Genomic DNA, 57,671 nt, shown 5'->3' on the forward strand with positions numbered 1-57,671 from the left:
TGGAAAAGTTTTATCGTCATATGCGCAAAGAGCACGGTATCCTCATTACGCCACGAGGTGAACCGGAGGGCGGCAAATGGAATTACGACCAGAGTAACCGCAACAAGTGGAAGGGCGATTTGGCAGTGCCCAGACAATGCCGGTTTCGCAAGGATGTGAGTAACACCCTGGCCCGTATCCAGCAAGCGGGTGTAAAAACCATAGGGGAAATAACACCAGAAGGGTTTTCATGGCCGGGAGATCGCAAAGACAGTTTGAAAATGCTGCAACACTTTTGTAACCACCTGTTGCCACACTTTGGTGACTATCAGGATGCCATGGATCCAGAGGAAACCTATCTTTTCCACAGCCGACTCAGCTTTTCTCTCAATTGCAAGCTGTTGAGTCCACAAGAGGTGATAGACGCCGCAATTCATCGGTGGCGAAAAAGCCGGCGGACTGTTCATATCAACCAGGTTGAGGGGTTTGTCCGGCAGATATTGGGATGGCGGGAATATATGCGCGGTATTTATTGGCGAGAGATGCCCGGATACATGCACTGCAATGCCTTGCAGAACAGAAATCGACTGCCGAAATGGTATTGGACGGCGGATACTGACATGAACTGCCTGTACCACACAATCAAAAACAGTCTGGATCACAGCTATGCGCACCATATACAGCGCCTGATGGTTACAGGAAACTTTGCGCTTCTCACGCAGACACATCCTGATCAGATCGATGCCTGGTATCTGGGAATCTATATAGATGCCGTGCAGTGGGTGGAGATGCCCAATACACGAGGTATGAGTCAATTTGCCGATGGCGGATTGATCGCCACCAAACCTTACATTAGTAGCGGCGCTTACATTAACAAAATGAGTAACTACTGCCGGGATTGCAAGTATAACGTCAATAAAAAGACGGGCGAGGGGGCCTGTCCATTCAATTATCTTTACTGGAATTTCTTGATGGAAAAGTATGCCTATTTCAAAGGCAATCCCAGAATGGCCATGGTACTCAGCCTGTTAGATAAAAAATCAAAAAAAGAGCGACAGAGTATACGCCACCAGGCCAATAGCTTTATTCGGTCAATGAGTAAGTGATTTTTGGTATTTTTATTACTGATATCTCCAATTTCCCAAAAGCTGAAACGGGTAAATAAAAGTTGCCTGTGCATCCTCCTGCGACCGGCATTGGGTTGCTGAGAATCCCGTGCTGTGGTAATCCCCTGCTGTGTGCTAGCCAGAAAACGCCTGTATAGCGAATAACAAAAGGAGTACGCTACCGGTCACGGCTTAGGGCAACTGTGCGGCGCTATCAGGTTTTCGGGCGATAGCCGAATCAGTCATAGGCCCTCAGGGTGATTGTAGAGTGAATACTCAATCTCCTGAAGATACTGACGCAGCCTTTTCATGTTTGCGCAGGCGAAATGCCAGCCAGATCATGGGCAGACCGAAAATGATCGCATAGGCTCCGATCACCCATACCAATGCAAGGGCCCCGGCACCGGGGCTGACCAGTATGGCAATACCGAAAATGACCGAGAGTATGCCGATTGCAATCAGCAGCCACTCGTTGTCAATTTCCTTGCGCAGGCGAACCGCCCCGACAATTTCAAAAATACCCCGTACCAGTGCCCAGGCACCAATAAAAATCACCAGCACTAAGGCGGTAATCTGTGGATAAAGGAAAGTCACGATACCGGCAGCCAGGCTGATTAACCCGGATACAATCAGCCACCATAAGGGCGAGGATTTGTGTCGCCCAAGAACAGCCGCAACCAGGGAAAAAATACCATCCAGCAAGGCGTAAATACCGAATAGCAAAACCAGGGTAAGCAGAGTAAGGCCCGGCCAGATAAATGTGAGTACACCAAAAATAACCGCGATGATTCCCCGAAGCAGCAGCAGCCACCAGTTGGCCGACAGTGCCGGTAAAATTCGACTCGCAGGAAAAGAAGAGGGATCAGTGGACATACAGTAATACCCAAATGACATCTTTTCTTCAGTTTAAGTCTTGCTGGGCATAAATACCCAGTTTTTGGGGGATTTTCCCAGCTAATGAAGGAAAAACGGGGGAATTGATGGAGGCGGCCCACGAGCGCGACCCGACAGTCGACTCTGCAAAGACCGGGATCGCGCCGCGGGCCGCTATTTCCAGTGTAGCTGCAACTGGCGAATTGGGTTTGTGGAGTACAAGTCAGGGCCGTTGCCGCGTTGCGAAGGCTGTTCTATGGTGGACAATTTCTGAATGCTCGTTAGTGTTTCAAAGGCGCTGCGGACAGGTTTTCCACAACCCACTTGATTACTCGGTGAATAGGAGTGAAGGCTCCCCAGCAGGGATGCCGAGGAAAACCTTAGACTTTGTCTATCAGGAAAGCGTACTGAGCACGCTGCGCAGTTTGTCAACAATTGCGTCGATCTCATGCTTTTCAATAACCAGCGGTGGCGACATGCACAGGGCGTCGCCGATACCACGAGTCATCACACCCGCCTCCCAGGCCATGCCGGAAACCTTGGCACCGAATTTACCACTGAGCTTTTCCGGTGCGCGCAGCTCAATTGCACCCACCAGGCCGTAATTGCGCACATCAATCACATTGTGCCCGTCTTCCAGACTGTGCAGGGCATCTTCCCAGTATTTGGCAATGTCGCCGGAGGCACGGGTGAGCAGACCCTCGCGCTCGTAGATATCCAAAGTCGCCATCCCTGCGGCACAGGCCACCGGATGTGCAGAGTAGGTGTAGCCGTGGAAGAATTCGACCATACCTTCCGCAGCGGCATCCATGATGGTGTTGTGTATCTCCTCCTGTACGAATACCGCACTAAGGGGCACTGTTGCATTGGTAATACCCTTGGCCGAGGTGATCATATCCGGCGTGACACCAAACTCGATGGCGCCGAACGCGGAACCGGTGCGGCCCCAGCCCGAAATTACCTCGTCGAAAATCAGCAGCAGGTCGTGCTTGTCGCAGATGGCGCGCAGGCGCTGCAGGTAGCCTTTTGGTGGCAACACCACACCGCCGGCACCGGCAAAAGGCTCTACGATGACCGCGGCAATCTGGTCTGCACCGTGGAAATTCACCAGGCGCTCCAGGTCTTCCGCCAGTTCCACACCGTGCTGCGGCAGGCCCCGGCTAAAGGCATTGCGCTTGATATCCAGTGTGTGGCGCAGATGGTTGGCTTTTACCGGCTGGCCAAAACTCTGGTAATTGGGGGCAATACCGCCCACGGAAATACCACCGAAGTTCACCCCGTGGTAGCCTTTTTCACGGCCGATAAACATGGTGCGGGTGCCCTTGCCGCGCGCGCGCTGGTACTGCAGGGCAATTTTCAGTGCGGTTTCCACCGCCTCCGAGCCGGAGTTGCCGAAAAACACATGGTTCAGGCCATCGGGTGTATGTTGTATCAGGCGCTCGGCGTATTCGAAACCCAATTCGTGGCCGAAGTTAAAGATGGAGCTGTAGTCGAGGGTTTTCGCCTGTTTGTAGATCGCATCGGCGATCTCCGTGCGGCCGTGGCCGGCGTTGCTGCACCAGAGACCTGCAGTGGCGTCGATAATCTGGCGTCCGCCCTTTTCAGTGAGGTAAATGCCCTCTGCACGCTCCACAATCCGCGGCGCGGACTTAAAAGCGCGATTGGGTGTAAAGGGCATCCAGAACGCGTTGGTTTGCAATTCAGACATAGACAGTATCTCCGCAGGTTCCCTGAAATTTCAATGTGTATCGGTGCGGGAGCTACGGGCTCCCGGCGCTTGTTTCAGGTGCTTTCCACCGGTATGGACAAGCACGAGTCGTTGTCGTTCAAAGCCGGCATCAGGTGCCGAAGCAGCAGTATTTGGTCTCATAAAATTCGGCCATGCCCTCGACACCGCCCTCGCGGCCAAGGCCGGATTCCTTATTGCCGCCGAACGGTGCCACGGTGGTGGAGAAAACGCCGGTATTACAGGCCACCATGCCGTATTCCAGTGCTTCTACCACACGATTTGCGCGTCGGATATTCTCACTCATCACATAGGCGGCGAGGCCATAGGGTGTAGCGTTTGCGCGGCGGATTACATCGGTTTCGTCGGTAAATTGTTGCACCGCAGCAATGGGGCCAAAATTCTCCTCTGTAGCGATACGCATATCGTCGGACACACCGGTAAGCAACGTGGGTGCAAAATAATTCTCGCCATTGGGCAGTGGCTCGCCACCGATTTCCAGGTTTGCACCGGATGCCACTGCATCCTGCACCAGCTCCCAAACCCGCTCCACCGCGCGGCGGAAGATCATCGGACCCATATTGATCCCGGCCTCGGTGCCGTGGCCGATCTTCAGTGCGGCCATCTCGGTGCGCAGCTTCTCAACAAACTCATCATGTACGGCTTGATGCACATAGATGCGGTTGGTGGCCACACACACCTGGCCCGCGTTGCGAAACTTGGTGGCCATACAGGCTTTCACCGCCGTGTCCATATCCGCGTCATCAAAAACGATAAACGGCGCATTGCCGCCGAGTTCCATGGACATTTTTTTGACGGTGCTGGCACACTGGGCCATCAGTAGTTTGCCCACAGCGGTGGAACCGGTAAATGTGAATTTGGCCACACGCGGATCCTGGGTCAGCACCCTGCCGATACCCGCTGCATCGCTACCAGTCACCACATTGATGGTTCCCTTTGGCAGGCCAGCCTCATGCGCCAGCTGACCCAGTGCCAGCGCAGACAGCGGGGTCTCCTGGGCGGGCTTGATCACCACGGTACAGCCGGCGGCCAGCGCCGGTGCCGCCTTGCGGGTGATCATGGCATTGGGGAAATTCCACGGGGTGATGCAGGAAACCACCCCCACTGGCTGGCGGATAGTGCTCAAACGCATGGCCGGGTTGTGGGTGGGAATGGTCTGTCCATAGACCCGGCGGCACTCCTCGGCAAACCACTCGATAAACGAGGCGCCATAGAGAATCTCGCCCTGGGCTTCCGCCAGGGGCTTGCCTTGCTCCAGGGTAAGAATGCGTGCCAGATCCCCGCTGTTTTCCACAATCAACTGGTACCATCGCTTGAGGGTGGCGGCGCGCTCAGCCGCAGTGCGGCGGCGCCATTCCGGCAAGGCAGCAGTGGCAGCGGTCACGGCGGTCTCTGCATCCGCCGCCGAACCATCGGCCACATTGCCCAGCAGCTCGCCATTGGCAGGATCGCACACCGCCATGGTGCGTGCAGCAGCCCGCCAGGTGCCATCAATATAATTCTGAAATTTCAACAGGTCTGGATTTGCCAGTTTCACGAGAAAACTCCCGATAAACAGTGTTTGGTTATGGTATTACGCCGATTCTGGCGGCTGTGAAGCGCAGAAAATAGTACTATTTTTGCAACTATAATTTATATTTATCAAACTTTAACCGATCTTGTACAACAGCTGTTTTCTGCGCTGTCTGCAAAGTGTGCACACTCTACGCCAGAGAACCCACAAGCACAGGGGAAAAGCTGCCAAATGCGCAAGACCAAAAAAGCCCTGAGCGGACGACTCAGTGACATGGACCTGCGCCTGTTGCGGGTTTTTCGCGAGGTGGTGCGTGCCGGTGGCCTGGCCCCGGCAGAAGTGGCCCTGAATATCGGCCGCTCCACCATCAGTGTGCATCTCTCCGATCTCGAGGCGCGCCTGGGTATGCAGCTGTGCCTGCGCTCCCGCGGGCGGGCCGATTTCAAGCTGACACCGGAGGGTGAAGACCTCTACCGCGCCATCCTGGAGCTGGACGGTCACCTGGCGGCGTTCAAAAGCCAGGTAAACGCCATTCAGTCCCAGCTGACCGGCACCCTGCGCCTGGTGATGCCGGATGATCTACTGGAAATCCCGCGGCTGGACCTGCCCGCTACGATCAACCGCCTGCGAAACCGGGCTCCCCAGTTACAACTGGAGCTGCAGCTGGCCGCCCCCCAGGAGCTGGAATTGGAGATTCTTGCCAATCGCGCCGATGTGGGCATCAATCCCCTGCACTCTCGTCGCCCCGGCCTAAAATACCAGCCCCTGTTTCACCACCAATCCATTCTCTATTGCGGTGCCAATCATCCCTGTGCCAGTGCCGACCGGGTAAGTGAAGAGTTGCTGACTCAGCAGGCACTGGCCGCCCCCAGCCACGCCGTATTTTCCGGTGCCGCTCACTTATACCGCCTTTTCCCCAATCGCTCCACCGCCAATCATATGGCCGCACGGCTGGCCATGATCCTCTCCGGCTGTTTTATCGGGTTTCTGCCCGAGTATTTGGCACGGCGCTATGTAGAGGCTGGCAAACTGGTATCTCTCTTGCCGGAGCACTTTCACTACCGCATCCTCAATGCGGTCACTTACAAAAAAAATGCTGCGGAGCACCCGGCGGTGCGGTTGTTCCTGGAGGCTTTGGTGGTTCGCGAATCACCCTGCCATCGGGGCGGCCCTCCATAATCCATTGGATTGGCGTCTTTGCATGACCGATTCGGCAACGGAGCGCTGCCTGTATTTCCAAAGTGCACACCTGCCGGCAAGTGGCAGGGGCTGCACCCGAGCCGGCTGGTTGCCGGATACGGTTGTGCCATATTCTGGCAGGCGGTCACCCCGCCCACCGGAGTCTCCACCGTGATGGGACAGTGTTAACCGCGACTCTGTCTGTAAAGATAGCGCTTTACCGGCGCCGGCCTATTTGCCCTGCCTGCGTGGCGAAGATCCGGATCATACGCTTTTATTAATGCCATGGAATACAAGGACTACTACAGGATACTCGGTCTTGAGCGAGGTGCGGATCAGGCCGAGATCAAGCGTGCCTACCGCAAACTGGCGCGTAAATATCATCCTGATGTCAGCAGTGAAAAGAACAGCGAAGAACATTTTAAAGAGGTGAACGAAGCTTACGAAGTGCTCAAGGACCCGGAGAAGCGCGCCGCTTACGACCGGCTTGGCGCCGGCTACCAGCCCGGCCAGGATTTCCACCCGCCGCCGGGCTGGGATGAAGGGTTCGAATTCCATGGCGGTGGTTACACCAATGCGGACCCGGAAGCGTTCAGCGACTTTTTCGAAAGTCTCTTCGGCCGGGGCGGGTTCAGCCAGACCTATGGCGGTCGGCAGCGGCGCCAGTACAACGCCCAGGGGGAGAACACCTATGCCCGTATTGCGATTGATCTGGAGGACAGTTACCGCGGGGGTACCCGCCAGATCACCCTGAAGCACCCAACGCTTGGTGCAGACGGGCGCCCGCAGCTGCGTGAACGCACGCTCAACGTCAAGATTCCCAAGGGCATTACCGGGGGGCAGCAGATACGCCTGGCGGGACAGGGCGAGCCGGGTATGGGGACAGGCGCACCCGGAGACCTGTATTTGGAAATCAGTTTCAATCCCCATGCGCTTTACCATACCGAGGGCAAGACCGTATTTCTGGATTTACCCCTCACGCCCTGGGAAATCGCACTTGGGGCCAAAGTACAGGTGCCCACCCCGGATGGGCCGGTAAAGATGACCATTCCCGCCAACAGCGCCAACGGTAAAAAGCTGCGTCTCAAGGGCCGGGGAATCCCGGCCAGACAGCCGGGAGACATGGTTATCGTACTGCAGACGGTGACACCCCCGGCCAATACCGATGCCCAGCGCGAGGCCTACCGGCAGTTTGGCGAGGCGTTCGAGTTCAACCCGCGCAAGACCATGGGGGGCTGAAGGTGAGAGACGAAGAGTTCGAGCAGGTGGCGGGGGTGTTGTTGGACGAAGAGAGCGAGCTGAGCCTGGGCGAGCTTTGTCGTGCCTGCGGTATGTCGGCAGAGCGCATTATGGCCCTGGTGGAAGAGGGGGTTATCGAGCCCAGCCGCGCCGGTGCCTCCTGGCGCTTCAGTGGTGTTTGTGTGCGCCGGGTGCGCCGTGTTTATACCCTGGAGCAGGATCTTGGCGTCAATCTTGCCGGTGCGGCCCTGGCTATTGAGTTACTTGAAGAAATAGAGCGGCTGCAGGCACATCTGTCCCGGCTGGAGGAACGGCACAAGGGATAGTGGCCTTGGGCCTGAGTCAGGCAACCCTGGGCCCCGGGCGCGAGGGGGAAAGCCCGCCCCGCAGTGTAATCACAGTGCGGCCCTGGTAATCGTCGTAATCAGATAGCCGGTATACCCGAGATAGGCCAGCAGCAGCGCAGCACCTTCCCAGCGGTTGATGCGACCCTGGCCGCGGAAACCGTAAGCGAATACAAAAAGGGCAATGGTCAGGCCGATGACCATCGGCCAATCCCTTGTGAGCACTTCCGGCGGCACGTTTGGCATAGGCGTGATAGTACCGGCGATGCCCACCACAGCCAGCAGGTTGAACATGTTTGAGCCGACCACATTGCCAATGGCGATATCATGCTCCCCCTTGCGCGCAGCCACGATTGTTGCGGCGAGTTCCGGCAGTGAGGTGCCCAGAGCGACAATGGTGAGGCCGATAACCAGGTCGCTGACCCCCAGGGATTCGGCAACCGTCACCGCTCCCCACACCAGCATACGGGAACTGGCAATCAACAGCAGCAGCCCGGTCACTACCCAAAAGAGGGCCCGGCCCAGGGGCATGGCGTGCGCCTCCAACTCGCCTGCCAGGTCTTCCTCCATTCGATCCCCCTTGCCCTGCAGTGCAGAAAAGACACTCCAGCCGATCAAGGCAAAGAAACCCGTTAACAGGATAATGGCCTCCCACCGTTCCAGCTTGTCGTTCCACAAAAAGGCGCCACTCAGCAGGGTGATGGCCAGCAGAAGTGGCAGCTCCTTGCGCACGATCTTTGAGTGTACCGTCAGGGGAATAATGAGTGCGCTGAGGCCGAGAATCAGGCCTGTATTGGCAATATTGGAGCCATAGGCGTTGCCCAGCGCCAGGCCGGGGCTGCCATTTATGGCCGCGATGGCGGAGACCACCATTTCCGGGGCGGAGGTGCCAAAGCCGACGACCACCATACCGATCAGCAGTGTGGGCATACCGGCGTGCCTGGCGGTAGCTGCGGCACCTTCCACAAACTGATCGGCGCTCCAGACCAGCACAACAAATCCGGCGATGATAGCGACAGCGGCGAGCACCATAGGCAATCCTTAATCGAACAGAGGGAGCACTGCCCCGCAAACGGGGGCCGATTGTACCGGCTCTGGCGGATACAAACAGGGGGGGCTGCTCTTTGTGTGGCGCAGGTGGTGGAAATCAATAAAATGTCCGGTCAGTCAGACAGTTTTTTGCCCCTGTGAGCTACAGTCTTTGCATGACCCGGTAAATCCGTGGGATGGCGTGTGAATGCCATCCCCAGGTGTGGGGTTGGGGTGGCTGGTGAGTATTGTCTGCACAGGTCAGTCAGGCCATGTCTGGCAGGTGCTGCAATATCTCCATACCAGCTGCTGTGCGGGATTAACGATAGGAGGCCGATATGCGACTCAAAACTTCGATTGGAGTACTGGCTGCGGTGATGGTGCTGACCCTGTCTGCCTGCGGGCAGAAGAAGGCGGGGATGGGCGAAGGTATGGGAATGGATAAATCAGAAATGGGTTGTTGCCAGCACGGAGAGAATGCCTGTGCCAGCGATGTCACCAAATCCCAGTGTGATCAAATGGCGGGCAAATTTCATAAGGATCACATGTGCAGCACGGATGCTGGCAAGTGTACCCGCAAGGAGCGCTGATGGTTTCGGGCGTGTTACAGATTGGTAACACGCCTGTGTGCATCCTATCCTGCCCAAACTGCCGTTCTTTCTGAGTGTGACACCGCTACGCCTGTTGCTGGTTTTTGTGGCGATGGCAGCGCTGTGGATACGGTCTTCATGACCCCCTGAGCCAGGCCGGCACCCCCCGGCCAACCTCTTTGTGGCCCCTTGACATTAGTTACATGTGCAACTAAGTTCTTGCGCTTTAAATCAACCACTCGCAGCCTCGACTTCAGGCGCCGCGATGATAAGAGACGGAGGACTGCATGGCCGACTTGTTTGAAAATCCGATGGGTCTCGATGGCTTTGAGTATGTGGAGTTTACCGCACCGGAAAAAGGCATTCTCGAGACCGTTTTTGCGGCTATGGGCTTTGAGAAAGTTGCGCGCCACCGCTCCAAAGAGGTGGAGTTGTGGCGCCAGGGCGATATCAACTTTATCACCAACTACGAGCCCAATAGCCACGCCTATTATTACGCCCAGGAGCATGGTCCCTCCGCCTGTGGCCTGGCTTTCCGTGTGAAAGACGCCAAGTTCGCCTATGAAGAGGCCCTGCGTAAAGGCGCGCAGCCAGTACAGGTGCATACCGGCCCAATGGAGCTGCACCTGCCTGCCATTAAGGGTATTGGCGGCGCCACCCTGTATCTCATTGACCGCTACAAAGATGGCGAGTCCATCTACGATATCGACTTTATCTGGGAGGAAGGCGTAGAGCGCCGTCCCGAAGGCTGTGGCTTCCACACGTTGGATCATCTGACCCACAATGTGTACCGCGGCCGTATGGACTACTGGGCCAAGTACTACGAAGACCTGTTCAATTTCCGCGAGATCCGCTACTTCGATATCAAGGGCGAGTACACCGGTCTGTTGTCCAAGGCCATGACCGCGCCGGATGGCAAAATTCGCATCCCGCTGAATGAAGAGGCGGCCGGTGGCGGTGGCCAGATCGAAGAGTTCCTGATGAAATACAACGGTGAGGGCATCCAGCATATTGCCTTTGCCTGTGACGACCTGGTGGCCTGCTGGGATCGCCTGAAAGAGCGCGGCATGGAGTTTATGACCCCGCCACCGGACACCTACTATGAAATGCTGGAAGAGCGCCTGCCGGGCCACGGTGAGCCCACCGAAGAATTCCAGAGACGCGGTATCCTGCTTGATGGCACCACCGAAGGCGGCCAACCGCGCCTGCTGTTGCAGATTTTCTCTGCGAATATGCTCGGTCCGGTATTTTTCGAGTTTATCCAGCGCAAGGAAGATGAAGGCTTCGGCGAGGGCAACTTCAAGGCCTTGTTCGAATCCATTGAGCGCGACCAGCTCAAGCGTGGCGTAATCAAAGAAAAGGAATAAAAACCGGAGGCTTCAATGGGCATCAAGCGCATTCACCATGTGGCCTATCGCTGCAGGGACGCCAAGGAGACCGTGGCATTCTACCGCGATCTTCTCGGCATGGACTTCCAGCTGGCCATTGCCGAAAATGAGGTACCCTCAACCGGTGAGCCGGACCCTTACATGCATGTATTTTTGGATGCGGGTATGGGAAATGTGCTCGCCTTCTTCGAAATCCCCAATTCCCCGGAGATGGGGCGCGATGAAAATACCCCCAAGTGGGTGCAGCACATCGCCTTCGAAGTGGAGTCTATGGAGGAACTGCTCGCGACCAAAACGCGACTGGAAGCGGCTGGAGTCGATGTGCTCGGCCCCACCAACCACACGATTTTCCAGTCGATCTATTTCTTCGATCCCAACGGCCACCGCATCGAACTGGCCGCCAATACCGCCAGGCCCGGCATGCACAAAGAACTGAAACGGGTGGCTGAGGATATGCTGGAAGAGTGGTCGCGCACGAAAAAAGCCCCAAGGCATGCTGCGTGGATGCACGGGGAGGGAGAGTTTGTGGAAAAATCTGGAGGGGACCCACAGTGAAGTTAGCCAGCCTGAAATCCGGTCGCGACGGCCAACTGGTTGTCGTCAGTGATGATCTTACCCGTATGGCTTCTGCCAGTGATATTGCACCCACCCTGCAGAGCGCCCTGGACAACTGGGCAGCAGTCAGCAGTGAACTGGAGACACTGCGCCAGCGCCTGCAAAATGGTGAGGTCCAGGGGGAAGCGTTCGATCAGACCCGGTGCGCCTCGCCTTTGCCGCGCGCCTACCAATGGGCCGATGGCAGCGCCTATGTAAACCATGTGGAACTGGTGCGCAAGGCCCGCGGTGCCGAGGTGCCGGAAAGTTTTTACACTGACCCGCTGATGTACCAGGGGGGGTCCGATACCTTCCTGGCGCCACGGGAGCCGGTGAAGATGCCCCAGAGCAACGGCTTTGGTATCGACTTTGAAGCGGAAATCGCCGTGATCACCGACGACGTGCCTATGGGGGTGTCTGCCGAGGATGCACTCTCTCATATCAAGCTGGTGATGCTGGTGAACGACGTCTCCCTGCGCGGGTTGATTCCTGCGGAGTTGGCCAAGGGGTTCGGTTTTTACCAGTCCAAACCCTCCAGCGCCTTTTCACCGGTGTGTGTCACGCCCGCGCAACTGGGTGAAAGCTGGCGTGAGGGCAAATTGCATCTGCCGCTGGTTTCCCGGCTGAACGGACAGAAGTTTGGTGAGCCCAATGCCGGTGTGGATATGACGTTCCACTTTGGTCAGCTGATTGCCCATGCTGCCAAAACCCGTCCACTTTGTGCAGGCACCATTATAGGTTCCGGTACCGTATCCAATAAATTGGATGGCGGCCCCGGTAGACCCGTGGCAGAGGGTGGTGTCGGCTACAGCTGTATCGCCGAGATCCGCATGATAGAAACCATTCAGCAGGGTTCCCCGAGCACGCCATTTATGGATTTTGGCAATACCATTGCCATTGAAATGTTTGACGGGGATGGTCAATCTGTCTTTGGACGTATTGAGCAGGCCATAGAGCAGGCTTAAGCGACATTCGACACCAAATCCGGCCCTGTTCATTGCACTGCGGCTTTTCAAGCAGCAGTCTCTTGTTCGGTCGGGTTTTTTATTAGAAAAGTCTTTCCTCTGTTTTCCCAGTCCAAGCCAGTCTGGAATTCCTGGGTGTGGTCATGTATTGGCCCTGGGGGTTGTTCCCGTTTGCACGTAGCCAGTGGATTGATAAGAAAAAGCCTGATCTACGGAGAACCATAAACAGCCAAAGACTTTCCACGGCAAGGCATGCTGGTGGGAAAGTGTCTGCAAAAGCCATTAGTGATCAGATCGGCTATCAATGTGGGATTCCACCATCGCTCTGAGGGTTATTCCGGGAATACCATTGCCACTGGGTGAAGTTGGCTGGATTTCAAGAGAATGTGCCGGTCTTCCCTGGGCTGTGAGATTCCGGGGACCTGCCGAATTGACTGGTCATTAATGAGTAAAATTTAATTAACAGTCTATATCTGTTCAAGTATGATCCAGCGCCAATACTGCATCAAAAAATAGTGCCAGAGTGGATTTAAAAAGCGACTATTTACTCTGTCTGCACAGGAATTTTTCTGCTTCAATGCGCCCCAATTAAGTGAGTGGTGCTATCCAAACCCCGGTACATGGGCGAAACCGGGTTTAGGGATGCGCTTCAGATTTGAATCTAAGTTGTTAAAAAATTCATGATGATTCGAATTATTTCAACACATGAGGTGCCAGGTGGCTAAGTATGATTTTCTAAACGAACAAGTTAATAGAGTGAGGCGGCGCGTCGGTAGAATAATTAATGGTAAGACTTTACCACCCTATGTCTACCGGTTCGATACCAGAGCACCTGCTGTCATCCGAGTATCCGGTTTCCAGCCTTGGGATGCTTTAGGCGCTGTTTCACTTATGGAGCATGTGAACAATGCATTCGCGGCCAATCATGCAAAAGCAGGAATGCAGACTAAGTATGATAGCCAGTGGGTGTCGACAGGTGGTTACGGATTAATTGCAAAGATTGATCCCACATTCGCGCAACAGATATTGAATACAAATCTTTATAAGATAGATACATCTATTGCGTTGCGTACCGGTAATTTTTCTGATGCAAATGACCATTTCGACCGCGCCGGTATCAATAGGCCTTATGCAACACAGAGGGAATGGATTAAGAGTGGTGGAATACCCCAGGAAGCCGTTATAGAGTGTATGGAGGGTCTCACTTACGCTAATCAGCTTGATAATCGGGGCAACGCACCCGCCGAAAATTTACTGCAAGGCTGGCGTAGGTTTTAAAGATTGATCAACAGGTATAACGGATAAGGATAGATTGCGCAGGCCAGGCGCGCCTGGCCTGCGCCTGGGGTTACCCAATGATCGTGGGGCGACGCTTGCAGATATTGCAAGGCGTGTCGGGGTCCGCCAGCGGGGCACCGGAAGGGAAGCCGGCTGCTCTTTACACTGAAACCCAGAGGCCGGACAAAAAACCAATATCCGGGTTGAGCAGCAACCAATCGGTTCCGGTCTGCTTCATGGGCATTTTACAAAAGCATCATTGAGCAGTCTTGATAGGCTGCTGAATAATTACGGGTAAGCCAGTTTTCACTTGGGGGTTTACTTTTTTAATCCACTGGCTTTGCGCTTATTCCTATTGAAAACCACACCCTCGATGGGATCTCCACTTATCCAACTGCTGTGGTGACCGCAATAGGAAAATTGTGGCAGTGACAAATAAATAAGTCAGATCACAAAAGCGTAGAAAGCTTGGGCCAAGGCCGATACCCTTTGCTATAAACGCAGCATTTTCAATGACACTTTTAATGGATCTGTCCGCAGTGTTATGGTTTCCATGAGTGGAAAAGAGTTGCCTGGCACCAATTTGGCAAGCCCTGTTCGCTTCATGCCTGCACTTTTCCCGGCTACCGGATTAAGTCCTTCCACACAGTGGGCATTACGATAGTACAGACTCGACTTTTCCTGGAAATTGCTGTTGAAGAGAGAGTATCCAGGAGAGCCTCGATAGACTGGATTAGCCGGTATGGAGTAGTATCTTCACCTTTTCACTATAGAGAATATCGATATGACACTGGAAGAGTTTGTTGCAGTCATTAGGGGGGAGGGCGGAAAGGCGGCATCAGATGAAACGCTTTCAGCTTTCGAGCGCAGAATGGATTTGCCACTCCCCCAGGAGTTGAAACACTTTTTGAAATGTTGCGGTGGTGGGCGAATCTTTGAGACGCCTGTTGAATATCTCGATGCGCGAGGTGCACAACTGATACCCAGGCGTATGTACAGCCTGGATGAAATTCAGGCGGCATTCAATTCACCTGTTGACGCATGGGTCCCGAAGGCGCTATTGCCGATCGGTGTTGACGAAGGCGGAAATACGATAATGCTGTGCCTCCGCAAGGATCGCTTCGGCCAGATTTTCCTTTTCGATCACGAATGTGTTCACTATCCAGGTGATGATGAATGCCCTGATACAATCGAAACTATTGAGGAGGCCGAAGACTATCGTTTAGGATACTACGCACCCAGTTTTCGTCAGTTCTTGGATGATCTTCGGGTTGTGGAAACGGTATGATGCGCGTCGGCAAATTACCCGGAGATATGAAAAAACTCAACAATCTCCGGGGTTGCATATTTATGCAACCCTGCTTATATCACAGCCCGTTGGGGTGATACCCAAAGTGAGATCGGGTAAAGTTACACAAACTCATCAAACTCTTCCTTATTTTCGAGTTCGCAATAAAGAACATCGCTCCAGTATAGTCCCAAGGGAGTATCATTATCTAAACAGTCAAAATTATCGTTGAACAGGATTCCATAAAATACGTTAAGGGGTGGAGCTTTCTCTTTTTCAGCCGCTCCTTTGAGAATATCCGCGGCCATTCTGGGATCTCCTGGGAGTGAATCGATAGCGGCCCCGACATCACGGCAAGCAGTAACTTCAGCTTCAACACAAGCGCGTAGTGCAGCTTCCTCTTCCTCCTCCATACAGTCCAGCTCAATGGTCTCAAGCAGTAGATAGCGATCCTGATGCTGCTGAAGGAAATCCACCGTTTCATCCAGCATGGACAACAGCGGTGCAGACTTTTCTGCGGCAAGTAATCGCACGACTTCGATAAAATTTTTGAATCGTATAAATCCGGTGTTAAAGTCACCGCTTATCGCATAGAGCTGTGTCTTATCATCGGGTGAATCACTTTCAAAGCCGTCTGAAACCAGTGAAGCACAAAGCTTCGGGTTGCCCGACAAAAGGATACGGTATGACAGCGGAACATTATATGGCCACTCTGATAAACCCGAAATGGATTCGGGTCGGTCTGTATAGGAGGTTGGTTGGTTGCTGAGGCTGTACAGATATGAGCGGTTCGCCAATTGTATATACTCCTGGGACATATACCCGTGAGGGTATGGGTTTTTGCGATAAAGCATCTTTCGAACAGGTGGATTATTAGAAAGCAAACTCTGGATAATGGCAAGTCAAACATACCGACTAGTAACTGCTGCCAACCCAGGGGACTTTGATAATTCTGTGAGCTAAGAGAGTGTACAAAAAATCAGGCGGGTCAAGGCGTGTATCCTTAACCATAAGCAGAGTTTTTGGTACATTTTTTCCAGGTTTTGGATTTTAAATCATTGACAAAACTGCTTCTTGACTCAATGATAATGGTTGCTGAACTAATATGTGCAGTTTAAGTCCAGCGTATCGACAAGCAGGAATTTGGCAACTGGATGAGTATCATCCGCTGTGCCCAGTCTATCTATGCACTGTATGCTTCAGCGAATAAGTACAAGTTTTAGCTTGATGCGGAGGAAGAAATGAGTACAGCCCAAAAAAGTGGAGTTATAGTTTACTCTAAACAGTTCAGGGAGTTATCTCAATTCTATATTGCAATGTTTGATATGGATTTACTACGGGAAACAAAGGAGTTTGTCAGTATCGGTAATGATCAACTGAATATTGTTGTGCATGCACCACCCTTTGAAGTATCAGCGCATACTCTTAATACCGTAAAAATATTTCTTACCGTAGAGTGTCTTAATAAAGCAAGAGGCAAAGCTGAAAAATTGGGTGGTCAAACATTGAAGGGAGAGTGGTCAAACCCTTTATTTAAAGTGTGCAATATTGTTGATCCTGATGGCAACCAAATCCAACTTAGAGAGTTCATATCTTAGCAGTTAACCCCAGTCCCACTTTTAGCTTCTGTGCCCATAACGAGTTGCTCGCCCTTTCTGGCGGCTGCGATTTGTCTACGGTTATCCATGGGGTTTTGTGATATTAAACCTGGAGGTTGAATTGAGGAAAATTTTAATTTTTTGGAAATTCCGGTTCTGGGAAATCTACACTTGCCAGACATATTGCAGGTAAAGAGGGTTTGGCCCATTTGGATCTGGATCTTTTGGCATGGCTGCCAATATCGCCACCTGAAAGAAGGCCTATTGAAGAATCACGGATAAGGATAAATAGTTTTCTGCGGGAGCAGAATGGATGGGTGGTCGAGGGATGCTACACTGAATTACTGGTACTTCTGAAGCATGAAGCCACGGAAATAATATTTATGGACCTCAGCGTTGAACAATGTATCCTCAACGCCAAAAATCGCCCCTGGGAGCCGCACAAGTACAAGACTCAGGAAGCCGAAGACGCAAACCTGGAAATGTTGGTCAGCTGGATTAGGGAATATAAACTAGGGTCAGATGCAGTCTCCTATCAATCACATCGTAACTTTTACGATGCTTTTCAGGGCAATAAGAGGATTTATACCGAGAATCAGGCGAACAAGCATTGATTCGATACAATTGTTGCCCCTATAGAGGGTGTTTAAAACGCTGTACTACCACCAGCCGTAATGATTATTGTCTTTCTCCAGGCGACCGGAAATCCGGAAGGAGTTTCCGGTTGCAAAAAGCAGCCCTCAATTACGCCACCCATGTTATGGTGATGAGATGATTTAAACAGAATAATGGAGAAAACAGTGAAATCTGGCAGCACCCTGAACAACCGCTTTATTCGAATCTCCGGTGCCCTGGTGGTCACCTGTCTTCTTGCCCCATTGGGTTGGGCCGCTACGGCAACCGGGCAACTGCACAGTGTGATTAAGGACCACTGGGAATACAGTTTACGCGAAGACCCCATTACCGCCGGGCGCATGGGTGTGCGGGAATATAACCGGAAGCTGCCGGGGGTGACTGCCGAGGATCGCGCGCGCCGCCTGGAGGCTGAACGCCGGTTCCTCAATCGCCTCAACACCGTGGATGCAAAGGATTTGGCCGAATCGGACAGGATCAACCGTGAATTGCTTGCGTGGGTTCTGGAAAACGGCATTGAGAGTAAGACGCTGTTCCTGGAGCGGATTCCCCTGAACACCTTCTCCAGCTTCTACAGCAGTGCACTGAATGCCAACCGGGGTCTGGCCATGCACCGGGTCAGCGATTACGAGGATTATATTGCCCGGATTAGAGAATTCGGTCGCTACTTTGATGAAAACATCGCCAATATGCGCGAGGGCATACGCACCGGCTTTGTACTGCCCAGGATTGTGGTGGAAGGGATAGCGCCCACAGTGCGTGCACAGGTCTACTCAGACCCCACCGAGAGCAGTTTGTACAAGCCCTTCGCGGAAATGCCCGAATCTATTCCAACAGAAGAACAGCAACGCCTGCGCGATGCCGGTACAGAAGCAATTCGGCAAGTGGCCATCCCGGCTTTTGCCCGCGTTGCCGACTTCCTTGAGGGAGAGTATCGCAAGGCTGCCAGCGAGACCATTGGCGCAGAACAGATGCGCGATGGCAGCGAGTACTACCGCCACAATATTCGTTATTATGTCACCATGGATATGAGCCCGGCGCAGATCCACCGCATCGGACTTGAAGAGGTGGGGCGTATCCGCGCGGAAATGGAAGCCTTGATCAAAGAATCCGGCTTTAAGGGCAGTTTTGAGGAGTTTACCCACTTCCTGCGTACAGATCCGCAGTTTTATGCCAACACACCGGAAGCACTTTTGAAGGAAACCGCCTATATCGCCAAGCGTATCGACTACCGCTTGCCGGAATTTTTCAATGTGCTGCCGCGCACGCCCTATGGTGTGGTGCCGGTGCCCAGTGAGATAGCCCCCAACTACACCACGGCTTCCTATAACCCCGCCGCCATTGGCGGTATCCGCGGCGGTGCCTACTGGCTGAACACCCACGGACTGGACCAGCGTCCCCTGTACGAGTTGCCGGCGCTGACCCTGCATGAGGCGGTACCGGGGCACCACCTGCAAAACGCGCTTTCCCAGGAGCTGGAAAATGTACCGGACTTTCGCCGCAACCTTTACCTGAGCGCCTTCGGTGAAGGCTGGGCTCTCTACTCGGAACGCCTCGGCAAGGAGATGGGTCTGTATACCACTCCCTACGAGCACTTTGGGCGCCTCAGCTATGAAATGTGGCGCGCCGCCCGCCTGGTAATCGATACGGGTATCCACTCCCAGGGCTGGACCCGCCAGCAGGCCCTGGATTTTCTCTCTGACAACACCTCACTGTCGCCGGCCAATGTGCGTGCGGAAGTGGACCGCTACATCTCCTGGCCGGGACAGGCGCTCTCCTACAAGATGGGTGAGATCAAAATTCGCCAGCTGCGCGCCCAGGCAGAAAAGGCCCTTGGGGACAAGTTTGATCTGCGGGTATTCCACGACGCCATTCTCAGTAACGGCGCCCTGCCGCTTTCCATGCTGGAAACGCAGATACAGCGCTTTATCGCCGAGCAGAAAGCCCCTTAGCAAGGGGTTGAATATGGATTCATCCCAACGGGGAGATTCGAATGATAAATCACGTTGGTCGGTGCTTGAGTTGTCGCGCAGGATTTATTGTCTTTTACCAAATGCTCAATCCCCCTTAATCATAGGAGAATAAAGCCCAAGATTGAATTTGCGAGTGCATATCTCTTGTCGTAGAAAAAGCGCGAAGACTACGGCAACTGGCTGCCTTTTCCAGTCCTATCAGGATATGCACTAGTATATGAGATACATTCCCCAAATGCCTAACAAGTGAGTGGGGTTCGCTACAGGCCCTGAAGGAATTCCACAAGACGACTACGCCACACGTGACCCGTTGAGCTGATCTGTTACAGGCTCATCAAGGATAAAATTAAATGCCAGTTTTAGAATATGGCTATGAAATGATTGCAAGGGTTTAATCTGGTGGTCAAATAAAATCCATAAACCGCGATATCCAAGCCATTAAGATAACAGCTAAAGTTGGAGGTATCCGAAATGCTGAGAAAAAGTTTTCTTCAATACGTGAGTTAGCACAGTCGCAGAAAATAAGAGACCTGGCAAGCGGCTACCTTCCGGGAAAAGCCAGTTTGGTCCGCGTGATATTATTTAACAAGACAGAAGAAACTAACTGGTTCGTCACATGGCATCAGGATAGAACCGTAGCCGTTTCGGAAAAATTTGAAAAAGAAAATTGGCAGCCGTGGAGCATCAAAGATGGAATTTATCACGTCCAGCCTCCAGTTGAAGTTCTCAATCAAATGGTAACTTTCAGAATCCATCTGGATAACACTGATCTTGAGAATGGCTGTCTTAAAGTGTTACCTAATAGCCACAAATTAGGTATTTTAGATCATGCCGCTATCCAAGAATATACAAAAAATCATGATTTCGTGACTTGTAAGGCACCGGCAGGATCTGCTTTAGTAATGCGCCCTCATATACTGCATTCATCCAGCAGAGGGTCAAACCCTTCTCAGCGCCGGATTTTACATCTTGAGTACAGTAGCTATACATTACCTGCAGGTATCACATGGGCGTAAAGCAGGTCATCAGTTGATCCATTGTGTGCTTTTGGCACAGAACACAGTACAGCTGCTTTTACTTTGCGCGTTATGTGTGAGAAGAAATGATAAGCAAGAAATTTGATATTATATCTACTAAAAGTGAAGCTTGGTTTTTGTTTGAGCGACCGGAAGATTTGGTATGACAGATAGAGTATCAATAGAGAGTCAAGCTAAAGGGCTTTTTGGAATCTGTGCTGAACTTTCAAAAGAGTTGTTCACAAGACAAAACTGGAATTGCAAAGAATTTATTTCACAGCCTTGTGAGGTTCAGGAATGAAAGTTAGTAACCATCAAATAATTAAAAGCAGACTGCTATTGGGTTTTGTTCCTACATGGGGTGTTAAGGATTGTGAAACAATATGAGAATTCTTGAAATCATGGAGTATCAAGCATCATGGGCTTGTGAATTTAACAGGGAGAAAGACCTAATTCTTGACACAATTGGCTCTTTGTTTCCAGAAGTTCATCATATTGGCAGCACCTCTGTAGTTGGCCTGGCAGCAAAACCCATTATCGATATTCTCCTCGAAGTTGATGATTTGGATGCACTGGATTCTTTCAATGACGCACTTGAAGAAATAGGATATATTGCCAAAGGTGAAAACGGAATCACTGAGCGCAGATATTTCCAAAAGGGTGGTGATCTTCGTAGTCATCATATTCATGCATTCCTGAGGAGCAGCGAGAATGCCATAAGGCATCTCGCGTTTCGAGATTATCTGCAGCAAAATCCGACAATATCGGAAGAATACGCAATCATGAAAAAAGTCTTGTTTATAACTGCAATAATGATATGGGGAAATACTGCAGCGGCAAAAATACATTTTTACAGTACTACGAAAAGCAAGCAATTAAGTGGTATGCACTTAACAAGCAAGGGTGCTGAATGCGGAAATCTGTGCTCGTGCTTGAATTTTATATAACAGGATTATGGGTAAAACATGAGCTGGGATCTATAAAAATATGGATTATTAAGAAGTGGATATAAAGCTGAATCATATTGTTGGCTTGTCTATGTGGTTTGAAAAAATCGCAGCCTTGGCTTTAAAATAGGGTGGGGATTGGAATACACTGGTTGCAGATTTTTTGTCGAATGATAATTGCTCAAGACCCATAGGGCATGTCCAAATGAGAGACGTAGCAATTGGTTGTGATACTGGCTTTAGAGTCTGCGCCTATTTGGAGAATGGCGGAATAAAAGGTGATTCCGGTGACGATATACCACTTATAAGTAAGTGGCAAAAATGGCTGTAGAGAAGGAAAGCACTCATGTCAAACTTAACCATTTGGCTCAAAAAAACAGGTTCAAAATACGTCTTTCCTGTATGGGTGTAGACGATCTAAACGATGCCATCAATAGCAAGTATAAATACTATAACAGGTAGAATAAAAAATCGGGGTTAAGCTCATTCACGTTTGTCACATATCAGGGTGTTAACTTTTCCGGAGCAGGTGGTTTGAACATTATAAAATTATTATTCTCATTGCTTATACTGGTTGGTAGTGCGAATGCCTATCCCCCTGAGCGGAGTATCGTTTTCTTGCACCAGGTAACAAGGGAGCATCTGCAATGGGTATCCGTGAGCGAGCAGGGAGGCAGTGCCCACCTAAAGATTATTGACAATACATTCTGCAAAATAAACAATCACAATTGTCAAAGCGGTGCAAGTGTTGCCAAAGAGTTAATGATCACTACCGGAGAATTTCTGGCTTTGTGGGAGCTGGTAAATTCACAGGAGATGGTGGTATATAGGGTCGATGTATCCAATCAGGCTTTGGTTTCGTCCAGCTTTCATGGTGTCATGGTGGGCTCTGGCAATACGCTGGATTTTACATTACGGATACCAGTGGATGAATTGAAAAGTAAGGCTGCAAACAAACTTGTTGTTTGGTTTACACGGTTTGCAGCCGCTACTACTTGATAGGCCACTTTTCTCTGGAACAATTCTGCCTGCAGTATGGGCATACCTATAAAAGAGTGCGCGGTGGATAACGCAGCCATGCACACAACGGGTATTATGCTCAGGCGTAGAACACAAGCTATTGGCCCTGTTACCAGAGAGCCCTTTTAATATGCCAGGCTGTAGGCCCAGGTAGGTTTTGCTTCGGTGTGAAAACCCATACTACATGCTTCGACCAAAAACAGCATGGACCTTTGGCCTATCGTTATCCGCCAGAGAAATTGTATTCTTTGTCGTCTGATGCATCACTTTGATTGAATTCCAAGCCAAAAGCGAATACTGTAGGCCTGCTGCCATAGCGCCCAGCCGCCTCAATGGCGCAAGACCTCAATGGCACCAGTAAAGAATAATAAATAGATAACCAATACCGCAACGATCATTTTTTATCCCGCGAAACGTCCCATATCGGGAGCGCTCGCAGGTAATCCATACACAAATAAACCAACAAAGAAGGACCCATCATGACCGCGTAAATGATAGAAAAACGCCACCCCCCGGTGCTGGAACACCAAGGGATGGCTAACCCCAATAGATACATAACCTATCTAGCGAGGCTGTCTTGAATGATACGCCATACACTCGTTCGTCTTCAATAAAGGTCTCCCTGAAGGCGAGCTTTTCGAGTCACTCCTGCCCCCGGCGGCGGAGTGTGCTGTGGCGTTGCGTGATGATTGGTGTGGTCTTTTACTTCAGCCGCGCACCGCCTCTCTGGCTGCGTACCCAACCGACAAATTTCCCTTTGCTTTTTTCCCACAAGGATCACGCCTGCGGCGGGAGAAACCGCACAAAGCGCTGTGCTTTTTCTGCACCTTTCCGTCACAGGTGACTCAAGGAGCCTATAAAAATGCCTATATTACCCTGTCGATTGTTTCAGCCAGTGGAGCTGGGGGATTATTTCACCTTCACGCTGGTCGCCATCAAAGAGAACGCGATAGACCTGCATATTGCACCCGGCAGGGGCAACCGGGTGATGCGTGCCGTGCACCTCCTGCAATGGTTGGACGAAGTCTACCCACTGGACGAAGCCTGTGCGCTGGAGGAGGGGCCAATCGAAAAGCCCCCGGCCATCATCAGGCCGTTCAAACCGCGCCCCGATAAGAAGCCGGAGCGCTGAGCGGCAGTGTGAACGCCTCGAAAGCCTCTACAGCCCTGAATAGTGCCACAGGTGCATACCTTCCACACGGTCATTATGGGGAGGTAAGCACCGCCGAGACGGCAGGCCAGTGACCTTGCGATCCATTCTGGTGCTGCCGAAGGTGGGTAAAGCTCAATCACTGCAGACGACGTTGCCGCGACCGTATCGAGATGACCTGTTAGTAGGCAAGGGTGAGGATGCCCCGGAGATACGCCTATCTGGATAGTGGTGCAGTTTGAGAGGATAGGCAGCTTCTACTTAAAATTCAGTTAATCCAGGAGGTTATATTCATTGGGGATTTTTGGGATACTGGCCGTAGTACGTATTATTCCAGCTGGTTCGGCAGTACTAGATTGCCGTATCTGATGGATTGGCCGTAACTGTTTAATAGTTTGGCAAGAAAAAAATCAAGAAATCACCGGTCATGGTGATCAGTATACATAGGTTATGATTTTATGAGGGAGCTATGGTAACTCCAATTATTATTCTTTTACTGTTGTCCAGTCCGTTAGCCATTGCCCTTGTTTATTCAAAGTTTAGCGACAAGCCTCCGAATGTTACAAAGTACGCCTGTTGGGGGTTGGGAATAGCCTTTATATTCTTCTTCATTGGGCACCTTGTTAAAACGGACGGAATGGTGGAAATGTTACCGCCTTGGGTTCCTTACCGCCTGGCATTAGTCTATCTCACTGGGTTGATTGAGCTATTGATAGGTATCGCTCTTTTTATGCCAAGGTATCAACCCCTTGCTGCAAAGCTTGCTATTGTAGTTTTTGCTATTTTCTTTCCGGCAAATATTTATGCGGCATCAAATGGCATTGGTCTTGGCGGGCATCAATGGGGGCCTGTTTATTTATTAATACGCGGGCCACTACAAATTCTATTAATTGCATGGGCATATTTCCTATGCGCAAAAGGTCATAACAAGTCAATGCAGTCGACCGCTAAAGCCTTGGCTGATTGAGGCGTTATGTGTTCCTACCGTGACTCAGTCAACTCTCATAATTTCATTGGCACTCTTAAGTAGCTGTCTGGCTGTAGGCCCTGTGGAAAAGCGCTTAATTGTTACAGGTGGCATTGATCAAAGTCTGATCAGTAAAGGATGTGAGATTCACCTAATACGAGGAGAGACATCACACGTTCGAAGTTACGATAAACGAAATATCTCCGCTGAGACTGACAAGTTGAATTTTCTGGTGCCCCCAGAAGGCGGCAAGCATAGGCTGGAGCTTTTTTGTGGAAATGGGTTTATTTCAAGCAAGGATCTAGATATCTCCCGGTTTAAAGCCAAAGTTACAGTGAGTATGGGGTATACTGTTGAAATGCGAATATAGCATGAACCGGTAGTTCACCCCTGCGGGGCCGTAAGCCCAAACCGCTACGTGTTTTGTGTGTCGCTGCGGCAGGCTTTCTATACACATGGAGAATCCAGTGCCAAAAGCCTATCTCTTTGATTGGGGCGACACGCTCATGGTGGACTTCCCAGGCATTCCCGGAAAAATGTGCAACTGGAAGTATGTGGAGGCTGTAACCGGAGCAAAAGAATTACTCCAATCGTTGTCTGAAAGCGCTGAAATTTATGTGGCTACAGGTGCCGATGAATCGTCTCCATCGGAGATCGAAGCCGCCTTTTCCCGATGTGGTTTAAGCCAGTTTATAAAAGGGTATTTTTGCAAATCAAATCTCGGAATTTCCAAGGGTTCGGGGCAGTTCTTTAGTGCTATCTTAAGCAAATTGGACATGCCACCATCCGAGGCTACGGTGGTTGGTGACAGTTTTGAGAAAGATATTAAGCCAGCTGTAGCGGCGGGTATGGATGCAGTGTGGCTTACAACTGAGACTTGTGAGGCACCAAATGGTGTTCGAAAAATCCATCAGCTCAGTGAGCTGTGCACATAACAAGCAAGGGCAGTGGATGTTTGCGATGCAATTGTCACGTGTGTAAGGCATAAGATAAAATTAATGAAAAAATTTCTCATTTATATAGCCTCAATTTTCCTGTTTAGCTGTGGTGCTGCATCATCAGTAAAAAAACCCTGGGTACCAAGGGTATAGCAAAGGATGAAGATCAAGATTAAAAGAGTTTATGAGGAGGCCAAAGAAGAGGACGGTGAGCGTGTCCTTGTTGATCGACTATGGCCGAGAGGTTTATCTAAGGGAAAAGGCAAGATAGATAAATGGATTAAAGAGATAGCTCCGTCCAATGAACTGCGAAAATGGTATGGTCATGATCCGAAGAAGTGGCTTGAATTTAAAATACGATATTTCGATGAGCTAAACAAAAAAAGAGCATTACTCGAACAATTCTGTGCAGAAGTTAGTAATCAAAGTGTTACATTATTATTTAGCTCTAAGGAATTAAAGTTAAACAATGCGGTTGCTTTGAAAGAGTATTTGGAGTCAATTATAAATGTAGGTAAAAGCCATAACAAATAAAGAGTCAGACCAGATCCAAGTATATCGAAGAGAAATGAATTTTCGAAGCTTGATGTTAGTCTCGGAATCATTTTTTACGAGTTGACCACTTCATGGGTGAGGATCATATGGGCAAATTTACTACACAGAGTGCGCGTAAAGTGGTGTCTACTTTTCGTGGGTAGGATCAGCATATTCAATAGAAGCTTATATGGAGGTTTGAAGTGAATAAAGAAATTACAGGTGGTTGTTGTTGCGGGAGTGTTTTATTTAAGCTTGAAGATGACTTTGAAAATTTTTTCTTTTGTCATTGTGAACAGTGTAGAAAGCTAACTGGCTCCGCTCATGCCTCCAACTTATTCACGTCACCGTCTAATATTGCATGGATTCAGGGTGAGAACAAAATAAAACGCTATGATCATCCAGCACGTTCTTTTTCCAAAGCATTTTGCAAAGACTGTGGTTCTGGATTGCCATTTCTGTCCCAAAGTGGAAAGTTTCTAATTGTTCCAGCGGGCGCTTTAAATGCAGAGCCGGCAAAGACGTTAGATGCTCAAATCTTCTGTGAAGAACAGGCAGAGTGGCATAAGATCGGTTTAAAGGCAATGGAGTCAGAAGGCTTCCCGAAATAAAAAACAGAGCGCTCAAGAGGGATTCGTATCACTCAGCATTTACGATTCGAATCAGATTTAGTGTTTGGGATGCAATGGTTTGGGTTGTGTGATAGCGTTGCTCACTCGTTTTCGTGACTTTAAATGCCAAAGTTACCCTTTTAGGGTGAAATAAAGCCTTGAAGATAGGTGCAGTTCAATTTAAACCAATTGCCGGTAATATAGAGGCAAATGTAAACCGACATCTTGAAATGATTCAAGTGGCTGCCGGTGAGGAGGCCGACTTGGTTTATTTCCCCTACCTTCTGTCACTGGTCATGAACCCCGGATGGCAAAGTCAATGGCCACGGACCGGTCTGCCACCGTATTTGAGTTGTTCCAACTGGCTCGGGCGCGATAACGCCGCTGTTTACCTGGCGCTATGAGTCATCGTGGTGATGAGGAATTCATATGAATCTTGAAAAATGGAAACGCACACGAGGAAAAGGTAAGAAAAGGTTTCTTTGGGTTAATGGCGCACTTCAATGGGGTATCACAACAGCCTTGCTGTGGTCCTTGCTCATGCAGGTCACTAATCCGGCAGAGCCAATTTGGTTTCGCCCGGCAATTGCACTAGTCTTGTTTCCCCTCGGTGGCTTGGTCTGGGCGCATTGGGTTTGGCAGTCCTCTGAGTCAAAGTACAAGGATCGCGAACAAAAAGTGAATCCATAACAACCCTAAGGCGGTTGCGCCGGCCTCTGGTGAGTCCTCTGCGGATGTGATACGCCAGCCGTGAACTGTTTTCACGGCCAGGAGAGGATGGCGTTGGAAGAGGCACGTTCGGTAGTTTCTTTTCCCTGGCTGGCTATCTATCCGTTGGCGCTGCCCGAGGGATACACCGATGGTACATTCAGCGATTACCCCAGAAACCGGGCCTGCCTTTTGATATTGTGGAGCCTTGCGGACATACGCCGCAACGCCTTTTCAACAGGCTACTAGAGGGTTCCGGTCAGCGCCATAACAAACAGGTCGGGCGGCAATGGCTGGCCGTTGACCTGGAGCTGGCCCCGATTCACTTCGAGGAGCATCTGGAGTTCGCCATCCTGCTCCAGCAGCAGGCCGTATTCGCGCAGTAACAACGCCTGCGCCACCAAAGGCGACTGCAACAGAGCCGGTTCCGCTGCGCTCAGGGTCACGGTGGCCACCAGGGGCTTCAGCCACTGATTGAGGAGGTTGCCGTTACGCTGGCGTGGAGGGCGCTGCATACCGCGCCAATCAATCTCGGCATCCACCAGCACCGGGCCGTTGCGGGATTCCACCGCCAGCTGTTGTTGCAATCGCAGCGGCGGACGCATTGCGCTTGGCCAGTCCCTCCGTGCCGATGGCAGCAGGGCGCCCAGGTAGTGCCCCAGATCCACAGCCCTGATAGCCGGTAGTGTTATCTGCTGTTGAACAGAGGTTATCGGAGTGGTCGATTCCACCTCGGGCAACTGCAGGTCGCTGATCAGCTTTAGGGTATTTCCGGCCAGTTGTTCCAGGGTCAGGTTCAGGCTGATATTGCGCAGCGCCACCGGGCCGGAATCCGATTCCGCGCGCAGCAGTGACAGGTGTAACTGGGCATTTCCACCGCGGCCGGGTGTAAACTGAAAAGTTCCTTTCAGCGGCTCCACATAGAGAACCTCTGCGCCCTGGCGGGTCTGGCGCAGGGTGCCCAGGTCCACACTGCCGGTGAGCACCGCACCGGTATAGTCGGTTTCCACCGATACCTCACCGCCGTCAAAGGCCAGTTCCCCGCTCTCACCGATGCGTTTAAAAGGAGCCAGGCGCAGGGTATTGAGCACCCGGTTGTCCGCAGTCACCAGGGATTCGAGCACCAGCGGGCTGTCCTGCAGGCTGCCGTACACCCCCTCCACCTGTGCGCGCAGCCCTGCCGGTAATTGCTCCGGCTGCAGCCGGGTCTCGCTGTAGACCAGCCCCACTTTCGGGCCCTGCGCAGTAAATAGCAGGGGGCCGTGGTGAATTTCGGTATGCAGCTCTGTCTTGTCGTTTTGCAGGGTTACCTGGGTACGGGTTTCGGCACCAAACCAGTGGCGCTGGTAACCGGTGGTTGCCCCCCCCTGCAGCCTGCCCAGTTGCTGCTTCCAGATTGCCTCCACCCTGGGGCCGATAAACCCGGGTGCTGCCAGGGCGGAGATCACCAACACGGCAAACAGAATCAACAGGAGTGCGCGCAGCAGCTTCATAGGTACTCATTTTTTTTGGCTGGAATTTCGCCGATGGTAGCAGATTGTATGGAAGTTGGTGCGATAGGAGCGCATTGCTTTCCGCGCTCTGGCAAGAACTCGAGATGGTAACCGCGGATCTGCCTCAGGGGCGCGCCCAGGCAGGCACTGCCGAGTAGGCTTTGGGCAGCCAACCGGTCCGGGTTTTACCCGGCAACCGCGGGGTTGCCGGGTGCATAGAGCAGCAAAAATACCACCAGCGAACAGGGGGAGGTGCCAGGGCTTGGGAACCGGGCCAGCTGTTACCCGTAACCGGATGGAAAACTGCCGGTAGTGTGACCCTGTGGCGGGAAAAGGCGTTTGCACAAGCTCTGGCGCCCGGCGTATGGCCGGGGCTGGCACTGTGCAGGGCAATCCTTAAACCGCCTCGCGCCATACCAGCTCCCGCTCGCGCGCGTAGTGGGGGACAAAGTGAAATTGTACCTCGGTGCCGCCCTCCTCACGCCGGCGGATTTGCAGCTTGCCGTTCAGGTTGCTGGCGCGCTCCTGCATGATGGACATGCCGAAGTGGTTGCGTTTTTCCGGTGCATTGCTGATGCCAATGCCATTGTCGCGAATGCATACCTTGAGGGCGTGGTTGTCGGCCTGGGTCAGGCTGATCTCCACCCTGTCTCCCTGGGAATGGTACACGGCGTTTTGCGAAGCCTCGCGCACCAGCTGCAACAGGTGGATTTCCTCGTGGGGGGTGAGGGGGACCTCATCCAGGTGGTAATCCAGCAGGATGCTGATCTGCGGGTGCTGCTCGCGGTAGGCGAGGATGGACTGCTCCAGAATGCCGCGCAGTCCGCCGGGTCCGACCTGCAGGCGGAAGGTGGTGAGCAATTCGCGCAGCTGGCGGTAGGAGGCATCCAGGCCCTCTTTCAGTTCTGCGATGATTTCCTCCACTGCGACCCTGTCCACCTGATCGCGGCGGTTGGCGCGGTTGAGCCGGGTTACCTGGATTTTCAGGTAGGAGAGGGACTGGGCCAGGGAATCGTGCAGCTCCCGCGCGATAATGGCGCGCTCATCCAGCAGGGCCACGCGCCGGTCCTGGGCCTCGCGCTCATTGATGGCGATGGCGGCGGTGACACTGTCGGCGAAAGTGCCCAGGCGCTGCTGCGGCTCCTCATCGAGACTGTCCCCACGGGGCAGGCTGCACATCAACACACCGTAGTTGCGCTTGTCCACTTCCAGGGGAAAGCGGTATACGCGGCTCTCGCCCTCTTCAGAGGGACCGCAGGTGTTCACGCACATGCGGCACTCGCTGCCGCTGCAGTATTCGTTGCCCAACCCCTCTACCAGGTGTTCATAGGGGGCTTCGCCCTCCGGGGTCATCAGGCACAGATCCAGATTTTCCAGGCCCGCCACATTGGCAAATTCACCCAGCCACTGGCCCAGTTCGGTGCCGGGCAGGGGGCCTTCGCTGATGCGTCGCGCCAGGCGGTACTGAAAATCCAGGGCCTCATGGCTCTTTTGCAGTTGTGCGGTTTTCAACTCCACACGGTGGGCCAGGTCTCGGTGGGTGGCGTGTATTTCATCGCTCATATTATTGATGGTACGCGCCAGCACCCCCAGCTCATCCTCGCTGTCGATTTCCAGGGGAGGCTGGTGAAAATTCCCCTGGGCGATGCTCAGGGAGCGGTTGGTGAGCAGCTTCAGGGGCTGCTCCACGGAGCGGTGCAGGATATACAGGGAGAGATACACCAGCACCACGGTGGCGAACAGGGAGCCCAGTTGTACCAGACGGAGTAAATTGATCTTCTCCTCGGCGATGGTCTGGTAGTCGAACACCAGGGTGTCCACATCGGTGATAAACGGTTCCAGGCGGTTGGCCAGCTGTTGGGAGTCCATGGCGGTGTGGCTGGCGGCAATGGATTCCAGCAGCGGGCGGATCTCCTGTTCCCAACTGTGCATCACCTTGTTGTAGTGGCGCGCTGCGCGCAGGTTGTCGCTGGCGCTGAAGTCGGAGATGCTCAACACCTTTGCCAGGCGCTGTGCCACTTCGTCCGCCAGGTCACGGGTGGCCGCGAGGTCTCCGGAGGGGGCGATGGCGGACAGCCGGTAGCTCATGGCGCGCAGGGAGCCGGCCAGGTTCACTGCGGCGGCATCGTTTTCGGCGGCATCGGAGATGATATAGGAAGCCACCATGGAACTCAGTGCCACCAGCACGGTGAGCAGCATCAGGGTGCCGATGCGGTAGACAATGGACTGTCGGATTCGGTTCAGCATATCGGGTCGCTTGCTCCCAGGTGGCTGTGGTCGGAGGGCTCCATTGTGCCGTCCACTGGCGCCCAAATTTGTGGGTACCCACAAAGATCGCCAGTTTCGCACAAAATTCAACCTCTTGTCTGTTTTTTGATCGCAGCCCTTGCCAGTCGGGGCCCCGGTGCGGATCGGGGTGAACACCAGCCATATTTTCCTACCCATTCGGGGGTAGTTTGCCGCATTTCTACCCCTTTTTGATCAGGTGATCCCCATGGGGTGCGCTTTTATATTCCCCCTAAACCGAGGTTCTAACCGCATACCGATGCCCTGGGAGTACCGCATGAGCCATTTCCTGGACCGACTGAAATACCTGAAAAAACATAAAGAGCCCTTTTCCGGGGGGCATGGGGAAAAAACCGACGATGACCGCAGCTGGGAAGATGGCTACCGCCGCCGCTGGCAGTTCGACAAGATCGTGCGCTCCACCCACGGAGTGAACTGCACCGGCTCCTGCAGCTGGAAAATCTACGTGAAGGACGGTCTGGTCACCTGGGAAACCCAGCAGACCGACTATCCGCGCACCCGCCCGGACCTGCCCAACCACGAGCCACGGGGCTGCCCGCGCGGTGCCAGCTACTCCTGGTATATGTACTCGGCTAACCGCCTCAAGTACCCGAAGATCCGCAAGCGCCTGGTAAAACTCTGGCGTGAAGCCAAGTTAAGGCACAGTGATCCGGTAGAAGCCTGGGCCAGCATTGTGGAGGACCCGGCCAAGGCCAGGTCCTACAAAGAGCGTCGCGGTATGGGTGGCTTTGTGCGGGTCAAATGGGATGAAGCCAATGAGCTGATTGCCGCCGCCAACGTCTACACCACCAAACAATACGGCCCGGACCGGGTCACCGGCTTCTCGCCGATTCCCGCCATGTCCATGGTGTCCTACGCCGCCGGTGCCCGCTATCTGTCATTGATCGGCGGCAACTGCCTGAGTTTCTACGACTGGTACTGCGACCTGCCGCCCGCCTCTCCGCAGATTTGGGGCGAGCAGACCGATGTGCCCGAGTCCGCCGACTGGTATAACTCCAACTACCTGATCGTGTGGGGCTCCAATGTGCCGCAGACCCGTACCCCGGATGCGCACTTCCTCAGCGAGGTGCGTTACAAGGGTGCCAAGACCTGCGTAATCACCTCCGACTACTCCGAGTGCTCCAAGTTTGGCGACACCTGGCTGGCACCGCGCCAGGGTACCGATGCGGCCCTGGCCATGGCCTTCGGCCATGTGATCCTGAAAGAATTCCATGTGGACAAGCCCAGTGCTTACTTCACCGAATATGTGCGCACCACCACCGACATGCCGATGCTGGTGACCCTGGAAGAGCGCGATGGCAAGCTGGTACAGGGTCGCTTCCTGCGTGCCTCCGACCTGGCGGATGACCTCGGCCAGGACAACAACCCGGAATGGAAGACCATCGCCGTCAACCATGATGGCCAGCTGGTTTCCCCCCAGGGTTCCGTAGGTTACCGCTGGGGCGAGCAGGGAAAATGGAATATCGAGCAGCGCGATGGTCTCAGTGGCGAAGAAGTAAAGCTGAAGCTCAGCCTGAAAGACTGCGCCGATGAAATCGCCCAGGTGGCCTTCCCTTACTTCGGTGGCCAGACCCACGAACACGACTACTTTCAGCACACCGACCACAGTGATGTGATCGACTACAAGGTGCCGGTGAAGTTTGTGCAGAACAAAGACGGCGAGGTGCTCAAAGTCGCCAGTGTCTACGACCTGACCCTGGCCAACTATGGCGTCGAGCACGGCCTCGACGACCCCAACTGTGCGCAAAGCTACGACGAAGACAAGCCCTACACTCCCGCCTGGCAGGAGAAGATCACCGGCTGTCGCCGTGAGAATGTCATCCAGGTAGCGCGCGAGTTCGCCAACACCGCTGACAAAACCCGTGGGCGCTCCATGGTGATTGTGGGTGCCGCCCTCAACCACTGGTACCACATGGATATGAACTACCGTGGCCTCATCAATATGTTGATGATGTGCGGTTGTATCGGCCAGAGTGGCGGTGGCTGGGCTCACTATGTGGGGCAGGAAAAACTGCGCCCGCAAACCGGCTGGACCCCCCTCGCCTTCGGTCTCGACTGGCAGCGTCCGCCGCGCCATATGAACGGCACCTCCTTCTTCTACAACCACGCCAGTCAGTGGCGCTACGAGAAGCTGGAGATGGAGGAAGTGGTTTCGCCGCTGGCCGACAAGCGCAAGTGGCAGGCTTCCATTATCGATTACAACAGCCGCGCCGAGCGTATGGGCTGGCTGCCCTCCGCACCGCAGCTGGGTATGAACCCGCTGCAACTGACCAAAGATGCCGCCGCTGCGGGTATGTCCGCCAAGGATTACACCGTACAGCAGCTCAAGCGCGGCGCGCTCAAGTTTGCCAACCAGGACCCGGATAATCCGCAGAACTATCCGCGCAATCTGTTTATCTGGCGCTCCAACCTGCTGGGTTCCTCCGGTAAGGGCCACGAGTACATGCTGCGCCACCTGCTCGGCACCAAGCACGGCCTGATGGGTAAGGACCTGGGCGAAGCCGGCGGCAAGAAGCCGGAAGATGTGGCCTGGCATGACACCCCCAGTGAGGGCAAGGTGGACCTGCTGGTGACACTGGACTTCCGTATGTCCACCACCTGTCTCTACTCCGACATCGTGCTGCCAACGGCTACCTGGTACGAGAAGGACGATCTCAATACCTCGGATATGCACCCCTTTATCCACCCGCTCACCAAAGCGGTGGACCCGGCCTGGGAAGCACGCAGTGACTGGGACATCTTCAAGGGCATCGCGAAGAAATTCTCCGAACTGACCGACGGCCACCTGGGGGTGGAGAAGGATCTGGTAACCCTGCCAATCCACCACGATACCCCCACCGAAATCGCCCAGCCCTTTGGGGTTAAGGCCTGGTGGAAAGGCGAGTGCGACCTGATCCCCGGCGTTACCGCGCCGAGCATGATCGAGGTGGAACGCGACTACCCCAATACCTACAACCGCTTTACCTCTATCGGCCCATTGCTGGAAAAACTTGGCAACGGCGGCAAGGGCATCAGCTGGAACACCGATGACGAGGTGGACTTCCTCAAGAAGCTCAACCGCACCTGGAAGGATGAGACTGCCCGCAATGGCCGCGCGCGTATCGACAGCGCCGTGGATGCTGCCGAGATGATCCTGTCACTGGCCCCTGAAACCAATGGTCAGGTGGCGGTGAAGGCCTGGGAAGCCCTGGGCAAGATTACCGGCCTCGATCACACCCATCTGGCCAAGCCCAAGGAAGACGAGAAGATCCGCTTTGCCGATATCGTGGCGCAGCCGCGAAAGATTATCTCCTCGCCCACCTGGTCCGGCCTGGAAGATGAGCATGTGAGCTACAACGCCGGCTACACCAATGTGCACGAGCTGATCCCCTGGCGCACCATCACCGGCCGCCAGCAGTTCTACCAGGATCATGAGTGGATGCGCGACTTCGGCGAGAACCTGTGTGTGTACAAGCCGCCCATCAACCTGAAAACCGTACAGCCGGTGCTGAACCAGAGGCCCAACGGCAACAGGGAGATCCTGCTGAACTGGATCACCCCGCACCAGAAGTGGGGTATCCACAGCACCTATTCCGACAACCTGCTGATGCTCACCCTGTCCCGCGGTGGCCCCATCGTGTGGATGAGTGAGAACGACGCCAAGCTGGCGGGCATTGAAGACAACGACTGGATCGAGATCTTCAACGTCAACGGCGCCATCGCCGCCCGCGCGGTGGTTTCCCAGCGGGTGCCCGACGGCATGGCCATGATGTACCACGCCCAGGAGCGCATCGTGAATACACCGGGAGCGGAAACCACCGGCACCCGCGGCGGTATCCACAACTCCGTAACCCGCGCGGTAATGAAACCCACCCATATGATCGGTGGCTACGCCCAGCAGTCCTACGGCTTCAACTACTACGGCACTGTGGGCTGTAACCGGGATGAGTTTGTGGTGGTTAGGAAAATGAACAAGGTCGACTGGCTGGATGGCGAAGACGTCAAAGAGCCGGCGCGAGAGGAGGTGTAGCATGAAAGTGAGAGCCCAGATCGGTATGGTGCTGAACCTCGATAAATGTATCGGCTGCCATACCTGCTCGGTGACCTGTAAAAATGTCTGGACCTCCCGCGAGGGGGTCGAGTATGCCTGGTTCAATAACGTCGAGACCAAACCCGGTGTCGGCTACCCAAAGGAATGGGAGAACCAGGACAAGTGGAACGGCGGTTGGACACGCAGGAAAAATGGCAAACTGCAGCCGAAGATCGGCGGTAAACACCGGGTGCTGGCGAATATTTTTGCCAACCCGGATATGCCGGAGATCGACGATTATTACGAGCCCTTCGACTTCGACTACCAGACCCTGCACAAGGCGCCGGAGCAGAAACACCAGCCGGTGGCCCGACCTCGCTCGTTGATCAGTGGCGAGCGTATGGAGAAAATTGAATGGGGTCCCAACTGGGAAGAGATCCTCGGTACCGAATTCGACAAGCGCAAAAAGGATAAAAACTTCGAGCAGGTGCAGGCGGATATCTACGGTGAGTTTGAAAACACCTTTATGATGTACCTGCCGCGCCTGTGCGAGCACTGCCTCAACCCCGCCTGTGTGGCGGCCTGCCCCAGCGGCGCCATCTACAAGCGCGAGGAGGACGGTATTGTCCTGATCGACCAGGACAAGTGCCGCGGCTGGCGCATGTGTGTGTCCGCCTGCCCCTACAAGAAAATCTACTACAACTGGAAAACCGGTAAATCCGAGAAGTGTATCTTCTGCTACCCGCGTATCGAGGCGGGCCAGCCCACCATCTGTTCCGAAACCTGTGTGGGCCGTATTCGCTACCTGGGTGTATTGCTCTACGACGCCGACCGTATTGAGGCGGCGGCCGCGGTAGAAGACGAGAAGGCGCTCTACCAGGCCCAGTGCGATATCTTCCTCGACCCCAGCGATCCCAAGGTGCAGGAGGCCGCCCGCGCCGAGGGGATTCCCGAAGCCTGGCTCGAAGCCGCGCAGAACTCCCCGGTGTACAAGATGGCCATCGACTGGCAGATCGCCCTGCCGCTACACCCGGAGTACCGCACCCTGCCCATGGTCTGGTATGTGCCGCCATTGTCACCAATCCAGAACGCAGTGCAGGCCGGCCAGGTGGAGACGGTTACCGTGGGCCGCGGTGCCGAGATCCCGGATCTCTCCACCCTGCGTATCCCGCTGCAGTACCTCGCCAACCTGCTCACCGCCGGCGACGAGAAACCGGTGGCCCGCGCCCTGGAGCGCATGATTGTGATGCGCGCCTATATGCGCGGCATCCATGTGGACGGCGTGCAGGAGCGCGAGCTGTTGGAGGCGGCGGGCTTGACCGTAGCCCAGATAGAAGAGATGTACCGCTATATGGCCCTGGCCAACTACGAAGACCGCTTTGTGGTGCCTTCAAGTCACAAGGCCTATGCCGAAAACGCCTACGACATCAAATCCGCTTGCGGCTTCAGCTTCGGCAACGGTTGCAGCACCGGCAACGACAGCACCAATATTTTTGGTGGCAAGCGGCAGACGGTGCGCGAAGTGATCCCGGCCAAAGTGGTCGACTGAGCGGGGAGAACAGCGAATGAAAGTGTTAAATGTGATTTCTCGGCTGCTGGACTACCCGTCCGACGAACTGGTGCACAACCTGGACGCGCTGACTGGCTGGGTAGCGGAATCCCAAGACCTGGATGCGCCCCTGCGCGACAGGCTGCTGGCGTTTATCGCCCACTACGAGCGTATGGACCCGCTCGACTGGCAGAGTGAGTACGATGGCCTGTTCGAGCGCGGGCGCGCTGTGTCCCTGCATATCTTTGAGCATGTGCATGGCGAATCCCGCGATCGCGGCCAGGCCATGGTGGATCTGCTGGAACGCTACCGCAGCGCCGGTCTGGCACTGAGCGCGCGCGAGCTGCCGGACTACCTGCCCACCTACCTGGAGTTTTGTGCCACCCAGGGCGACGCGGCCTACGAGTGGGTACACGACATCACCCATGTGATTGCCCTGCTCAGCGCGCGCCTGTCCCAGCGCGAGAGTCCCTATCACCTGCTGATGGATGCCTTGCTGCAGATGGCCGGGGTGGTTGTGGATCTGGCGGCGCTCAAGGAGGAGGTGGCCGGAGAGGCGCGCGATGATACCCCTGAGGCGCTGGACAAAATCTGGGAGGAAGAGGCGGTCAGCTTTACCGGCGCCAACCAATGCGACCAGTCGATAACGCGGCCCAGCGCTGCGCAACTGCGCGACGGCCAGCCCCTCACCTGGACCGACGCCACTCAGAATCCTGCCCAGCCCGCACCACAGGAGTAACACGATGCACTATCTGAATACGCTGCTCTTCGCCATCTATCCCTTCGTCGCCCTTACGGTGTTTCTGGTGGGAAGCCTGATCCGCTACGACCGCGACCAGTACACCTGGCGCACCGGCTCCAGCCAGCTGCTGGAGCGCAGGCAGCTGCGCGTTGGCAGTTACCTGTTCCATATTGGGGTCATTGCCATCCTGCTGGGGCACTTTGTCGGCCTGCTCACCCCCAAGGCGGTGTGGCACTTCCTCGGCATCGATGCCTCCACCAAGCAGCTGATGGCCATGGGCATTGGCGGCTTCTTCGGGGTGATCTGCTTTATCGGCCTCACCATCCTGATCAAACGCCGCCTTACCAATCCGCGGGTGCGCGCCACCACATCCAAAATGGATCTCACCATCCTGCTGATGCTCTACGCCCAGTTGATCCTGGGGCTGATCAGTATCCCGGTTTCCGCCGGACATATGGACGGTGCCGAGATGCTCAAGCTGATGGCCTGGGCCCAGTCCATTGTCACCCTTGACGGCTCCGCAGCCGCAGCGGCAATCGCCGGCGTTAATATCATCTACAAGCTGCATATTTTCCTCGGCATGACCCTGTTTCTGGTGTTCCCCTTCAGCCGCCTGGTGCATGTATGGAGTGTTCCGGTGCAGTACTTCCATCGCAATTACCAGTTGGTGCGTGCCAGGGCGGTGCGCTGAGGAAACGAAGCAGGTGCGGCCCTTGCGTGGAGTTGAAACATGAATACAGTACTGGCCTCAGACGCCCTTGGGCGCGAGTTTGAACTGGCCGAGGCGGTGGCCGTCAACGGCAGTGAAATTCCTGCAGACCTGATTTACCGGGAAATGCAGTACCAGAGTGCCGATTCGCCGCGCCAGGCGATCTATCGCGCCGCCCGTGCGCTGGTGATTGGCTGGCTTTTGCGTGAGCGGGCCGCCGCACAGGGGCTGTGCGCTGCCGATGAGGACCTGCACAGCGCGGTTTTTGATCGCGCAGTGTCAGAGCTATTGCAAGGTGAGTTGCCAGTGAGCCCGGCGGGCGAAGCCGAGTGCCGCGCCTACTTTGAAGCTCACCGGCAGAAATTCCGCTCCGACCCCCTCGCCGAGGTGCGCCATATCCTGATCCCGGCAGCACCGGAAGACGCCGAGGCCTGCTGCCGGGCGCGCAAAGGAGCGGAGGACATGCTGGAGCAGATCCGCGCCGATGCCAATCCGTTGCAGGCCTTTGCCAAGCTGGCCCAATCCCGCTCCGCCTGCTCCTCTGCTGAGGCTGGTGGCAGTCTCGGCCAGGTGGGTCGCGGCGATACGGTGGCCGCTTTTGAGCGCGCAGTTTTCGCCCAGGGCACCGGTCTGGTGCCGGAACCGGTGGAAACCCCCTACGGTGTGCACCTGATTTATGTGGAGCAGTGTGAGCCCGGCCGCCCGCTGGAGTACGCGTATGTGGCGGAGCGGATTGAGGAATACCTAACGGAAAAGCGCCGCCGCCAAATGACCGGCGACTACCTGAACAGGTTGGTGGAAAATGCGCAGATCACCGGGCTGGATTTGTCTGGCCCGAGGGTTCACTGAGGTGGTGGCAGTCTACCCGCGGATGTGTGGAAAGGTTAGGGGGGGACTGCCTGATCTGGTTCTGATGCGGTCGCAATCACGCGCTCGCCGCGCGCATTGTTGTGTTATCCCTGTTTCCCAATACAACACCGAGCACAAGGAACAGCAGGTGAACGCCCAAGGTGATAAACACAAGGGTAATCAGTGTGGGAATGGGGTTACTGATCGGTGTCTCGTAGACCAGGGCTAACCCAACCACAAGGTAAAGCCAAAACCCTATAAGTACGCAGAGCACCGATATAATAGGTGAAAGACAGAGCCTTTTGGTGGCGAAATAACCAGCTGCCAGAAACAGAAACCCGAAGCCAAGAATCTGTTGAACAATGGTTATCAGGACAAAACCAAGATCCAGGCTAAGATGCTCCTGAAGCCACAAAAAGAATGCCTTGGGTATGGCGATAGCGGCAAGGTAGCCTGTAACAATCACACCGACGGCTGAAACCAAAATGCCAATACCAATGGCTAAAAGCAGTTTACTGTACCTACCCATGGATCTTCCCTCTTACGTAGAATGGGCAAAGCTGTGATGGGAAGTATGTTTTGCGCCCGATAAACCGGACAGATACTTTTTAATTAGCCATTCCTTCGTTTTCTGCACATGACCCGTATCCATCCCGAGTGTAACTGCTTGGTACTGTAACGGTTATTATTGTATCTTCTCTGAGCATAACGCAATTTCCTAATATTTTGAAATATTTTTCCAGGAATCCGCTCCGCTATCATAGGAAGAAAGGGGTCATATAAGGAATGCTGGAGCAGTGAATTTCTCAGATAGTGCTCATAAATATCCTAATACCACTGGCAATGGATACTGTCGCAGATCCGGCTTTCTGTACCCTCTTAAGGTCACTTTCTCTCGGCGGAAAAACCGGCTCAATAGCCGATTCAAGTGATTGGGTGTTTGGTAATACAGTAAACGCATGGTGGCTTATTTATACTCTCAAGCGATAAATTCCCTTAATTGGTGTCTGCTCAAAATAGTGATGGGTTGAATCTGATACTGCTGATTATGACCTTGATCCAAAACTTTGGTTGTACAATTGTTACAGAAAGTTACCTCTGGGTTTGAGACAGTTCTCATCAAGGAAAATTTGGAATCAAACTTGCTGCCTGGCAGCATAGCCGTCCGCTATGCTCGCTCACTAAACGCCAACTTAAGCCCTAATGCAGCGAAACAACCAGAAAATACTTTCTGTATGACAAGACTAAATTTTTCTGAGCGAGCTACGGATTCACTAAAGACACTTGCCATAAAGCCATAAAGCCATAAAGCCATAAAGCCATAAAGCCATAAAGCCATAAAGCCATAAAGCCATAAAGCCATAAAGCCATAAAGCCATAAAGCCATAAAGCCATAAATTATAAAAATACCAAATGTCATGACCATAAATACAAAGCCAAGTAAAAGCAGGTTAGCTAGAGGCTGGGCAGAACTTGACGATACAAATTGTGGAAAGAATGCGAGAAAGAAAATAGATAGCTTAGGGTTGAGAATATTGACAAGGAAACCTTTGATTGCTACTGCGGTCAAGCTTGATTTGAATTTTCCCTTATCTATAGAAAGAGTTGAGGAAGAGCGCCACATAACAAAAGCTAGGTAAAGTAAATAGACGGCACCAGCGTATTTAACAAATTGAAAGGCCAGAGCGCTGGTATGGAAAATTGCAGCCAAGCCGATCACGCTGGCAAGGAGAGACGGGATAATACCAAGAGTGCAGCCAAAGGCAGCAGACATACTGGCACGCTTCCCTATAAATAAGCCAGTAGCAACGGTGTATAATACGCCGGTTCCAGGAATAAGAACAATGACTAGAGAGGTAAGTAAGAATTCAACTGATATCATAAAATACTCCTATTTTCTTAAAGCGTGTGGAGCCAGGTTCATTTCCCAGCAGCCAAGCACAGCCACTTGTTATGTCTTTTTCGTCTTTTCTAAAGGCTAAGTCGTCTTCTCTTTGATGACAAGGATGTTTATGGATTTTGTAAATAGAATTTGTCTTTTTTCGAATTTCTTCGCACTTGTCAATCCGTACGCGATGGCATATTGGCTTGATTTCTTGAGTGTTACAAAAAATTGTTTCGTCTTCGGCTTGTGTAGTTTCAATTCTTTTTGGCCACTTCGCCCGACTCTCTTCGGAAGAAATGCTTCTCCAAGCAACTTCCGAAAACGAATGGGCCAGTGTTGGATTGAGATTGTGAGGCTCACCATTTATAAAGTTTTTTGCTTCGCAGTTATTTTCCATACCAGCAAAACTGCAAGCCATTAAGAATTGCGAAAAAATTAACGTAAAGGATTTTGATAAATATCTCTTTTATAAAAGAGAGATGGTTTGTCTGACGATATAAGAATAAAAAACAGGTGGATGATGGCCTCTAAAGTTCCAACTTTTTTTGTGAAAAAAATTATAGTACTTCCCAATGTATGTATTTGATATTATATTACGCCATATGCCAGCATGGCATCAGCAACTTTTTTGAAGCCAGCGATATTCGCTCCTTTTACATAATTCATGTACCCATCGCTGTCTCCAAATTCAACACACTGTCGGTGAATATTTTTCATGATATTCTGTAACCGTTTTTCTAGCTCATCTACAGTCCAAGATAAGCGAAGGCTATTTTGTGACATTTCAAGACCCGAGATAGCGACGCCACCTGCGTTTGCCGCTTTTCCGGGTCCGAACAGTAGTTTTTGTTGCTGCAAGTATTGAATAGCTTCTATAGTGGTAGGCATATTGGCACCTTCAGATAGCGCTTTACAACCATTACTTACCAGAACCTTAGCGTCGGACAGATTAATCTCATTTTGCGTGGCACAAGGAAATGCTAAATCACAAGGTATCGACCACGGGCGCTTTCCCTTATAAAACTCACAACTGAACTTTTTCGCATATTCTATGATACGTTCACGGCGTACCATTTTGAGCTGTTTTAGAAAGGCAAGTTTCTCTTCATCAATGCCATCCGGGTCGTGTATAAAACCAGAGGAATCAGACAACGTAACAACTTTTCCACCTAGTTGATTTAGTTTTTCGGCACAATACAATGCAACATTTCCAGATCCAGATACCACACAGGTTTTCCCTTCAACGCTTTTATCTTGATGCTTAAGCATCTCTTCCATAAAGTAAGCGTTGCCATAACCCGTGGCTTCAGTTCGTATCAGGCTACCACCGAACTCCAATGCTTTTCCGGTCAGCACACCGGTAAATTCTCGCTTTAACCGTTTATATTGACCAAACATATAGCTAATCTCACGCGCACCCACACCAATATCTCCGGCTGGCACATCCGTATTGGCACCTATATGATGAGAAAGCTCGGTCATAAAGACCTGGCAAAATCGCATGACCTCAGCATCAGACTTCCCTTTGACATTAAAATCAGAACCGCCTTTTCCCGCACCCATAGGTAGCGTGGTTAGGCTGTTTTTGAATGTCTGCTCAAATCCTAGAAATTTCAAGATGCTTAAGTTTACCGAGGGATGAAATCTCAACCCACCCTTATACGGACCGATCGCATTATTAAATTGGACACGACAGCCTCTATTAATGCGATAATTCCCTTGGTCGTCTTCCCAAACCACCCTAAATATGATGGTTCTATCCGGCTCTGTCATGCGCTGTAAAATACCAGCTTGTTGATACTTTGGATTTTCTTTAATAAAAGGAATAACAGATTTAGCCACTTCGTAAACCGCTTGATGAAACTCGCGTTCACCGGGATTACGTTTTCTTAGCCCTTCCATAAAATGATCAAGCGATAAATCCGAATACATGAGTTATGTCCTAATTGGTGGCATAAAGCTAATAATTTATTTACACATGTTTGTTTGAGAACGATACGGACGCGATTAGCTAGCCAGAGCAAAAGCTAATGCGGCCCCGCAATCAAATCCACGACCGTTTATTCGTCATTTTCTTCAATGTTTCATTATTTCTAACGAAATGGTGGTGCAACGCGGCAAATACATAGAGCAATATCAACATCCATACGAGCTACTCACCCGAACGGGCTTTATAAATAAAGTCTAAAGGTCTCTTGAAGTTCTTAAATGACAAATTAAGACTTTCTTTCACTATCGAAGAAAATAGCTTTGTATGTTCAAATTTTGGAATTTCAAAAAAAGAGAAAACCACGGTATTAACTCCCGTTCCCAAATAACCGGTAACTGGCATCACAATCATTATTGCCTAGAGTGAATAATGTGCTTTATGGGCCGCTATGTGTCCAATCTTTGATCCTGGCTCTGATCTTGGATTGCGATTAATGAATTTCCAAATACTTCTAAGAACAACGGTACAGCAATATAAGTGAATCTGCAGGGCGTTCCAGCTTTCCGGAGTTCTTTCTTCACTAAACCAGTGCCTGTAGTAAACGCTAATATAAGCAGTCAGGAATAGAAGCGCTATTAGCCAATGGAACTATTTTTTGCAACAGAGCCGTATGCTGCATCTGTGTTTTTTAACATCAAATGGTGTCTCCGATTTTTTAAAAAATCACTAACCGTCACACTACATATCGATAAACCATTGATATCGAGCATACAATTTATGACTGACTTCCTGACTTCCTGACTTCCTGACTTCCTGACTTCCTGACTTCCTGACTTCCTGACTTCAAGTGGTCTTACATTGACTGAATAGAAACTATTGACTTAGTGCAACTGCATCTGGCCCAGCAGGTAGACATACTGGACAGTTCGAGTCTGTTACAGCTTGCCAAATGGCATTAACAACATCTTCCGGCTTTGTCAGTTCTTGCACTAACATTTCACGCTGGAACTCAGACTGAACCTTTTCCATGAGCGCTTTGTATTCATCAGCAGGCTCGCCAGATTTTGATATCTTGTCTCCTGCATTCTTACCAAAGCTTGTTGATGGAGATAAGCCAGGGATAATAAGAACTGTTCGAATACCCAATGGCGCCAGCTCAAGTGCTAAGCATTCAGTATATGCTGTGACTGCAGCCTTACTCGCCGTATAGGTAGACATAAAAGTCAGGGGCTTTAAGGTTGTACTTGAAGACAGATTTATGATCGTGCCAGCTTTTCTTCCACGCATTTGCGGTACAACTGCTCGGACCATATTGAATGTACCAAACGTATTAGTATCAAAGAGCTTATGAACAATTTCATCCGATGTATTTTCAAACGGAGACATATACCCGATCCCCGCATTGTTTATAAGCACATCAATAGGCCCTGCTTCTCGCACTGCACGGTCGATGCTATTTTGATCAGTAACATCCAGTTCCAAGATACTCAAACGGTCTGAAGTGGGGAATAGTGAATTATCCGGCTTACGCATAGTTGCGATAACATGCCACCCCTTCTCAAAGAAAAAACGGGCTGTTTCGAGCCCGAAGCCGGAAGAACAACCAGTAATCATCACAGAGTTCATATTGGTTTTACCTATTGACTTACAAATTCTCATAATAGGATAGGCAAAGCCTATAGGATTTTCTATAATAATAAGTACATATATCTTTATCGAGAGTCCAGGTGAAAGACCCGCTTTCCGATATCATTTCACTGTTGCGCCCGGTAATTCTTGACGCAAAGTATGCCGAAGCATCAGGAGTTTTTCGTGTATATCGTGATGATGTGAAAGGGCTATTTTATTGCATGCTTTTAGAGGGGCATGCACTTTTAGAAGTCGACGGGATGGAGCCAGTAGAGCTTCGATCCGGAGACTTTGCCCTGGTTCCCGATGTGGTTCCATATATGTTTTCCAGCATGGACCCACCAGCTCCACCCGACTTTAGAAGTTTTCCAACTCTACACGAGGATGGTGTATGGCGTACTGGCACTTCAGGAGGTCCTGTTAACCTAAGGCAGCTTATGGGGTATTGTCGGTTTAATAGTCCCAATTCCCACATGCTACTATCTCTTGTCCCTGAGCTGTTTGTTGTTCGCGGGGAAAAGCGGCTTGAAACTTTAGCGGAATTAGTTCGGGAAGAAGTACACGCAGAACGACCTGCCCGTAATTCAGTCATTGATCATCTTTTGCAGCTAGTGCTAATTGAAGCATTTAGATCTAACGCCGAAGTAAATCGTAGTGATGGCTTATTTAAAGGTCTAGCGGATCCTCATATTCGTAAAGCACTGCATGCTTTGCATGCCAAACCAGAACATGTTTGGTCTGTTAAGGAGATGGCATATGAGGCAGGGATGTCACGTTCAGCCTTTTTTACTCAGTTCAGGAACCTTTTAGGTGTTACGCCGATGAAATATCTACTTCAGTGGCGGATGGCATTGGCAAAACACCTTCTTAATAGTGAGAAATTAAACATAGAAGAAATTGCACATCAGCTGGGATATGGCTCATCTAGTGCATTCAGCACGGCCTTTACACGTTTTGTTGGCCATGCACCTTCTCAATATAAAGATATCCATAAATGAACTACCACCACTAAGCGATGTTTAGAAGTGCTTTCACAGGTATCCCCGTATAAACCGGCTTCTGACCCAAACCGATTGCATAGATAATATTGTTAAACTACCCACTGCATCAGCATCGCTTTTTGTATCGCATTTATCTCAGGCAAATACCTTGACACTTTTCAGTCGATTCGCTTTGCTTGTATGCCCACAGCTTGGGCATCGCTGTGAAGACTTGAGCTTTTGAATGGGGGTTACGACAAACTCGCCACCAGTTTCTTTCACTTTGTAGCGAATCATGGCCAGCAATGCAGCTGGCGCTGTGTCTAATCTCACAAGCAAATACAGGCGCAGCGGAAAGCGGCGCCGTCTAGCAGGCTATTGAAAAAAGCCCATGTATTTACAGGATTTGATATATTGCGCGGGTCGATACCTTACTATGAGATAGTGTATGCGCGGCGCAAATATTACGCAGGAAGCTTTGTTTACCACCGTTCACCTGGAACACTTTGTCCCGAAATCCCATCCGCTGAGAAAGATTCGACAGGAATTTAATCTGACATTGCAACGTATCGACTGATTGCTCGATAACGCTTATGCGCTGACCGGTTGAATCCGTCTCAATTATTTTTTGGAAGGACTACCGTGGCACTCACACCCGGTGAACGGGCGGTCTCAGATACTGAATAACCTTGATCCATGACCAAGCGGGCAGCATCCAGTTTGAGCTGCAGGAAGAGGGAATGACGTTGGTCGCATATTGAACACCGCTGTCTCAGGTGACGACTTGACTATCTCAATTGGGGTCCGGATTTAATGGATCGCTACAATAAATTATTAATCGTCCTCAGAAAAAATCATCTATAAGTCTTAAGGATGTCAGGTATTTAAGGGCTGATCTGTTTATTTTGACCGCTTGTTCAGTCACATTCAAGCGAAGTAAAAGTCGTGGATATCTTTAATGGCAGGCGGGTTAATAGGATCATCAAGTTGAAACTTGTGAGCTTACTCGCTGTTGCAGCCCTGAGCAGTTTCATAAGCTTTACCACGGCAAGCATCGAAGAAAATAATACAACTGCACCGGAGGCTACGGCCGCTGAAGCAGAGCTTTCATTTAGGGATATTCGTATCTCGACACAACCTTTATTGATACAGCATCGGCGAACAGAAAAGATGCGAGTGTGGTGGGCGAATTAGACATTGATGGTGGTAATAAAGTTATGACAATTAAGATGGCCCAGGAGATTGCCATCAGCTTTTGTGCAGTAAGGTGCATATGAATCGGCAAAAGGTCTCACACTAAGATGCCCTTTCTGAATCGCAGCAATATCATTCAGTGTGTGCGGAAAATAAAGAGTTTGCACGGATCTGAGCGTATCAAAAATTCCTCTGTTAGAGGATGTATAGAGACCTGTATTATCAATTCGAGGCTGTCCAGACAGTATCACCCAAATTGAATTCCCTCTAACAACCCAGGGTGATTTAAAGCAACAGTAGCATGTGGCGTTAGCGAAGCGAGAACAAAGAAGGGGGTGGGCAAACTAAACTGCAAGAAATCACAGGTTGGTGAAGATGCCAGAATAGTGATATCAAGCCAAAGTGTGGATGCAGCGATTGAAGCGGTTTTTCAGCCAAGATATCGAAATCTGTAAAAGTTAGGACGAAAAAGCCATGGGAATTGACGGTATTGAAGACCCGCCAGCGCATGTGCCACCCAAAATACGGCTGCTTGATGAACCTTTCCTATCTACACTGTGACCCCGGTTGGAACTCTATTGGTGGTTCAATAAACGCTAAAGCTGATGAAAATTTGCACAGCCAGCGTGTATGGGCACTACAAAACAGCTTTCAATTTGCTAGTTACTTGATTAACGTGGCAGGTTATATTCAGGTACTTTGAATACAGCGTTATGTCGCATCATATTGAAGATCTTTTAAGTGAATGGCAGGCAGCACCTTATGATGATTGGGTGCTCGCTGTGATCACCAGAGTTCAGGGCTCAGCCTATCGTAAGGCAGGGGCCATGATGTTGTTTCACCCGTTAGGGAAGAGCATTGGTCTAGTCAGTGGTGGTTGCTTAGAGGCCGATTTAAAACGGCACGCCCAACGTGCAATCCAATATGATACTGCGATTCAGGTCATTTACGATGCAGGTGATGAGACTGATGTCAGTTATCAACTGGGGTGTGGGGGTATTGTTGAGTTAATGCTGTTTCCCCTTACCCGCGAGAACCATTATCTTGAGTTGCCTCTTCTTGCAGAGTATTTGAATGCGGGAAAACCGGTTTTCTATGAACTTGTGTTGCCTACACAAGATACGGGTTCCAGCGAACTGGTCGCCAAGGTGGTTAGCACGGCAAAAAAGCATTATCCAAAGGGTGGCTTTACTGAAGCGACTCTTGTGACACGAGCCCCAAAAAAGGGTGAGTCGGAGCATAGGCTGGTTATACCTTGCCGCACCCGCTTTCACCTCGCGATTTTTGGTGGTGGTTTGGATGCTCAGCCGGTGACAAAAATGGCCCAGCAACTAGGTTGGCGAGTCACAGTGATTGATGAACGAACCAGTTATGCCCGTCAATATGATTTCCCTGATGCACAGATTATAAAACAAAAGAGTACACAACTGACTGACACTGTGCTGAGTCGATTTGATGCGGCAATAGTGATGCAACATAACCTGGATTTGGATGCAAAGGCTTTACAGGTATTAAGCCTGACGACTATCGATTTTGTGGCGTTGCTCGGTCCTCCACACCGGCGAGATAAAGTGCTCGGCAAAGCAGGGGTCACGATACAGGATTTTCATGGTGTCTTTTCGGCGCCGGCAGGCTTGGCGCTGGGCGGTGAGTTACCTGAATCCATCGCTTTGAGTATCCTGGCGCAATGTCACGGCGTGCTGCATCAAGCTGAATTAACCAGCCTGGATCGGGTCATGACGTGAAAAAATTCAGCTTGGAACGAACAAAGCAGCCAGCGAAGCGGTTATTGATAGCGCTGCTGGCTGCTGGTGCAAGCCGGAGGTTTGATGGCATAAAGCTACAAGCTGCCATTGGCGTGATCAATCGCAATGGTCTAGTGAAAAGTCAACCATTGCTGTTACAAACGCTCGATAAACTCGACCAGTTAACTACAAAGCAATCAACGGGCTCGACGATAGAACTGGTAGTGATTTTAGGTGAGCACCGAGAAGTTTTAGCCAAATTACTGCCACCAGATGTAAACCAGCGGATGAATCCTTACTGGAAAAGCGGCATTGCAAGCTCAATCAAAACGGCGGTTGTGGAAGCGGAAGTCATCCAGGCCGATGGGTTACTAATCGCTTTAGCCGATCACATTGGTGTAACGGTAGGTGACTATCAGCAGTTGATCGCCGCGTGGCAATCGAGCGGGCAAACCTGCTGTGCTCAATACCAAAACAGTTTTGGGACACCAGCAATATTTAATGCCTCAGATTTTGGATATCTGGCAAGACTTGATGGCGACATTGGTGCAAAAAGCCTATTAAAAAAGCGGTCTGCGCACAACGCATTGACCGTTATCAATATTGAAGGCATCACCATGGATATTGATAGTAAGGCTGACCTTGAAAAATGGCAGCAATTGATTGCAGAGAACCTAGCCTAGTTTTTTGTAAGTGTTCCCGGCAACAAGGCAGGTCATCAACGATTGCGTCATCAGCTACTACAGCCGGATATGACTGCATCAAGATGATGATGCTGTATCACCGAACGCAACAGAAGAACAATACAGAGATACGCAAAAGAGGCGGTCTAAAATGCTTGACCACCATGCCAATGTGTGGCAAAGAGTCAAGTAAGATATAACCATAAAAGCACTTACGTTATCGATCCAGGGCTTTGGTTGGTGCAATAAGCAAGAATACCAAGGAGCGAGCCATGTCAGATGAGCAGTTAACACTAACCATTAACGGCAAAACTTTTACATTAGATGTCGACCCCCAGATGCCAATCTTATGGGCCATCAGAGATCTGCTCGGGTTGACGGGCACTAAATATGGTTGCGGCGCAGGACTATGTGGGGCTTGCACAGTCCACTTGGATGGAAAACCTGCACGAGCCTGTTTAACCACTGTTTCTCACGCACAGGGCAAGCAGGTAACCACAATTGAAGGGCTTGAATTTGCTGAATTAAAACAGGCGTGGAGTGATAACAATGTTCCACAGTGTGGGTATTGTCAGTCTGGTCAGCTCATGTCTGCAGCGGCATTGCTCGCTGCTAATCCATCACCAAGTGATGAAGATATCGACTCTGCCATGTTCGGTAATATTTGCCGATGTGGCACTTATACACGAATTCGGACCGCCATCCATGATACGGCCAAGAAGAGAACATAATAATGCGTACCTTTACCGCTGTGCAGAATTTCAGTCGCCGGGATGTGCTCAAACTCTTTGGAGCAACAGGTGGGGGTTTGGTGTTAGGTGCAAGTGGATTGAGTTGGAGTCCTATGGCACTGGCACAAAACAAAGAATTGAGATTAAACCTGTTTATCGCTATTGGTGAAGACAATAAAGTCTACCTTACTTGTCATCGTTCAGAGATGGGGCAGGGTATTAGAACAGGGATTCCGCAAATACTCGCCGATGAGCTTGAAGCTGACTGGCAACAGGTGGTCGTGGTTCAAGGTTTAGCCGATAAGCGCTATGGCAGCCAGAACACCGACGGATCGCGCAGTATACGCAAACATTACGACAGGATGCGTCAAATGGGGGCGATGGCGCGAACCATGTTGGAACAAGCTGCAGCCGATGCTTGGCAAGTGCCTGTTGGGGAAGTGAAAGCTGAGAATCATCAGGTTGTGCATGCAAAAACAGATCGCAGTTTCAGTTTTGGTGAGCTGGCAATCGCTGCTTCCAAATTGCCCATGCCGGAAGTGGATACCATCAGGCTGAAAGAAAGCAAGGAGTTTAAACATATCGGTAAATCTCACAGGATTGTCGATATGGAAAAGATGCTCTCTGGCGAAGCTAACTATGGTTACGATATCCAGTTGGACGGTATGCTGTATGCCAGTATAACCCGGCCTCCCGTTCTGGGTAGTGATGTAGAAAAGCTGAACGATAGCGCGGCGCGCAAGGTTGCAGGGGTTGTGGATATCATTCAGTTACCGGCACCCAAAGGTGCGCCTAAATTTCAGGTTTTGGGTGGTGTAGCGGTTATTGCAACTAATACCTGGAGTGCCCTGCAGGGGCGTAAAGCACTTGAAATAACTTGGTCTGCGAGCGCTAACGATAGCCACGACACAACAGGTTACCTGAACACACTGGTTCAGCGGGTCAAACAGCCTGGCAAATTGGCGCGCCAGCAAGGGAGCGAAAACACCGATTGGCCAGAAAATTCTTCTCTAAAGGCTATCTATACGGTGCCGTATTTGGCCCATGCCCCGATGGAGCCTCCCGTTGCGGCAGCTTCAGTCAGTACTGATGGCTGTGAGATTTGGGCATCGACACAGACCCCGCAAAGCACACAGCAAAATGTTGCAGCAAACCTGGGGCTTGAAGAGGCGTTGGTAAAGGTTAACGTCACGCTTTTAGGTGGTGGCTTTGGACGAAAATCCAAACCGGACTTTAGTGTAGAGGCCGCACTATTGTCTCAGAAGTTAAAGCGGCCGGTTAAAGTCTGTTGGAGTCGCGAGGATGATATTCAAAACGGCTACCTGCATGCGATCAGTGCTCAATTTTACCAGGCAAAACTTGATGATGAAAAAATGCCAGGGGCTATACTGCAGCGCACTGCCTTTCCATCCATTAGTTCTACTTTTGCGGAAGGCGTAGAGTATCCCTCTGCCGGAGAACTCGATCTGGGTTTTGTCGATATTCCGTTTACAGTGCCGAGCTATCGTTGTGAAGCGGTGAAAGCACAGGCGCATACTCGTATCGGTTGGCTGCGCTCCGTATCTAATATTCAACACGCTTTTGGGATTGGCAGCTTCGTTGACGAATTGGCACAAAATGCCGGAAAACCCTGTCCAAAAATGTGGAAAGAAATGCTGGGTCAACCCAGGCAAGTGGATTTTGCCGGTCAACAGTTCAAATATGGTAACTACGGAGAAGAGCTGTCACGTCATCCGGTAGATATTGGTCGCTATCACCAGGTGATTGATATGGTTGAACAGGGCATGAGTAAGGAAGCACCTGCCAAACCAGGGCAGGGCTGGGGCTTTGCCGTTCATCGCAGCTTTACCAGCTACGTGGCCGTTGCAATTTTGGTGGAAGTGGAAAATACCACTCTCAGGGTATTGCAAGCAATCGCTGCCATTGATGCCGGGCTTGTGGTGAATCCCGACAGGGTGGTGTCGCAGACGGAAGGCGCGGTGATTTTTGGCTTAAGCTTGGCGATGATGGGAGAAATCACCTTTCAGGAGGGGCAGATCAAGCAGTCAAACTTTCATGATTACCCTTTACTGCGTATGGGGCAATGTCCTGACATTGCGGTCACAGTGGTGAGATCGGATGCAGCGCCTGCGGGCGTCGGTGAGCCTGCTGTACCGCCTGTGGCCCCTGCATTGACCAATGCGATATTTGCTGCAACAGGAACCCGAATTCGCGATCTACCCGTTAATAAAACCTTAAAGCTTTAAACTGGCAGTTCAATATCGCTTTTATTAAATCTCAGAGTTTAGTTTGTGGGTAACTTGGGCATTCTATAAAAAGTGTAACCAGGATGTGGCTTACCTGAGCGATATATCGTCGAAGCGTAGTCAGCACTGTGCAGATAAACGAAGGCAGAGCCTGGAAAATCAAACTGTCACGTTGGTAAAACTGGTTTGGTGAGCTTTGCCGGTCAATCGTGGTGGAAATTCGCCAACCTTTCACGCACAACCGCGCCTGGGTATCGACGCAATTGCGCAGGACCTAAGGTGCTTCCAGTGCTGATGGCTTGCCGTCATGGCAGTATGCCGTGTCGGTACGCTGAGAGGCGCATGTTAATGGGTCTGTGGTCACTACTGTTGCGGGGGTATACAGGCCGTGTCACGGGGCATAGCGGGTGTGGGCTGGAGGATAACGGGCGGCACAGACTCCGATAAAGCCTAGGTGCCGGAGGAGAAGAGCGCCACTACCGCCAGCAGGGTGATCACCCAGATACCGCACAGGATTTTCCAGAACAGGGAAGCGTCGCCCTTATCTGTGGGGTCTTCGCGCAGATAGTCCGGATTGGGGTTGCCCAGGTCCCGTATCAACGCCTCCAGGGTGGGGTAGCGCTGTTCCAGGTCGATACTGCAGCCGCGCTCCAGTGCGCGGTCAAACCAGAGGGGGACTACCGGATTGAACTGGGTGGCGGAACGGTAGCGCAGGCGCTCGTAATCCGCATTGGAGCGACACGCCTCGATCTCCTCCCCATAGGGGAGTTCCCCGGTAAACATCTCGTAGGCAATGGTGGCCAGGGCGTAGATATCGCCGCGAATGCCGCTGTTGTGGCCGAGAATATAGTGGGGGTCCGAATAGCTGGCGGTACCCAGTGCCGCCGGGTGCTCCAGCGGGCGGAAGATCTCGGCGCTGCCGGCGATATACACCGAGCCGAAGTCGATAATTTTTACCTGGCCGCTGCGATCCACCATGATATTCGCCGGTTTCAGGTCCTGGTGAATGGTCTCCTGGTCGTGAAACGCCTGCAGCCCCGCCGCGACCTGTTTGAGAATACGGAAGGCTTCCGCCGGCTTGGGAAAGCGGTTGCGGGCAATCCAGGTCTCCAGGGTGATGCCGTCCACGTATTCCATCAGGTAGTAGAGTGCGCTGCGCGGGCGCTCCTGCCGATGCAGGCGTACCACATGCTCGCTGTGGATGCGCAGGCCGATCCACTCCTCCTGCACAAAGCGGTCGATATAGTGGATATCGTCCTCGTAATTCACCGAGGGGGTTTTCATCACCAGGGTTTCGCCGGAGGCCGTATCGCACACCAGATACAGTTGGCTGCGCTGGGAGGAGAACAGCTCCCGCTCCACCCGGTATCCGTCCAGCACCATGCCCGGCTCCAGCTCCGGTGGAAATGGCAGCCGCGTGAGTTGGCGGCTGTAATCGTCCAGGGTGGCCTGGGGCAGTGCCTGCACCCGCACCACCAGCGCCGACAGATTATCATCGCTGCCGTTTTCCTCGGCGAGGCGCACCAGGGCTTCCGCTTTTTCCTGTTCACTTGAATGGGTCTGCGCGAGCAGTTCGCGCAGAACCTCTCCGTCAATAAAATCGTGCACGCCGTCGCTGGTGATCAGCAGCGTGTCGTTGTCAGCCAGGTCCACCTGCCCGTAGTCCACCTGCAGGCCGGTATCCATGCCGAGTGCGCGGGACAGCATCTGCTGGCGGTGCGCCAGGGTAATGTTATGGTCGCGGGTCAGGCACTTGAGGGTATTGCTGCGCAGGTGATAGATGCGGCTGTCGCCGATATGGAAATAGTGGGCGGTGCGGGATTTGAACACCAGGGCCGAGAAAGTGCACAGGAAGCCCTTCTCCTGCTGGGGGTAGTCGTGGCTTTTGCGGTACAGCTTGCTGTTGATGGAGGCGAGGATCTTTTGCCCGGCATGGGCCACCGACCAGGTGTCCGGCACCTTGTAGTAGTCCCGCACAAACTGCCCGGTGGCGGTGTGGCTGGCCAGGGCCCCGGCCTCGGCGGAACTGACCCCGTCCGCCAGTGCCGCCACCGCACCAAGGTACTGTTGCAGGTGCGGGCTTTGCGGCCAGTGGAACAGGGCCGAGTCTTCATTCTGCGGCTTGATACCGGCGCGACTGCACAGGCCGTGGCGCAGCTGCAGCAGCGCTTGCGGCGCGGCAGCCGGGGACTGTGCGGAAATGGTCGGGCCGGTTTCGGTCATTGTCGATTCCCCTCCGGTGGCGGTACCTGGTGCACAGAGTAAGCGGAGCACTCCGCCGCCTCGGGGTATTACTCTACGCTAATCAGCTGCACCGTGCCGTCTGGCAGCACTTCTGCAATCTTGCCCTTGGGCTCATCCAGAAATACGCAGGCAAAGAAGATCACAGCGGCGGCCCCGGCGATCACCAGGAAAAACTGGCTGTAGCTTACATAGGACAGGGCGGTGAGAAAGGTCACCGCGCCCACATTCCCATAGGCCCCGGCCATGCCGGCAATCTGCCCGGTCATGCGGCGCTTCACCAGAGGTACGATGGCAAACACCGCCCCCTCGCCGGCCTGTACAAAGAAGGAGCAGCACATGGTGGCGATCACCGCGGCGGGAATCCACCAGCTGCCGTCAATCTGGCTCAGTACAAAGTAACCCACCGCAAGGCCGCCAATCAGGAACATCAGGCTGCGGCGGCGCCCCAGCTTGTCGGAGAAGTAGCCGCCGGTGGGGCGCGCCACCAGGTTCATAAAGGCAAAGCCGGAAGCGAGCAGGCCGGCCTTCACCGGGCTCAGCCCTTCAAAGGTTTCCAGGAAGAACAGTGGCAGCATGGAGACCACTGCCAGTTCCGAGCCGAAGGTGACGAAGTAGGCCAGGTCCAAAATGGCCACCTGCTTGAAATTGTATTTCTCCAGCTCCGGCACCCCCTTGTGCAGATGCTCTTTGTTCACATTCCAGATCATGCGGGTCTGTAAAGCGAACAGGGCTACCAGCAGTGCCCACATGCTGTAGGTGGCCTCCTGGCTGAGCAGGGCCACCCCGCTGGGAGAGAGCTTGTAGGCCAGTGCCGCCAGCGCCAGGTACATGGGCACATTCATCAGCAGGTAGAAGTAGAAGTCCCGCTTGCTGGTCACTTCCAGGCCACCACTTTTCTTCGGCTTGAAATAGGTGGAACCCTTGGGGGTATTGCGGGCGATGCGGTAGTAGAGGATGCCGTAGAGCCCGGCGATCACCCCGGTGAGGCCGAGGGCGTAGCGCCAGCCATCCTCGCCACCGAACAGCAGGGCGAGGGTGGGCAGGGTCATGGCACCGGCGGCGGAACCGAAATTCCCCCAGCCGCCGTAGATACCCTCCGCCAGGCCCACCTGCCTGGCCGGGAACCACTCGCCCACCATGCGGATGCCGATCACGAAGCCCGCTCCGACAAAGCCGAGCAAAAAGCGGAACAGGGCCAGGGACTGGTAACTGTCTGCAGTGGCGAAGCCCAGGCAGATTGCGGATGAGGTGATCAGCAGGCCGCTGTACACCAGGCGCGGACCCAGCTTGTCCACCAGCATACCGATCACAATACGCGCGGGGATGGTGAGTGCCACATTGAGAATTAACAGGGCTTTCACCTGCTGGCTGGTGAGATCGAAGGCTTCCTTGATAAAGACCATCAGCGGAGCGTGGGAAAACCACACCACGAAAGTCAGGAAGAACGCAAACCAGGTAACGTGCAGCGTCTTTATTTTGGGATCGCCCCAATGAAACACATTGAGGCCGCTGGATTGACTCATGACTATTTTCTCCGTCTTCGCAGTAATCTAGCGGTGGATAGGGTCATGACCGATGGTATTTGAGCAGCGCTGCAAAAAAAGTGCGCAAAGGGGGTAGGCTGGGGCCCCTTGCGCGGCTCTTCAGGGCGGGTTAATCCCTTTGGGGTAGCGGGGAGGGTGGCCGCACAGCGGTTTCACTGCGCGATCTACCCAGCAGGTGGTAGTTGCACCAACAGGTTTCCGCACGAGGGGTTTTTTTGGGAGTAATTGCTGGCGAAACCGTTTTTGTGCATCTTGTTATCCAATAGCCTATCGGGCGGAGTGGCCCTCGCCGGCACTTGCATTACTGAGCCTGTACGATCCACCCGGTCTTTCGTTGAACATCTGTAAAACACTGGGAGCCTGCCGTGCAATATACCCAGCAACTTGCCGGGCGCGCATTGGTCTTTGCCTCGGCCATGTTCGCCGCCAACTTTTCCGTGTGGACACTCTACGCGGTGCTCGGGGTGGAGGTTCGCGGGCAGCTGGACCTGTCCGCCACCGAGTACGGTGTCCTGCTGGCGGCGCCCATCCTGAGCGGTGCGCTGCTGCGCTTTCCCGCAGGTCTGCTGGTGGAGTATTTCTCGGCGAAAAACCTCATTTTGCTGCAGATGCTGTTGCTGTTGCCGGTGTTGTTTCTGCTGCCATCTATCACAAGCTACAGTGCCCACCTGCTGGCGGGCCTGTGGCTGGGTATTTCCGGCGTGTCCTTCGTGCTGGGTATCCGCTACATCAGCCCCTGGTTTGAAAGGCGGCAGCAGGGAACCGCCCTGGGCATTTTTGGTGCGGGCAATGCCGGCGCGGCCATTACCCTGGCACTGGCGCCGGCGATCCAGAACTGGTTTGGGCGCGAGTGGATAGGGCCCGCGTATGGCTTCGGCATACTGCTGATACTGTTTCTGTTTTGGTTCTTTGCCCCGGAGGAAACCCGCTATATGCGCAGTCGCCGCAAGGATACGCTTGTCGACCATCTCAAACCGCTACTGGAGATACGCGTATGGCGGTACGGACTTTACTACTATTTTGTCTTCGGCAGTTTTCTCGCCCTTTTGCTTTGGCTGCCGAATTATTACCTGGCGGTGTACAAGGTGAGTACACCGGTGGCCATGGCGTTGACGTTGCTGTTTGTGGCGCTGTCCAGTTCGCTGCGTGCCCTGGGGGGGTGGTTTGCAGACCGCTATGGTGCGCGCACGGTCAGCTGGAGTGTCTTCTGGACCTGCCTGGTGTGTCTTTTTTTCCTCAGTTATCCCCCCACCAGTATGACCATTCACGGCGTGGCCCGGGATGTGCAGCTGAATATTGAGGTGGGTATCGAGCTGTTCACCCTGTTGCTACTGGTGATCGGTATCGCCCAAGGTTTCGGGCGCGCCTCTGTGTATAAGGCCCTGCACGATAACTACCCCGCGCATATGGGCAGTGTGGGGGGCACCGTGGCCACCATTGGTGCACTGGGCGGGTTCACCCTGCCGGTACTGTTTGGTATTGCCCAGGACTTAGTGGGTATTCACAGCGCCGCCTTTATGCTGCTCTATGGGGTGCTCGCGGTATGTATGCTGGTGATGTATCTGGCCATTCAGCGTGAAAGTTACCAGCAGCGTCTGGCATTTGCCCGGGAAAACAATTTTCTTTTCGATCAGGCGGGGGATGCGGCAGTGCTCCCCGATAGGCAGGGCTGATTACCAATTTGGTATCAGGCTTGCATAGAGGGAAAGAGGTAGGCACATTGCCTGGATGAGAAATACCTGGATTTCAACGGCAGTGAAAAAGTTGTAGTTTTGTTTCTGCCAATTCGTTGTTGCAAAGGAAAAGCGTCATGACCACGCACAGATTATCCAGAATTATCGGAGCTTTACTGCTTGGGGCCTGCAGCACAACCGCATTGCAGGCTGCGGCGCAGGATGGTGAAAATGCCACATTAACCGATGCGCTGAAATCCGGTGAGGTCGGGCTGAATCTGCGCTATCGCGTGGAGTCTGTCGATCAGGAAAATTTAGGCCG

General features: G+C 52.4%; 52 protein-coding genes and 1 pseudogene (2 of these 53 only partly in view). 37 read left to right on the plus strand and 16 right to left on the minus strand.

Going from position 1 to position 57,671, the window contains the following annotated elements; genetic code table 11:
* Positions 1 to 1,085, plus strand: partial view of a cryptochrome/photolyase family protein gene (locus tag M8T91_RS00975; protein WP_301415929.1) — the 3' portion only. It extends 448 nt beyond the left edge of the window; 1,085 of the gene's 1,533 nt are visible here — the last part of the coding sequence; the start codon falls outside the window, past its left edge; it ends in the stop codon at positions 1,083 to 1,085.
* Between the two features lie 276 nt (positions 1,086 to 1,361).
* Here M8T91_RS00975 and M8T91_RS00980 read toward each other — a convergent pair whose 3' ends face one another.
* The 3 genes from M8T91_RS00980 to M8T91_RS00990 all read right to left on the minus strand — a co-directional run bounded on the left by M8T91_RS00980 (position 1,362) and on the right by M8T91_RS00990 (position 5,242).
* Positions 1,362 to 1,958 carry an HdeD family acid-resistance protein gene (locus tag M8T91_RS00980; protein WP_301415931.1) on the minus strand — a complete coding sequence of 199 codons (597 nt, stop codon included), beginning with the start codon at positions 1,956 to 1,958 and terminating at the stop codon, positions 1,362 to 1,364.
* 394 nt (positions 1,959 to 2,352) lie between these two features.
* The gene (gene aptA, locus M8T91_RS00985) at positions 2,353 to 3,666 is read right to left on the minus strand and encodes an omega-aminotransferase AptA (RefSeq protein ID WP_301415933.1); all 1,314 of its coding nucleotides are present in this window, start codon (positions 3,664 to 3,666) and stop codon (positions 2,353 to 2,355) included.
* A gap of 130 nt (positions 3,667 to 3,796) precedes the next feature.
* Entirely contained in the window at positions 3,797 to 5,242 is a 1,446-nt protein-coding gene (locus M8T91_RS00990; RefSeq protein WP_301415935.1) for an NAD-dependent succinate-semialdehyde dehydrogenase, read from the minus strand.
* A 207-nt stretch (positions 5,243 to 5,449) separates the two neighbouring features.
* Between M8T91_RS00990 and M8T91_RS00995 the strand changes: the two genes are divergently transcribed.
* From M8T91_RS00995 to M8T91_RS01005, 3 genes are all read left to right on the plus strand, one after another.
* Complete coding sequence (locus M8T91_RS00995; RefSeq protein WP_301415937.1) at positions 5,450 to 6,397, plus strand: LysR family transcriptional regulator; 948 nt, start codon at positions 5,450 to 5,452, stop codon at positions 6,395 to 6,397.
* Positions 6,398 to 6,682: 285 nt separating this feature from the next.
* Entirely contained in the window at positions 6,683 to 7,636 is a 954-nt protein-coding gene (locus M8T91_RS01000) for a DnaJ C-terminal domain-containing protein (RefSeq protein WP_301415939.1), read from the plus strand.
* Positions 7,637 to 7,638: 2 nt separating this feature from the next.
* The gene (locus M8T91_RS01005; RefSeq protein ID WP_301415941.1) at positions 7,639 to 7,962 is read left to right on the plus strand and encodes a chaperone modulator CbpM; all 324 of its coding nucleotides are present in this window, start codon (positions 7,639 to 7,641) and stop codon (positions 7,960 to 7,962) included.
* 69 nt (positions 7,963 to 8,031) lie between these two features.
* On the opposite strand, the gene M8T91_RS01010 is transcribed toward M8T91_RS01005, so the two are convergent.
* The gene (locus tag M8T91_RS01010) at positions 8,032 to 9,012 is read right to left on the minus strand and encodes a calcium/sodium antiporter (RefSeq protein ID WP_301415943.1); all 981 of its coding nucleotides are present in this window, start codon (positions 9,010 to 9,012) and stop codon (positions 8,032 to 8,034) included.
* Between the two features lie 335 nt (positions 9,013 to 9,347).
* On the opposite strand from M8T91_RS01010, the gene M8T91_RS01015 reads away from it, so the two are divergent.
* From M8T91_RS01015 to M8T91_RS01040, 6 genes are all read left to right on the plus strand, one after another.
* The gene (locus M8T91_RS01015; RefSeq protein ID WP_301415945.1) at positions 9,348 to 9,599 is read left to right on the plus strand and encodes a hypothetical protein; all 252 of its coding nucleotides are present in this window, start codon (positions 9,348 to 9,350) and stop codon (positions 9,597 to 9,599) included.
* 287 nt (positions 9,600 to 9,886) lie between these two features.
* Positions 9,887 to 10,966, plus strand: coding sequence for a 4-hydroxyphenylpyruvate dioxygenase (hppD, locus tag M8T91_RS01020; protein WP_301415947.1), 1,080 nt, complete (start codon positions 9,887 to 9,889; stop codon positions 10,964 to 10,966).
* 15 nt (positions 10,967 to 10,981) lie between these two features.
* Positions 10,982 to 11,542, plus strand: a complete 561-nt coding sequence (locus tag M8T91_RS01025) for a VOC family protein (protein ID WP_301415949.1) — start codon at positions 10,982 to 10,984, stop codon at positions 11,540 to 11,542.
* Positions 11,539 to 12,546 carry a fumarylacetoacetate hydrolase family protein gene (locus M8T91_RS01030; RefSeq protein WP_301415951.1) on the plus strand — a complete coding sequence of 336 codons (1,008 nt, stop codon included), beginning with the start codon at positions 11,539 to 11,541 and terminating at the stop codon, positions 12,544 to 12,546. The genes M8T91_RS01025 and M8T91_RS01030 overlap by 4 nt, the downstream gene beginning before the upstream one ends.
* Positions 12,547 to 13,263: 717 nt before the next feature.
* Positions 13,264 to 13,824, plus strand: a complete 561-nt coding sequence (locus M8T91_RS01035) for a hypothetical protein (RefSeq protein WP_301415953.1) — start codon at positions 13,264 to 13,266, stop codon at positions 13,822 to 13,824.
* Positions 13,825 to 14,608: 784 nt separating this feature from the next.
* Positions 14,609 to 15,112 carry an SMI1/KNR4 family protein gene (locus tag M8T91_RS01040; protein ID WP_301415955.1) on the plus strand — a complete coding sequence of 168 codons (504 nt, stop codon included), beginning with the start codon at positions 14,609 to 14,611 and terminating at the stop codon, positions 15,110 to 15,112.
* A 122-nt stretch (positions 15,113 to 15,234) separates the two neighbouring features.
* On the opposite strand, the gene M8T91_RS01045 is transcribed toward M8T91_RS01040, so the two are convergent.
* Positions 15,235 to 15,909: a DUF7822 domain-containing protein gene (locus tag M8T91_RS01045; RefSeq protein WP_301415957.1), complete on the minus strand. Its 675-nt coding sequence runs from the start codon at positions 15,907 to 15,909 to the stop codon at positions 15,235 to 15,237.
* 444 nt (positions 15,910 to 16,353) lie between these two features.
* On the opposite strand from M8T91_RS01045, the gene M8T91_RS01050 reads away from it, so the two are divergent.
* The 14 genes from M8T91_RS01050 to M8T91_RS01115 all read left to right on the plus strand — a co-directional run bounded on the left by M8T91_RS01050 (position 16,354) and on the right by M8T91_RS01115 (position 27,456).
* The gene (locus tag M8T91_RS01050) at positions 16,354 to 16,710 is read left to right on the plus strand and encodes a VOC family protein (RefSeq protein WP_301415960.1); all 357 of its coding nucleotides are present in this window, start codon (positions 16,354 to 16,356) and stop codon (positions 16,708 to 16,710) included.
* A 200-nt stretch (positions 16,711 to 16,910) separates the two neighbouring features.
* The gene (locus tag M8T91_RS01055; RefSeq protein ID WP_301415962.1) at positions 16,911 to 17,324 is read left to right on the plus strand and encodes a P-loop NTPase family protein; all 414 of its coding nucleotides are present in this window, start codon (positions 16,911 to 16,913) and stop codon (positions 17,322 to 17,324) included.
* A 186-nt stretch (positions 17,325 to 17,510) separates the two neighbouring features.
* The gene (locus M8T91_RS01060) at positions 17,511 to 19,295 is read left to right on the plus strand and encodes a DUF885 domain-containing protein (protein ID WP_301415964.1); all 1,785 of its coding nucleotides are present in this window, start codon (positions 17,511 to 17,513) and stop codon (positions 19,293 to 19,295) included.
* A 515-nt stretch (positions 19,296 to 19,810) separates the two neighbouring features.
* Positions 19,811 to 20,332, plus strand: coding sequence for a phytanoyl-CoA dioxygenase family protein (locus M8T91_RS01065; protein ID WP_367317780.1), 522 nt, complete (start codon positions 19,811 to 19,813; stop codon positions 20,330 to 20,332).
* A 163-nt stretch (positions 20,333 to 20,495) separates the two neighbouring features.
* A complete protein-coding gene (locus M8T91_RS01070; RefSeq protein ID WP_301415968.1) occupies positions 20,496 to 20,633 on the plus strand; it encodes a hypothetical protein in 138 nt (45 codons plus the stop codon).
* Positions 20,634 to 20,715: 82 nt separating this feature from the next.
* The gene (locus M8T91_RS01075; protein WP_301415970.1) at positions 20,716 to 21,279 is read left to right on the plus strand and encodes a GrpB family protein; all 564 of its coding nucleotides are present in this window, start codon (positions 20,716 to 20,718) and stop codon (positions 21,277 to 21,279) included.
* Positions 21,280 to 21,813: 534 nt separating this feature from the next.
* The gene (locus M8T91_RS01080; protein WP_301415971.1) at positions 21,814 to 22,278 is read left to right on the plus strand and encodes a hypothetical protein; all 465 of its coding nucleotides are present in this window, start codon (positions 21,814 to 21,816) and stop codon (positions 22,276 to 22,278) included.
* A gap of 883 nt (positions 22,279 to 23,161) precedes the next feature.
* Positions 23,162 to 23,431, plus strand: coding sequence for a hypothetical protein (locus M8T91_RS01085; RefSeq protein ID WP_301415973.1), 270 nt, complete (start codon positions 23,162 to 23,164; stop codon positions 23,429 to 23,431).
* Between the two features lie 487 nt (positions 23,432 to 23,918).
* Positions 23,919 to 24,416, plus strand: a complete 498-nt coding sequence (locus M8T91_RS01090) for a DoxX family protein (protein ID WP_301415975.1) — start codon at positions 23,919 to 23,921, stop codon at positions 24,414 to 24,416.
* A 467-nt stretch (positions 24,417 to 24,883) separates the two neighbouring features.
* Entirely contained in the window at positions 24,884 to 25,351 is a 468-nt protein-coding gene (locus tag M8T91_RS01095) for an HAD family hydrolase (protein WP_301415977.1), read from the plus strand.
* A 162-nt stretch (positions 25,352 to 25,513) separates the two neighbouring features.
* A complete protein-coding gene (locus M8T91_RS01100) occupies positions 25,514 to 25,888 on the plus strand; it encodes a DUF488 domain-containing protein (protein ID WP_301415979.1) in 375 nt (124 codons plus the stop codon).
* 203 nt (positions 25,889 to 26,091) lie between these two features.
* Positions 26,092 to 26,499 carry a GFA family protein gene (locus tag M8T91_RS01105; RefSeq protein WP_301415981.1) on the plus strand — a complete coding sequence of 136 codons (408 nt, stop codon included), beginning with the start codon at positions 26,092 to 26,094 and terminating at the stop codon, positions 26,497 to 26,499.
* A 429-nt stretch (positions 26,500 to 26,928) separates the two neighbouring features.
* Positions 26,929 to 27,189 carry a hypothetical protein gene (locus M8T91_RS01110; RefSeq protein WP_301415983.1) on the plus strand — a complete coding sequence of 87 codons (261 nt, stop codon included), beginning with the start codon at positions 26,929 to 26,931 and terminating at the stop codon, positions 27,187 to 27,189.
* A gap of 87 nt (positions 27,190 to 27,276) precedes the next feature.
* The gene (locus tag M8T91_RS01115) at positions 27,277 to 27,456 is read left to right on the plus strand and encodes a hypothetical protein (RefSeq protein ID WP_301415985.1); all 180 of its coding nucleotides are present in this window, start codon (positions 27,277 to 27,279) and stop codon (positions 27,454 to 27,456) included.
* On the opposite strand, the gene M8T91_RS01120 is transcribed toward M8T91_RS01115, so the two are convergent.
* The 3 genes from M8T91_RS01120 to M8T91_RS01130 form a co-directional block, all read right to left on the minus strand.
* Positions 27,453 to 28,700: a DUF945 family protein gene (locus tag M8T91_RS01120; RefSeq protein WP_301415987.1), complete on the minus strand. Its 1,248-nt coding sequence runs from the start codon at positions 28,698 to 28,700 to the stop codon at positions 27,453 to 27,455. The genes M8T91_RS01115 and M8T91_RS01120 overlap by 4 nt on opposite strands.
* Positions 28,701 to 28,824: 124 nt before the next feature.
* The gene (locus M8T91_RS01125; RefSeq protein ID WP_301415989.1) at positions 28,825 to 29,115 is read right to left on the minus strand and encodes a hypothetical protein; all 291 of its coding nucleotides are present in this window, start codon (positions 29,113 to 29,115) and stop codon (positions 28,825 to 28,827) included.
* Positions 29,097 to 30,947: an ATP-binding protein gene (locus tag M8T91_RS01130; protein ID WP_301415991.1), complete on the minus strand. Its 1,851-nt coding sequence runs from the start codon at positions 30,945 to 30,947 to the stop codon at positions 29,097 to 29,099. The genes M8T91_RS01125 and M8T91_RS01130 overlap by 19 nt, the downstream gene beginning before the upstream one ends.
* 316 nt (positions 30,948 to 31,263) lie before the next feature.
* Here M8T91_RS01130 and M8T91_RS01135 point away from each other — a divergent pair, with 316 nt between their 5' ends.
* The 5 genes from M8T91_RS01135 to M8T91_RS01155 are packed head-to-tail and all read left to right on the plus strand — an operon-like array spanning position 31,264 to position 38,865.
* A complete protein-coding gene (locus M8T91_RS01135) occupies positions 31,264 to 35,016 on the plus strand; it encodes a nitrate reductase subunit alpha (protein WP_301415993.1) in 3,753 nt (1,250 codons plus the stop codon).
* Position 35,017: 1 nt separating this feature from the next.
* Complete coding sequence (narH, locus tag M8T91_RS01140; protein WP_301415995.1) at positions 35,018 to 36,565, plus strand: nitrate reductase subunit beta; 1,548 nt, start codon at positions 35,018 to 35,020, stop codon at positions 36,563 to 36,565.
* Positions 36,566 to 36,581: 16 nt separating this feature from the next.
* Positions 36,582 to 37,304: a nitrate reductase molybdenum cofactor assembly chaperone gene (gene narJ, locus M8T91_RS01145; RefSeq protein WP_301415997.1), complete on the plus strand. Its 723-nt coding sequence runs from the start codon at positions 36,582 to 36,584 to the stop codon at positions 37,302 to 37,304.
* Positions 37,305 to 37,308: 4 nt separating this feature from the next.
* Positions 37,309 to 37,998, plus strand: a complete 690-nt coding sequence (gene narI / locus M8T91_RS01150; RefSeq protein WP_301415999.1) for a respiratory nitrate reductase subunit gamma — start codon at positions 37,309 to 37,311, stop codon at positions 37,996 to 37,998.
* Between the two features lie 39 nt (positions 37,999 to 38,037).
* Entirely contained in the window at positions 38,038 to 38,865 is an 828-nt protein-coding gene (locus M8T91_RS01155; RefSeq protein WP_301416002.1) for a peptidylprolyl isomerase, read from the plus strand.
* Positions 38,866 to 38,941: 76 nt separating this feature from the next.
* On the opposite strand, the gene M8T91_RS01160 is transcribed toward M8T91_RS01155, so the two are convergent.
* The 5 genes from M8T91_RS01160 to M8T91_RS01180 all read right to left on the minus strand — a co-directional run bounded on the left by M8T91_RS01160 (position 38,942) and on the right by M8T91_RS01180 (position 44,306).
* On the minus strand, positions 38,942 to 39,349 hold the full coding sequence (locus M8T91_RS01160) for a hypothetical protein (RefSeq protein WP_301416004.1): 408 nt from the start codon (positions 39,347 to 39,349) through the stop codon (positions 38,942 to 38,944).
* 684 nt (positions 39,350 to 40,033) lie between these two features.
* Positions 40,034 to 40,747, minus strand: a complete 714-nt coding sequence (locus tag M8T91_RS01165; protein ID WP_301416006.1) for a LysE family translocator — start codon at positions 40,745 to 40,747, stop codon at positions 40,034 to 40,036.
* Entirely contained in the window at positions 40,734 to 41,147 is a 414-nt protein-coding gene (locus M8T91_RS01170) for a hypothetical protein (protein ID WP_301416008.1), read from the minus strand. Before M8T91_RS01170 ends, M8T91_RS01165 begins: the two co-directional genes overlap by 14 nt.
* A 191-nt stretch (positions 41,148 to 41,338) precedes the next feature.
* Positions 41,339 to 42,682, minus strand: a complete 1,344-nt coding sequence (gene gdhA / locus M8T91_RS01175; RefSeq protein ID WP_301416010.1) for an NADP-specific glutamate dehydrogenase — start codon at positions 42,680 to 42,682, stop codon at positions 41,339 to 41,341.
* Between the two features lie 871 nt (positions 42,683 to 43,553).
* Positions 43,554 to 44,306: an SDR family oxidoreductase gene (locus M8T91_RS01180; protein ID WP_301416012.1), complete on the minus strand. Its 753-nt coding sequence runs from the start codon at positions 44,304 to 44,306 to the stop codon at positions 43,554 to 43,556.
* 101 nt (positions 44,307 to 44,407) lie between these two features.
* On the opposite strand from M8T91_RS01180, the gene M8T91_RS01185 reads away from it, so the two are divergent.
* The gene (locus M8T91_RS01185; RefSeq protein WP_301416019.1) at positions 44,408 to 45,307 is read left to right on the plus strand and encodes an AraC family transcriptional regulator; all 900 of its coding nucleotides are present in this window, start codon (positions 44,408 to 44,410) and stop codon (positions 45,305 to 45,307) included.
* Positions 45,308 to 45,445: 138 nt separating this feature from the next.
* On the opposite strand, the gene M8T91_RS18810 is transcribed toward M8T91_RS01185, so the two are convergent.
* Positions 45,446 to 45,586, minus strand: coding sequence for a zinc ribbon domain-containing protein (locus tag M8T91_RS18810; RefSeq protein ID WP_367317781.1), 141 nt, complete (start codon positions 45,584 to 45,586; stop codon positions 45,446 to 45,448).
* Between the two features lie 151 nt (positions 45,587 to 45,737).
* Here M8T91_RS18810 and M8T91_RS19000 point away from each other — a divergent pair.
* The 5 genes and pseudogenes from M8T91_RS19000 to M8T91_RS01205 all read left to right on the plus strand — a co-directional run.
* A pseudogene (locus M8T91_RS19000) lies at positions 45,738 to 45,863 on the plus strand (IS5/IS1182 family transposase); the annotation flags it as partial.
* A 1,333-nt stretch (positions 45,864 to 47,196) separates the two neighbouring features.
* A complete protein-coding gene (locus M8T91_RS01190; protein WP_301416021.1) occupies positions 47,197 to 48,228 on the plus strand; it encodes an XdhC family protein in 1,032 nt (343 codons plus the stop codon).
* Positions 48,225 to 48,911 (plus strand): nucleotidyltransferase family protein, encoded by a 687-nt coding sequence (locus M8T91_RS01195; protein ID WP_301416023.1) that lies wholly within the window; start codon positions 48,225 to 48,227, stop codon positions 48,909 to 48,911. Before M8T91_RS01190 ends, M8T91_RS01195 begins: the two co-directional genes overlap by 4 nt.
* A 272-nt stretch (positions 48,912 to 49,183) precedes the next feature.
* Positions 49,184 to 49,642, plus strand: coding sequence for a (2Fe-2S)-binding protein (locus tag M8T91_RS01200; RefSeq protein ID WP_301416025.1), 459 nt, complete (start codon positions 49,184 to 49,186; stop codon positions 49,640 to 49,642).
* A gap of 2 nt (positions 49,643 to 49,644) precedes the next feature.
* Positions 49,645 to 51,888: a xanthine dehydrogenase family protein molybdopterin-binding subunit gene (locus tag M8T91_RS01205; RefSeq protein WP_301416027.1), complete on the plus strand. Its 2,244-nt coding sequence runs from the start codon at positions 49,645 to 49,647 to the stop codon at positions 51,886 to 51,888.
* Positions 51,889 to 52,338: 450 nt separating this feature from the next.
* On the opposite strand, the gene M8T91_RS01210 is transcribed toward M8T91_RS01205, so the two are convergent.
* Complete coding sequence (locus M8T91_RS01210) at positions 52,339 to 54,111, minus strand: bifunctional protein-serine/threonine kinase/phosphatase (protein WP_301416029.1); 1,773 nt, start codon at positions 54,109 to 54,111, stop codon at positions 52,339 to 52,341.
* A gap of 68 nt (positions 54,112 to 54,179) precedes the next feature.
* Positions 54,180 to 55,655, minus strand: a complete 1,476-nt coding sequence (locus tag M8T91_RS01215) for a NarK family nitrate/nitrite MFS transporter (RefSeq protein ID WP_301416031.1) — start codon at positions 55,653 to 55,655, stop codon at positions 54,180 to 54,182.
* A 386-nt stretch (positions 55,656 to 56,041) separates the two neighbouring features.
* On the opposite strand from M8T91_RS01215, the gene M8T91_RS01220 reads away from it, so the two are divergent.
* The gene (locus M8T91_RS01220; protein WP_301416033.1) at positions 56,042 to 57,349 is read left to right on the plus strand and encodes an MFS transporter; all 1,308 of its coding nucleotides are present in this window, start codon (positions 56,042 to 56,044) and stop codon (positions 57,347 to 57,349) included.
* Positions 57,350 to 57,486: 137 nt separating this feature from the next.
* Positions 57,487 to 57,671: the start of an alginate export family protein gene (locus M8T91_RS01225; protein ID WP_301416035.1), read on the plus strand. Its footprint extends 1,024 nt past the window's final position; 185 of the gene's 1,209 nt are visible here — the first part of the coding sequence; its start codon is at positions 57,487 to 57,489; its stop codon lies off the right edge, out of view.

It is taken from the genome of Microbulbifer sp. MI-G (assembly GCF_030440425.1).
Lineage (GTDB): Bacteria > Pseudomonadota > Gammaproteobacteria > Pseudomonadales > Cellvibrionaceae > Microbulbifer > Microbulbifer spongiae.

Excerpts from the sequence above, each read along its gene's own strand:
- M8T91_RS01200 (WP_301416025.1), top strand. The coding sequence starts at position 49,184 with ATGTCAGATGAGCAGTTAACACTAACCATTAACGGCAAAACTTTTACA.
- M8T91_RS01070 (WP_301415968.1), top strand. The coding sequence starts at position 20,496 with ATGACAGATAGAGTATCAATAGAGAGTCAAGCTAAAGGGCTTTTTGGA.
- M8T91_RS01040 (WP_301415955.1), top strand. The coding sequence starts at position 14,609 with ATGACACTGGAAGAGTTTGTTGCAGTCATTAGGGGGGAGGGCGGAAAG.
- M8T91_RS00995 (WP_301415937.1), top strand. The coding sequence starts at position 5,450 with ATGCGCAAGACCAAAAAAGCCCTGAGCGGACGACTCAGTGACATGGAC.
- M8T91_RS01135 (WP_301415993.1), top strand. The coding sequence starts at position 31,264 with ATGAGCCATTTCCTGGACCGACTGAAATACCTGAAAAAACATAAAGAG.
- gdhA (WP_301416010.1), bottom strand. The coding sequence starts at position 42,682 with ATGTATTCGGATTTATCGCTTGATCATTTTATGGAAGGGCTAAGAAAA.
- hppD (WP_301415947.1), top strand. The coding sequence starts at position 9,887 with ATGGCCGACTTGTTTGAAAATCCGATGGGTCTCGATGGCTTTGAGTAT.
- M8T91_RS01180 (WP_301416012.1), bottom strand. The coding sequence starts at position 44,306 with ATGAACTCTGTGATGATTACTGGTTGTTCTTCCGGCTTCGGGCTCGAA.
- M8T91_RS01015 (WP_301415945.1), top strand. The coding sequence starts at position 9,348 with ATGCGACTCAAAACTTCGATTGGAGTACTGGCTGCGGTGATGGTGCTG.
- M8T91_RS01115 (WP_301415985.1), top strand. The coding sequence starts at position 27,277 with ATGGCGTTGGAAGAGGCACGTTCGGTAGTTTCTTTTCCCTGGCTGGCT.
- M8T91_RS01215 (WP_301416031.1), bottom strand. The coding sequence starts at position 55,655 with ATGAGTCAATCCAGCGGCCTCAATGTGTTTCATTGGGGCGATCCCAAA.
- M8T91_RS18810 (WP_367317781.1), bottom strand. The coding sequence starts at position 45,586 with ATGATTCGCTACAAAGTGAAAGAAACTGGTGGCGAGTTTGTCGTAACC.
- M8T91_RS01170 (WP_301416008.1), bottom strand. The coding sequence starts at position 41,147 with ATGGAAAATAACTGCGAAGCAAAAAACTTTATAAATGGTGAGCCTCAC.
- M8T91_RS01130 (WP_301415991.1), bottom strand. The coding sequence starts at position 30,947 with ATGCTGAACCGAATCCGACAGTCCATTGTCTACCGCATCGGCACCCTG.
- M8T91_RS01125 (WP_301415989.1), bottom strand. The coding sequence starts at position 29,115 with ATGGCGCGAGGCGGTTTAAGGATTGCCCTGCACAGTGCCAGCCCCGGC.
- M8T91_RS01165 (WP_301416006.1), bottom strand. The coding sequence starts at position 40,747 with ATGATATCAGTTGAATTCTTACTTACCTCTCTAGTCATTGTTCTTATT.
- M8T91_RS01190 (WP_301416021.1), top strand. The coding sequence starts at position 47,197 with ATGTCGCATCATATTGAAGATCTTTTAAGTGAATGGCAGGCAGCACCT.
- M8T91_RS01155 (WP_301416002.1), top strand. The coding sequence starts at position 38,038 with ATGAATACAGTACTGGCCTCAGACGCCCTTGGGCGCGAGTTTGAACTG.
- aptA (WP_301415933.1), bottom strand. The coding sequence starts at position 3,666 with ATGTCTGAATTGCAAACCAACGCGTTCTGGATGCCCTTTACACCCAAT.
- M8T91_RS01110 (WP_301415983.1), top strand. The coding sequence starts at position 26,929 with ATGAATCTTGAAAAATGGAAACGCACACGAGGAAAAGGTAAGAAAAGG.
- M8T91_RS01100 (WP_301415979.1), top strand. The coding sequence starts at position 25,514 with ATGAAGATCAAGATTAAAAGAGTTTATGAGGAGGCCAAAGAAGAGGAC.
- M8T91_RS01090 (WP_301415975.1), top strand. The coding sequence starts at position 23,919 with ATGGTAACTCCAATTATTATTCTTTTACTGTTGTCCAGTCCGTTAGCC.
- M8T91_RS01010 (WP_301415943.1), bottom strand. The coding sequence starts at position 9,012 with ATGGTGCTCGCCGCTGTCGCTATCATCGCCGGATTTGTTGTGCTGGTC.
- narI (WP_301415999.1), top strand. The coding sequence starts at position 37,309 with ATGCACTATCTGAATACGCTGCTCTTCGCCATCTATCCCTTCGTCGCC.
- narH (WP_301415995.1), top strand. The coding sequence starts at position 35,018 with ATGAAAGTGAGAGCCCAGATCGGTATGGTGCTGAACCTCGATAAATGT.
- M8T91_RS01050 (WP_301415960.1), top strand. The coding sequence starts at position 16,354 with ATGAGTACAGCCCAAAAAAGTGGAGTTATAGTTTACTCTAAACAGTTC.
- M8T91_RS01075 (WP_301415970.1), top strand. The coding sequence starts at position 20,716 with ATGAGAATTCTTGAAATCATGGAGTATCAAGCATCATGGGCTTGTGAA.
- M8T91_RS01205 (WP_301416027.1), top strand. The coding sequence starts at position 49,645 with ATGCGTACCTTTACCGCTGTGCAGAATTTCAGTCGCCGGGATGTGCTC.
- M8T91_RS00980 (WP_301415931.1), bottom strand. The coding sequence starts at position 1,958 with ATGTCCACTGATCCCTCTTCTTTTCCTGCGAGTCGAATTTTACCGGCA.
- M8T91_RS01000 (WP_301415939.1), top strand. The coding sequence starts at position 6,683 with ATGGAATACAAGGACTACTACAGGATACTCGGTCTTGAGCGAGGTGCG.
- M8T91_RS01085 (WP_301415973.1), top strand. The coding sequence starts at position 23,162 with ATGCCTATATTACCCTGTCGATTGTTTCAGCCAGTGGAGCTGGGGGAT.
- narJ (WP_301415997.1), top strand. The coding sequence starts at position 36,582 with ATGAAAGTGTTAAATGTGATTTCTCGGCTGCTGGACTACCCGTCCGAC.
- M8T91_RS01025 (WP_301415949.1), top strand. The coding sequence starts at position 10,982 with ATGGGCATCAAGCGCATTCACCATGTGGCCTATCGCTGCAGGGACGCC.
- M8T91_RS01120 (WP_301415987.1), bottom strand. The coding sequence starts at position 28,700 with ATGAAGCTGCTGCGCGCACTCCTGTTGATTCTGTTTGCCGTGTTGGTG.
- M8T91_RS01210 (WP_301416029.1), bottom strand. The coding sequence starts at position 54,111 with ATGACCGAAACCGGCCCGACCATTTCCGCACAGTCCCCGGCTGCCGCG.